We start from the raw sequence: 57055 nt of genomic DNA, 5'->3' as shown, positions 1-57055 counted from the left end.
ATCCACCGGGACTTTACCGCTGGAATAGCCGGACCCGGTATACATTGGCCCCTAGCTGCCGCGCTGTTGTTCGTCTGTGCATGGATTGCAACCTTGGCAGCGCGACAGCTGAACAAGCAGGGTCGCGAAGCTGGTGTGCGGGTAGTTCTCGTCGGCGCTTGCGCTCTCACTGTTGCGGCCTCGGCCGCTGGCTTTGCCGGACCGTGGCTCTACGGTATGGACCCGACCCGACACGTCTACCCGGCCACCGTGTGGATCTTGGTGCTCTGGGTGTTGGCGCACGCGGCCGTCGGCGCGGTGATGCACATTTACTGCTTGGCGCGCAGTTTTGCCGGACGGCTGACCCGCGAGCACGACATCGATATCCATAATGTCGTGCTCTATTGGCATTTCATGGCAGTTACGGCGGCAATCACCTTTGCCGTCGTCGGCCTGTTCCCGGGGGTGAGGTAATGCGCGTCCTCCCAAAACAAGTGGACACGCTTTGGACCTTGTTCACCGCGCCTGTCGTATGGGCCTTGCATTTCCTCACCTGCTATATCGGTGCTGCAATCTATTGCGCCAAACCGGACCTCTTCGGCGTCGGTTTTGATGCGGTGCGGGTGGGCATTGCGGTAGCAACTTTTCTGGCGCTGGGTGCGATATCTGTATCGGCTTGGCTTGCCTGGCGCCAATGGGGCTTCGGCACCGACGATCCTCCGCATGATGATCCGACACGGCGCGACCGCATCCTTTTCCAAGGATTTGCGACGCTCTTGCTGTCGGGCCTGAGTTTTGTGGCCGTCATTTATGTCGCGCTGCCTGCGCTGTTTGTGATGGAATGCGTGCGATGAGGCGGTTCTGTCTGACGCTTGGCCTTGTCTTGCTGGCATTGATTTGGTTCGGCCCCCTACTGTCGACATGGCGAGGCTCGTTTGCGGCCCATATGTTGGCCCATATGGGCGTCGTGGCCATCGCTTCTCCTTTGATTGCGATCGGGTGGCGTGACTCAGGTGTCTCCTTAAGGTTCATCTCACTCCCTATTCTGGCCTCGCTGATTGAGCTTGTCGTCGTCTGGGGCTGGCATGCTCCAGCTTTGCGGTTGTGGGTTGAACGCTCGACATTTGCGACCGTATTGGAACAGGCGTCCTTCCTCGGCGCTGGACTGTTCCTGTGGCACGCCAGTCTTATGCCATCCAGCAGGGACGACCGTGCCCACCAGGCGGCTGGCGCGTTCGCCCTGCTTTTGACCAGCGTACACATGACGTTACTTGGTGCGCTTCTGGCGCTGAGCCCACGCCCACTTTATGGCGTTGCTGCTGTCACCTGTTTTGGAATGAAACTCGATGCAGCTCAGGATCAGCAGCTTGGCGCCGTCATCATGTTGTTCGTCGGCGCAGTGGTTTATCTGGCAGGCGGCGTGGCGCTGCTTGGCCGCATACTGCAGAACGTCACCGGCGCCCGAAAGGCGGTGGGCTGATGCGCGTTAACTGGAGACATCTGGCCATTGTGCTGGCGGTGCTTCCTTTCATCGTGCTGTTTGTCGCCTGGATTGGATTTTTCAACGTTGGCGCATCGAGCGGACACTGGAAAATCACGGAATGGTTCCTGCATTTCGCGATGCGATCGGCGGTTCGTACTTATGCGCTTCAGGTCGAAGTTCCCCACGAGTTGCCGCGGCATGCGATCCAGACGGCCGCCGGCCATTTTGCACGCGGCTGCGCCATCTGCCATGGCGCTCCAGGCGAACCGCGGTCGCCGGCAGCCTTGCGCATGTTGCCGCAGCCGCCCGAGCTTGCCCAAAAGATTGGCGAATGGAACGACGCCGAACTCTTTCGCATCGTCAAACATGGCATCCGCTTCACCGGCATGCCGGCTTGGCCGACACAGGCGCGCGACGACGAAGTATGGGCGATGGTTGCCTTTCTGCGCGCCCTGCCGCCAATGGAGGGAGAGGTGTACCGGCAGCTCGCTTACGGGGCAGGCGGCACGCCAAGCCTTCGTGCCGTCACCATCGACCAAGCAGTGGTCGAATGCGCACGCTGCCACGGTAACGACGGGGCCGGTCGCAGCTCGACGATCCCAGTGCTGGCTGGACAGAGCGAGGCGTACATATTGGAGAGCTTGCTCGCCTTTGCCGACGAACGGCGCCCGAGCGGCATCATGGCCTTGGCCTCCATCGCAGTAGACAATCAGCATTTTCCGGAATTGGCCCGACGCTATGCGGCCATGAAATCCGTCGGCCCGCCGCGCCCCGCGCCCGACCCGTCGCTGTTGGAATACGGTAGAGCGATCGCCACCAAGGGGATTGTGGCAGCCAATGTGCCGGCGTGCGTCGGCTGTCACGAGAAGCCGGATCGCAATCCGCATTATCCCAACATTGCTGGCCAGCCCTCCGCGTACATCAAAGCCCAATTGGAGCTTTTTCGAACCGGAACGCGGGGTGGAACCCGCTACAGCCACCTGATGGCGAAAGTCGCGAAGGGACTGACCGACCATGACATCGAGGCTCTGGCGAACTATTTCGCCACGCTCCCCGCCTCGACTGCAACCGCAAGGCGGTAGCAGCGTTTGAGTTTTTTCAGGATCGCGAGGTTCCCGTGAAAAAGCTGCTTGGCGCTCTCCTTTTGCTGGTCTTGGTGGCAGTGATTGCCGGTGCGACGGTTTTTGTATTCTCTCGCGAAGAGGCGACGGTTCCCATAGAACAAGGTTACGGACCCAATCCTACCCTGCCCGAACCCAATCCGACGCTGCTGCCAACGATCAACGTCGCTGAGGCGACGCCGTGGCCAGAGGGGCTTAAGCCCACCGCTGCGCAGGGATTTGCCGTCAACGAGTTTGCCGCCGGCTTGGACCATCCGCGCTGGCTGCACATCCTGCCCAATGGCGACGTGCTTGTTGCTGAAAGCAACGCGCCGCCAAAACCTGATGAGGGCTTCAGCATCCGAGGCTTTGTCATGGACGTCTTCCAGGGACAGGCGGGTGCCGAAGTGCCGAGCGCCAACCGCATCTCGCTGTTGCGCGATCAAGATGGCGACGGGGTGGCTGAGACCAAGACAGCGTTTTTGACGGGCCTTTTTTCGCCGTTCGGCATGACGCTGCTCGAGGGAAAACTCTACGTCGCCAACGCCGACCGCATCGTGGCGTTTCCATACCAGGACGGCGCGACCGAAATCACCGCGCCGCCGGAAAAAATCGCTGATCTTCCAGCTGGCCGCAATCATCATTGGACCAAGGATGTCATCGCCAGCAAGGACGGCACCAAGCTTTACGCAACCGTTGGATCCAATTCCAATGTCGGTGAAAACGGCATGGATGAAGAGGAAAATCGTGCCGCGGTGCTGGAGATCGATCTTGCAAGCAAGCAAACGCGACTTTTCGCATCCGGCTTGCGCAATCCGAACGGCCTGTCGTGGAACCCTGAAAGTGGAGAGCTCTGGGTCGTCGTCAATGAGCGCGACGAGATCGGCAGTGACCTTGTTCCCGATTACATGACCTCGGTTAAGGACGGCGGCTTTTATGGCTGGCCCTACAGCTATTATGGCCAGCATGTCGATCAGCGTGTCAGCCCGCAGCAGCCCGACCTGGTGGCTAAGGCGATCAAGCCTGATTATGCGCTGGGCCCGCACACAGCTTCACTCGGGCTAACGTTCAATGAGGGCGATCTGTTCGGCCCCACTTTCAAGAATGGCGCTTTCATCGGACAACATGGGTCCTGGAACCGCAAGCCGCGCAGCGGCTACAAGGTTATTTTTGTGCCGTTTGCGAGCGGGAAGCCGTCGGGTCCCCCTCAGGATATTCTGACGGGGTTTCTCAGCGCCGACGACAAAGCGCATGGGCGGCCAGTTGGCGTAGCCATCGACCGCAGCGGCGCGTTGCTGGTTGCCGACGACGTCGGCAACAGGATCTGGCGCGTCGTTCCTGCCTCGGCCAGTTCCAGCTAGATCCAGTGGCCAGCTATCAGGTCAGATTCCAAGCCGGTTTTGGTTGATCGTATTGGGTGAGCTCGGTCTGAGAACAAGTATTTCTCGCAGACATCCAGGTACTGCTGCGGCAGCGTTGCGGCAAACACCCCCGGCCGGCCGCGAAACCTGGCTTGCCGCCAGGAAGGCTCCTGACGGAATAACATCATTGTGCTGCTTCGGGTGTTGAGATCGGATGTGCTGCACGCATGATGCAGTCGATCAGGTCTTGTTCGCGAAACGGCTTGGTCAAAAGCGCCACATCACTCGGGCGTTCGGCAAGTGAGCTCGCATGAGCATAGCCGGTGATGATCACCGCCGGCCATCGGGATCGAAGGGTCCGCGCAAAACGGATCACGTCGGTACCCGTCACAAGCGGCATGGCAAAGTCGGTAACGATGACGTCGAACTTCTCGGGTTCACGTTCGATCATAGCCAATGCTTCTGCTCCGCCAGCCGCGACAGTGACCGCAAAACCATGTTGTTGAAGTGATTGCGCCGTCAAATCCCGCAAAACGCTGCTGTCGTCGATCAACAGAATGGAAGGCAGACCGTCTGCGGCGTAGAGTTCTGGTACGGACGCATTTTGCGCGGGTTCCTGTCGTGTGTCTGCCTCGTCGATCCCGCGCGGCAGCCAAATCTCCATCAGGGTTCCTCTGCCGACTTCGCTGCTGATTTTCAGCGTCCCGCCGGACTGTCGGGTAAAGCCGTAGACAGTGCTCAAGCCCAGTCCCGTCCCCTTGCCGACCGGCTTGGTCGTAAAGAACGGTTCGATGACTTTGGCGACGATTTCGGCTGGGATTCCGCTTCCGGTGTCCTCGACCCCGATCACGACATAGTCACCCCGCGCCAGATCTTGAGAGGATGATCCCGCCGTGCGGTTGTCGGCTCGAATCGTTATCGTCCCACCAGACGGCATGGCATCGCGGGCGTTAAAAACCAGGTTCATCAAGGCAAGCTCAAGGTGTCCAGGGTCGACCCGAGCCGGCCATATGGAGTCGTCGACCAACCACTCAAACCGAATCAGGCCACCCAGTACAGGAGCGATCAGACCCATCATGGTGTCGCGCAGGGTGGCGAAACGCAGCGCGACCGGCTTCAGATTCTGCCGCCGCGAAAATGCAAGCATACGCATCACAAGCTCGGCGCCCTGGGTGGCAGAACGGCGCGTCATGTCTAGAATGTCCCGTGTCGCTGCATCAAGGTTGGCGCGGCGTTCAATCAGCCCCAATCCGCTCAGAATTGCCGCCAGCAGATTGTTAAAATCGTGGGCGAGCCCCCCGGTTAGTTTGCCGATTGCGTCGAGGCGCTGCGATTGCAAAAGCTTTTCTTCCAGAGCCCGTTGTTCTGTGACGTCCAGCATGGTTCCCAAGATCGCGGGCTTGTCGCCCTCGAAGTTTTCAAAAATCACGCCTTGATCGAAAAACACCCGGTATTCTCCATCGGCGCAAAGCCAGCGGAACTCGCAGGCATAGGAGCCGAGGTGACGCGTTTTCTGAAGCGCAAGGACCAGATGTGCGCGATCGTCGGGATGTACCCGCTCCAGCCCGAAATCGGGCTCGGAGGTCAGGCGCTGTCGAGGAAATCCGGTGAGGCGTTCGGCACCTTTCGACACGTAATAGGGGGTGAAAGGCGGCTCCACCGAGCGGGCGTGAAAGCACACGGCAAGCGAGTTCAGTATCGCTTCCTGGCGCTCCATTGATTTTCGAAGGGCGCGCTCTGCCTCCAGTTTTTCTGATTGTGCGTTCAACGATTGCTGCAGGAGAATCTGTTCTTGAGCAGCCTTGTGCTGAATTTCCAGCGTCTTTTCATGAAGCTCAACGAACACCGAGACTTTCGATCGCAACATCACTGGATCGAACGGTTTGAAAACAAAGTCTACCGCCCCGACGTCATAGCCCCGAAGCATATGACCGTCCTCCTTGTTGATAGCGGTCAGAAAGATAATCGGGGTCCGCTTCGATTGTTCTCGCTGGCGGATCATGGCGGCTGTCTCGTAGCCGTCAATACCCGGCATCAAGATGTCCAGCAGGATGACGGCAAACTCTTCCTTAAGCAGGAAACGCAGCGCCTCCTCACCTGACTTGGCGCACACAACTTCGCCCGTGCCGTCAAGGACTTCCCTAATCGCCATCAAGTTGCGCTCGTCATCGTCGACGGCAAGAATGCGGGCTTTCCCTGCCGCCCCGCCCGGATTGGGCCTCACTTCCATATCTGCTGTCTGGCCTGACGATCGCTTTCGCATTGCGATATCCGGCGCTAGACAGCGGTCATGGCGGCAGGTCTGGACCCTTCGGCCCGGGATCTGGACCGGCTGATCCATACACGCAACAAAGCAAGCAGGAGATCAAGGTCGACGGGTTTGGCGATGTAGTCAGATGCCCCTGCATCGAGGCACTTTTGACGATCCCCCTTCATGGCCTTGGCGGTGACCGAAATCAGCGGGATATGGGCGATGGATGGCGTGTCGCGGATTTGGCGCATGGTTTCATAACCGTCCATTTCGGGCATCATGATATCGATCAAGGCGGCGTCGACGTCCGGGGTCTGTTCCAGCAGAACAATGCCATCGCGTCCGCGTTCGGCATGCAGCACTTGGACTTGATAGGTCTCCAAGACGCTCGTCAACGAGTAGATGTTGCGAATGTCGTCGTCGACGATGAGGACTTTCGCTCCAGCGATATCTGCGCCGGCGTCACGCGAAACGACTGGCAAACCGTCGCTGTCGGGGCCATCGCCGGGGAGTCTGGCCGAAATCATGAGGCTGAGTTGCGAAACATTCTCGGCCACCGGAACATCGGCCAGGTCCGGTTTGAGCGCGAGCAATGGAAGTATTCCATCAGGATACTGTGCAAAAAGCACCAGGCGCGCCTGGTCAATTCGTTCTGCCATCTTATCCAGCATCTGAGCGTTTTCTTTTGCCGAACGCGCCATGGCAACAACGACGGCGTCATAGCTGTCAATGCCAAGTTCATCGAGGGTCGACGCCAGCCACCCGATCGCCGTCACAGAGGTAACACCGTCGCGGATGGCGTCGACCAAGGACAGACGCCGCTCCGGATCCGGATCGACCACCAGGACGTTGCGTTGCGCGCGCAGTTTGCTCGAACAAATTTGATTGAACACTTGCGACAGCCCATCGGCGGAGGCCGGTTTGGTGGAAACGCTAGCGGCCCCTTTGCGGATCAGAACATCCAGATCTTCCTTGCCCGAAATGACATGGATGGGAATGTCCCTGGTCTTGGGGTCATGTCGCAGCAGATCAAACAGCACCCAGCCGTCTATATCGGACAGCCCGAGATCGAGCGTGATCGCATCCGGCATCAACTTCCGGGCCAGTGCCAGCGTGCCCGAACCGGCGGTGGACAGAACGCCTTTCAATCCTGCAGCACGCGCCAGGCCAAGCAGCAGGCCGCCAAATGTGGGGTCGTCCTCAACAATCAGCACCACACGGTCGACCGGTGTAATCGTGTCGCGATCGTCCGCCAGCTCTGGCGGGATGGCATTTGCCTGGGTAGCGACAGCTGTCGTTGACTCAACGGGCGCGAAGGCCGGAGGCGCAAAGAGAGGGCGCGGGCCGTCGAACGGAACCAGCAAGGTGAATGTCGAGCCTTTGCCGGGTGTGCTTTCAACCCTCAGCTCCCCGCCAAGCAGGCGGGCGATTTCGCGACTGATCGACAGACCAAGTCCGGTACCGCCATACTTGCGGCTCGTAGTGCCATCCGCCTGCTGGAAAGCTTCGAAGATGAGCTTTTGTTTGTCTTCCGGAATGCCGATGCCGGTATCGGAAACCGAAATCGCAAATGCATTCGGAAGCTTCGAGCCGCCATTGGCACGCTTGGTCTTTTCGACGCCAAAATGCAGGATCACCTCGCCCTGCGAGGTGAATTTGAATGCGTTGGACAACAGATTGAGCACGATCTGTTGCAGTCTCTTTTCATCGGTCCGGACAGTCTTGGGTAGGCCCGGATCCATGGTGATCGTAAAGCCCAGTCCTTTGTCGGTGGCCAGTTGCCGGAAGGTGCGTTCCATATGCTGGCGCAGATGTGCCAAGGGCATGTCGTTGATCTCGATCGACACCGTGCCGGATTCGATCTTCGACAAATCGAGAATGTCGTTAATCAGTCCAAGCAGGTCCGTTCCGGCCGAATTGATGGTCCGTGCGAATTCGATCTGTTTGTCGTTGAGGTTGCCCTGCTGATTGGTGGCAAGCAAGTTGGACAGGATGAGCAGCGAGTTCAATGGTGTGCGCAGTTCATGGCTCATATTGGCCAGAAACTCGGACTTGTACTTGGAAGTGAGGGCGAGCTGCTCGGCTTTTTCCTCAAGTGCCCGCCGTGCCATTTCGATTTCAAGGTTCTTGTTTTCGACCTGCTTTTTCTCGTTCTCGAGCAACTGCGCCTTCTCCTGCAATTCCTCGTTGGTCGCATGCAGTTCCTCCTGCTTCTTGGTCAGCTCGGTCTGGCGTACCTGCAGTTCGGAGGTGAGCAACTGAGACTGCTTGAGAAGGCCTTCGGTCCGCATGGTTGCGGCGATGGTGTTCAGGACAATGCCGACCGATTCCATCAGTTGGTTCAGGAACGACTGGTGGGTGTCGCTGAAGTCGCGGAATGAAGCGAGTTCAATCACCGCCTTGACGTCGTCCTCGAACAGGGCCGGCAAGATAATCACATTTGCCGGTGGCGCGTCCCCCAGCCCTGAGGCGATGCGTAGGAAGTTGGCGGGCACCTCATTCAGCATGATCGCACGCTTGTCGGCCGCACTTTGCCCGATCAGCCCTTCATGGAGATCGAGTCGCTGCCGGATCGCTTCCTTGCTTTCGGCCCCATAGGAAGCGGCAAGCTCAAGATAAGAGTCCTGCTCGTCCCGGTTCGCCACGTAGAACACGCCGTATTGCGCATTCACCAGCGGGGCGAGCTCCGACATGATCAGGCGTGAGACGGTCGCCAGGTCTCGCTCGCCCTGCAGCATGCGCGAAAACCGGGCGAGATTGGTTTTCAGCCAATCCTGCTCGGCGTTTTTCAGCGTCTGATCCTTAAGATTGCGTATCATCTCGTTGATGTTGTCCTTCAACGCCGCGACCTCTCCGGACGCTTCGACGCTGATCGAGCGGGTGAGATCCCCTTTGGTCACCGCCGTCGACACTTCTGCAATGGCGCGCACCTGGGTGGTCAAATTGGCGGCGAGCTGGTTGACGTTGTCGGTCAGGTCGCGCCACAGGCCGGCGGCGCCGGGAACCCGCGCCTGGCCACCGAGCTGGCCCTCGATGCCCACTTCGCGGGCCACGTTGGTGACCTGGTCGGCAAAAATGGCGAGTGTCTCGATCATGCCGTTGATGGTGTCGGCAAGAGAGGCGATTTCCCCCTTGGCGTCGACCGCCAGCTTGCGTTTCAGATTGCCCTGCGCCACCGCGGTGACGACGTCGGCAATACCACGCACCTGATTGGTGAGATTTGTCGCCATCAGGTTGACGTTGTCAGTGAGATCCTTCCAAGTGCCCGCCACGCCTTCGACGCGGGCCTGGCCACCGAGTTTGCCTTCGGTGCCGACCTCACGGGCAACGCGGGTGACCTCGCCGGCGAAGGAGTTCAGCTGGTCGACCATGGTGTTGATGGTCGATTTCAACTCGAGGATTTCGCCCTTCACGTCGACAGTGATCTTTTTCGACAGGTCACCACGCGCCACCGCCGTTGTGACTTCGGCGATGTTGCGGACCTGGCCAGTCAAATTCTCGGCCATCGAGTTCACATTGTCGGTCAAATCCTTCCAGGTGCCGGCGACACCGCGCACCTGCGCCTGACCGCCGAGTTTGCCTTCGGTGCCGACCTCGCGGGCCACGCGCGTCACTTCGGAGGCGAACGAATTGAGCTGGTCGACCATGGTGTTGATGGTGTCCTTGAGTTCAAGGATCTCGCCACGCACATCCACGGTGATCTTTTTCGACAGATCGCCGGAGGCAACGGCTGTGGTCACCTCAGCAATGTTGCGCACCTGGCCGGTTAGATTGGCGGCCATGGCGTTGACGTTGTCGGTCAAATCCTTCCAGGTGCCGGCGACACCGCGCACTTGCGCCTGTCCACCGAGCTTACCGTCCGAGCCCACCTCACGCGCCACGCGCGTCACCTCCGAAGCGAAGGAGTTAAGCTGGTCGACCATGGTGTTGATGACGTCCTTGATCTGCAGGATCTCACCCAGGGCATCCACCGTGATTTTCTGCGTCAGGTCGCCGGTGGCGATGGCCGTTGCCACCTTGGAGACGTCGCGGAGTTGGACCGTCAGGTTGCCGGCCATGGCATTGACGTTGTCGGTCAGATCCTTCCAGGTGCCGGCGACACCCTCGACATGCGCCTGGCCGCCGAGTTTTCCTTCCGAGCCGACCTCACGCGCCACGCGCGTCACCTCCGAGGCGAAGGAATTGAGCTGATCGACCATCGTGTTGACGGTGTCCTTAAGCTCGAGGATCTCGCCCTTGACGTCGACTGTAATCTTCTTCGACAGATCGCCCCTGGCCACCGCCGTGGTGACTTCGGCGATGTTGCGCACCTGGCCGGTCAGGTTTGCCGCCATCAGGTTGACATTGTCGGTCAGGTCCTTCCAGGTGCCACCAACGCCCTTCACTTCGGCCTGGCCGCCAAGCTTGCCTTCGGTGCCGACCTCACGCGCAACGCGAGTGACTTCCGAGGCGAAAGAGTTGAGCTGGTCCACCATCGTGTTGATGGTGTCCTTAAGCTCGAGGATTTCGCCCTTGACCGCGACGGTGATCTTCTTGGACAGATCACCGGACGCCACCGCGGTCGTCACCTCGGCGATGTTGCGCACCTGGCCGGTCAGGTTTTCGGCCATCGAGTTCACATTGTCGGTGAGGTCCTTCCAGGTACCGGCGACGCCGCGTACCTGCGCCTGACCGCCAAGCTTGCCTTCGGTGCCGACCTCGCGCGCGACGCGCGTCACTTCGGAGGCGAAGGAGTTCAACTGATCGACCATCGTGTTGATGGTGTTCTTGAGCTCCAGAATTTCCCCCTTCACGTCGACGGTGATCTTCTTGGACAGGTCGCCCAGGGCGACGGCGGTCGTCACCTCGGCGATATTGCGCACTTGGCCGGTCAGGTTTTCGGCCATCAGGTTCACGTTGTCCGTAAGATCCTTCCAGGTGCCGCCAACACCTTCGACACGCGCCTGGCCGCCAAGCTTGCCTTCAGTGCCCACCTCGCGGGCGACGCGTGTCACTTCCGAGGCAAAGGAGTTGAGCTGGTCCACCATGGTGTTGATGGTGTTCTTGAGCTCAAGAATTTCCCCCTTCACATCGACCGTGATCTTTTTCGAAAGATCACCCGAGGCCACTGCGGTCGTCACTTCTGCGATGTTGCGCACCTGGCCGGTAAGGTTCGTGGCCATTGCGTTGACGTTGTCCGTCAAGTCCTTCCAGGTGCCGGCGACGCCCCTCACTCTTGCCTGGCCACCGAGCTTGCCTTCGGTGCCGACCTCGCGGGCGACGCGCGTCACTTCCGACGCGAATGAGGCCAGCTGCCCAACCATGGTGTTGACGATCTTGCCGATGCGCAGGAACTCGCCGCGCAGTGGCCGGCCATCAATTTGCACCATCATCGTCTGGGAAAGATCGCCTTTGGCCACCGCGCCGATGACGCGCGCCACTTCGGCAGTCGGCTGCACCATGTCCTCAATCAGGTCGTTCACCGAGTGGACGCTCGATTTCCAACTACCTATCGCATTGGGGACACGCCCGCGTTCACCGATGCGACCGTCCTTGCCAACGACACGGCTCAGCCGTTCGAATTCGCGCGTCAATTGATCGTTGAGTTCGACAATTTCGTTGAAGGTTTGGGCGATTTCCGCGTCTAGTCCGTCGTAGCGGTTGTCGATGCGAACCGAAAAATCGCCGCTTCTAAATGCATTCAAGGCGTTCAGAAGTTGATGGCGATCAAGGTGCTCATTGGATGCCAGGACGTTCACGGCCGTTGCCCCCCTCAGGCTTACCGATTGATGATCCAGCCTTGCCTATAACGCTCCGGCCTTTGTGGTCGCGACGCATCGCGCGCGAAGCTGTGAACGCACACAATAGCAATAGGTTCCCAGTAACTGTAAGGAATTTTGCGCCTTCTGCGCGTCGAAGCGCAGGACTTTCGGAACGATATTTTGAAAGAATGTTCCTGGGCGATGTTATTAAAATGGATTTAATCTGGAAACAATAAAGTCAGCGAAGCCAGACTGCGCGTTCGCCATGGCGGTTTAGGGCCACTGTGCTCCTCCACGGTGTCTTGAACGCCCGTTCTCGCTCTTTGGGGATCCCTCTAGCCAAAGAGGCGTGCCCGAACTACTCGAAGCCGGGATCAGCGAACAGGAGGTCCTTGATATCTTCGCGACGATTGGATCCGATCGGTCGCCCGTAAGCAGAGAAGCGAGGCATCTGGCTGCAGAACACGATGCACTCAATAGAAGCCTTAAACTGTCCACAACATCGAAGACATGACCGCGTCAACAGCCGATCCGGCATGCAGACGGTCTAATGAACTATCAAGGCGCTCGCCGTCTCCAAACGTCCCGCGGTCTTGGGCGCATTTCGTCACGAAACGTCAGCTTCCGCCAATTGGGCTAAGCTGTCGCTGCTGCCTCGTTTCAGGGCTTGCACCGAGCGTTGCGCTTCATACGTATGGGATGTTGGTCTGCGACGTATGCCTGGGCTAGAAGCATGAACATCAATCCGATTTTCCGCTCAATCGTGGCCCTCCGTTCTTCGGTTCCCGAAGACGCCTTTACGGCTACAACACTGGGTACCAAGCGGGAAGGAAGTGGTGTCGTCATCCGGGAAAGCGGGTTGGTGCTGACGATCGGCTATCTAATCATTGAGGCCGAAGAAGTGTGGGTGACGACAAATGACGGACGCCTTGTTGCCGCCCATGCGCTTGCCTACGACCAGGAAACCGGATTCGGTTTGGTGCAGGCAATTGGCACCTTGGCCCTTCCCGCGCTGGACTTCGGCAACGCGGCCGAAACCCAGATCGGCGATCCCGTCATACTTGCCGATGGCGTCGGCCGATCCGTGGAGGCCACCATCGTCGCCAAGCAGGAATTCGCCGGTTATTGGGAATATTTGCTGGACGAGGCAATTTTCATCGCGCCAGCTCATCCCTCCTGGGGTGGTGCCGCACTCGTCGGAATGGACAGCAAACTGCTGGGTATCGGCTCTCTGCGCCTGCAGATGAGCCGAAACAGCGAGAGTGCGGATTTCAACATGGTCGTGCCGATCAGCCTGTTGCCGCCCATTCTCGACGAGCTGATCAATCGTGGCCAGGTCAGCAAGCCGCCACGGCCTTGGCTCGGTACGTTCTCCGTCGAGAGCGACGGCGCGGTTGTGGTCATAAGCGTCGTCGAAGAAGGTCCGGCTGATCAGGCAGGTCTGCGTCGCGGCGATATGATTTCGGATATCCGGAACGAAGAAGTTCTCGGTCTGGCCGATTTCTACCGCAAGCTATGGAAGAGCGGCCCTGCAGGAACAGAGATCCCGATGCGCGTGGTGCGCGACGGCCGCGAAACATGGCTGCGCATCACGTCGGCCGATCGCACCAGCTTTCTGCGCAAGCCGCAACTGCAGTAGCTGCGCACGTTGGAGTTGGAGCTATTTATCTGACCGCGCTTTAGGCGGATTATCCCGCGCTGGGAGGAGGCTGTCCGATTTAGCCGGTCATAAGAGCGCCCCTTCCAAGTCCCCCTTGGCCCAGGCTACTCCACAGGGTTGCATCCATCGCCGATCCTCACCGCCAAGAGGCCAGATAGATTACGCAGTCCTAGTGAAGCTTCCCCACGCATCGAACGGCCGCCTGCAGGTGAAACTGGCCCGACGGAAGTCGGGCCGTGTCAGTTATTCGTTCAGATGTTCAGGCATTTCCTTTAGCTGATCCTTCGACCAGGTAGTGATGGCGTGAACGTCGCCGTCCTCATCTCGCATGAAGTCGAGTTGGTCAGCTGACATGGCGACGGACTTGGCGCCAATGCCAAGGAAGCCGCCTACTTCCAATATGACTTGGCTGCCGTGCATGTGGGAAACCGTCCCGACCTCTTCGTCGTCAGGGCCATAGATTGTGGCGCCTTGCAGTATTTCGGGCACCAGTTCATCGCTAGTAAGCCGTACGTGATTAGTATGGTCCATTTGAGCCTCCAGTGGGTTGAACTTGCCTAACCGCTGAATCGGCAAACCGTTCCACCCTGCAATGCGTTAGGACGTCATTGCGTGGTGGAGACCCTGCAACCCGTGAGGTAATGGCAGAGAGCGGGAGGGTGGCTAACTCGACATATCATAACGACCAGAGTACGCGGTCAGGCCAAGGTGCTGGGAGCAGTCTATCGATATGCATGCGGATAATGCGTAGCCAGCCATTCCGCAGCGCCCGGAAGAACCCGGTAGTGTCCCCAGTTCAAGTTTGTGATTTCGGTGACGAGCAAGCCGTCGTTCTGGTCGACGACCGTCCGCAATGTCTCCAAGACCGATCCAGGTGATCGATGATCTTCAAAGAGCCACAGAGATTGTAACGCCTTCACTGCACCACCATCAGTGAGCATTTGGAACAGCGGCTGATAGTCTCTCCCGGGCGCCCGAAGGTCGTAGCGATCGCGTATGATGGCATCGCGACTTCCTACTTTGAGCCCGCATTAGGAAATCGGACGTGGAGCTCACCGACAAGCAGCAGCGCTTCTTCGCCAGAGCAACTGCGGCCGAAAGAGCTGGCACAGTTACATCCAGCGGACCCAAGACGAAGGAACGACGCGCCGCTCCAGCAAGAGGCAAGCGGCGGAAGGAAGCTGTCTAGTAAAAGGCGCCCTGATGCAGTGTTTCTACATCAGGGCGCCCGCCGGTCAGTCTATGATGTGTACGACCTTGCGGGTCTGGGGCTCAATAAGCACGGTACGGCCGTCCATTACGACGTACTGATACTTGTTTGGCACGGTGTTGTCGGCAAGCGCGCCCGGCTTGAGAATATCAGGAATGATCGCCCCTATTACCAGTTCAAAGTTGGATGGACGTTCGACGACCACCGGATTGTTTTTCACGTATTCCCGGACCACGACTTCCTGTTCGGGGGTGACGACTACAGTCTGGGCAGCCGCGAATGCGGTTCCTGCGAGCAGGATGGTGGCGGCAAGTGCGCTTCGGAAAATCATTTCAATACCTCCTGAGTTGATGCGCAACAACCGCCGTGGACCGAAACGGTTCCGTGCATGGTGCCTCCACCATTTGAGATGAGCGAAATCGCCAATCTCTTGCCGGTCGCCCTCCCTCTCTTGGATTGGGCCCTCGATAGCCTGAGTGTGCCGGCGGAAAACGCCGCCGGCATGAGCCGCTTCCTGGTGGGGGTGACAGGGATCATCGTCATCGAAATCATCTGAAAGCCTTTCGCATGAAGCTCGAAGAGGCGAAGATGGGGGGCATCGGATGGTCAACAACCGGAACGTCACTAAAGCGGCCAAAACGCAATTTCCAACAGCGCTGGTCGCTGCGGCCGTGTTGGTCGCATGTCATCTGGTTTGCCCTGACGGCAGGCCGATCGATACTACGGCATGCAGTTCTCCGGAGCGGGTTTTCAAGCCTCGTAAGGCGATGTTGCGCTGCGCTCCGCAGCTAAGCTTCCTGAAAATTTGAAACATGCGCTCCGTCAGGAACCGATGGCCCCTCTTTGGATTATGAGAGACGTGCAAACCGCGCGCACCTTTTCTCTTTAGGGAACGCAAAAATGGCCAAAACCAGCAGACAGCCGACGGGCAAGCCCGCGACAATCCATGATCAAAAGCTGGTGAGGGGAAATGGAGGGGAGCTTCATCAGCTTGCAGAAGGCGAGACTGAGGTCCTGACGACCGCTCAAGGCGGACCGGTCGCTGACGATCAAAACTCGCTCAAGATAGGGTCGCGTGGGCCAACGGTCCTCGAGGATTTTCATTTCCGCGAGAAGATCTTCCATTTCGACCACGAGCGCATTCCAGAGCGCGTCGTCCATGCACGCGGTTACGGTGCGCATGGATATTTCGAAACCTACGAGTCGCTGGCTCCCTATACGCGAGCTGACCTTTTCCAGCGAGCCGGCGAGAAAACGCCCGTGTTCGTACGCTTTTCGACCGTCGCCGGTTCCAAGGGATCAGTCGATCTCGCGCGAGACGTGCGCGGCTTTGCAGTTAAATTCTACACCAAGGAGGGCAACTGGGATCTCGTTGGCAACAACATTCCAGTCTTCTTCATCCAGGATGCAATCAAATTTCCCGACATCATCCATTCGGTGAAACCCGAGCCCGACCGCGGTTTCCCCCAGGCGCAATCTGCACACGACAATTTCTGGGATTTCATCAGCCTGACGCCGGAATCCATGCACATGATCATGTGGGTCATGTCGGACCGGGCCATCCCCCGATCCTTCCGCTTCATGCAAGGATTTGGCGTTCATACATTCCGACTGGTTAATGCCAAAGACGAATCCACCTTCGTCAAATTCATCTGGAAGCCAAAGCTTGGCATGCAGTCGGTCGTCTGGAACGAGGCCGTCAAGATCAACGGGGCTGACCCGGACTTTCACCGTCGCGACCTTTGGAATGCCATCCAGTCAGGCGACTTCCCCGAATGGGAGCTGAACCTTCAGCTTTTCGACCAGGAGTTTGCCGACAGCTTTGACTTTGATGTTTTGGATCCAACCAAAATCATCCCCGAAGAGGTTCTGGAACCTGTGCCAGTCGGACGTTTGGTACTCGACCGCATGCCTGACAACTTCTTTGCAGAGACAGAGCAAGTCGCGTTCATGACGCAGAATGTGCCGCCCGGCATCGACTTCTCAAACGATCCGTTACTTCAAGGCCGCAATTTTTCCTACCTCGACACTCAGTTGAAGCGGCTGGGAAGCCCGAACTTCACTCACATCCCAATCAACGCGCCCAAATGCCCGTTGCATAACTTTCAGCAGGACGGCCATATGGCGATGCGCAACCCTGTCGGGCGCGTCAATTATCAACCAAATTCCTGGGGCGAGGGGCCGAGGGAAAGCCCGCAAAAAGGCTTCCCGACTTTTGCCAATCCGGAAGAGGGCCAAAAAGTGCGTCTGCGGGCCGAGAGCTTTGCCGACCACTATAGCCAAGCACGTCAATTTTTCATCAGTCAGACACCGCCCGAGCAACGCCATATTGTAGTGGCGCTGACATTCGAGCTTAGCAAATGCGAGAATCCTGTCATCCGAGAACGGATGGTCTCGCACCTACTCAACATCGACGAGACGCTGGGCACGGCGATTGCAGATAAGCTTGGCATCAAAAAACTGCCAAAACCCGCCGATGCAGCGGTAGAGCCCCGCGACGACTTGCCCACCTCGCCAGCCTTAAGCATCATTGAAAACGGCCCAGAAAGTTTTGCCGGCCGCAAGGTCGGGGTATTGGTCAGCGTAGGAGCTGATGCAGCTTTGTTAAATTCGCTTCAATCGGCAGTCGAAAAGGAAGGGGCCGTGATGGAGGTCGTCGCTCCCAAAGTAGGCGGGGTCGAGGCAGAGGACGGCAGCTGGATTGATGCCAAGCACATGATCGATGGTGGACCCTCCGTCTTGTTCGATGCAGTGGCGCTAATCGTTTCGGAGGAAGGTGCCGAACAGCTGACGCGCGAGGCCACAGCACGTGATTTCGTGGCCGATGCTTTCGCCCACTGCAAATTCATTGCGTTTTCGCCCACCGCAGCACCATTGCTGGTGAAGGCGGGCGTCGATCCGAAAGCCGACGAAGGCATGATTAGCCTCGATGATCCGAAGGCGATTGCCGCTTTTATCGAGTCCTGCCGCAAGCTCCGTCACTGGGGTCGGGAGATGGCGGTCAAGCTATAACCGGGTTCGAGCGCACCGCCGCAGGGGAAGTTTGTCCAATTTGGCCTGGGCAGTCACAGACGGTAAACACGAAATGCATGCTGGGCGCCTCGGGACTGAGAATTCATCTCAGCTTTTGGATCGCTGCGTGCGTGCTTGAGGGAGGAGTGATGTCCGCCTATTGGATTGCTGGGTATGACAGATGCTGCTGCAATCCTTGCCGAGACGCTGGCTGAAGAAGAAGCCACTGATGAAGCACTGTCAGCTTTGGGCGAAGGCGGTGTCAACACACGTGCAATGCAGGAAGCGGCCTGAATACTAGTTCAGGATCGATCTCAGCCCGCCGTCCTCACGCGGCGGGCTTATTTGTTTGATCAATGCGGTAATATGGCCATCTTCGGTGCAACCTCGGAATTCGACTTCCACAACGATTTCTTGTTTCTCAGCCCTGGGGTTCGCGGTGAGGTCGTTTGGATTACATCGCTTGGTTTTCAGGGGAGGGCGGATTTTGATGCCATTTCCGTGGCTCATCCGACTGACGCGGACATCGAACGTGCATTCAATCGATCATTCACCCTTGTCGATTGCGGCGCCTTCATCTGTCAGGTGTAAGGCACTGCCGACCTCGGATACCGCAGCCCTCCCAGCTTGGGCCGCCCCCGCGCCTAGCATGGAAAAGGCGGCGCCGGGGTGATGGCGCAACAGGACGCCAAAAGCCCGAAGGATCGCGCTCGACGTTATCCGCTGCAGGGCGGTGTCTTTATGGCTGCGCAGAAGCCAGCGTTCCATCGGGCGGGGCAATCCGCTGCGGGCCGGATAGCCCTTCTTACGTGAACCCCTTACTAGTTCACCGCCGCCCTTTTTGGGCGTTTCGAGTGCCCAGCGGCAGCCTTCTGTGTCGCGGGGAGGAAGGTGTGGGCGGCGCCGCGTACCACGTCGATCATCGCATTAGCCGCACTCTGCGCGGCCTCGACTGCCAGACTGGCCGCCTGTGCACCCTTCTTGGCGCCCTTCTTCGCACCCTTCTTGCCCGCTGCCGCAAGATCCTCGCGGTGCTCGACAAGCACGGCGGCGGCGGCGCCGGCGCCCGCGGTCAAGGCGTTGGCGAGCACGTCACGCCCCATAGGATTGTTCAGCAGGGCGCGCAGCATCTTCGATTTACGGGCGGATTTGGGCACTCTGTACCCGGCGACCTTCTTGGGCAGCTTGAATTTTTTTGCCATGTTGTTCTCCCTTTTAATCTGAACGCAACGGCTTTCGAGCGGTTCCGTGCGTTGCGCATTAAGAATGGAACGTGTCATGCCCGTGGAGATCGAACGGAAATTTCTTGTCAATGATGATTCCTGGCAGGCGCTGGTAACAGAGCGGCTGCGGGTTCGTCAGGGCTATTTTGCGCGCACGCCGATGATGCGCGCCCGTATCCGGCTGATCGACAAGGACCAGGCGTTCATCACCCTTAAGAGTCAGCCGGGGCCGGTCACGCGCTATGAGTACGAGTATCCCATTCCATACTCCGAAGCCGCCGAAATGATCGATCGCTTCAGCATCGAACCTCTCATCGAGAAAACCCGGCACTGCGGTCAAATGCGCGGGCAAGGACCGCATTACCAAGCAGAATAATGATCGCCGTCCTGCGAGATGCTCTGCAGGTGAACAACGCCGGCGAATGAGGGGCTGAAAGGCCCTCGGAATGAAGGGAGCAACCACGGATCTGGACTTGATTGCTCCCCTTTCGCGGGCCAGAAACGCCATTAATGGTCGCAACGTCACCGCGAAAGAGAGACGCTAACGGGAGCGCCTCCAACGTCGGTCCCAGCTCTGGTAAAACAAGGTGCCGACCCTGTTTCAACGCGCGTGGGGTTGCGCTGTTCCGATGCTTAGCGGGGGATTTGTCGTAGGAGGCTCGATAAGTTTCGCGGAAAAGTCCTTCACGACGTAACGTGCGCGCGAATGATCGTAGGAAAGGAGCAACCAAAAGTGTGGGTATTTCCGCCTCTCCCTCCGCCGCAAGCCGCCAAGGATCAGCTGCGGCGAAGAAAGGAGGCGCCTCTGCTTGCGGATCTTTCAGAAGGCGCCTCAGGTAGTCGGCCGGATGGTAAGGGCCAACAACATGTAATGCGGCTCGTGACGCGCTGTTCCGAGGAGGCGCGCTTCTCGCAGCAACGATGTCCAAGTGCTGGGTTCCAAGCAACATCACCAACCTTGTAGGTTGGCGGCCACAGGCAATCACCGAAAATCATAAGGCGCAGAGAGGTGTTCCGCCTGTCTGTGAGACTGCCCGCAGTGTCTTAGGTCGAAATTTGCCCTAGCGAACGTGGGTGGCGCCCGATTGCATGCCTTTGAGCGCTTTGATTAATACCAACGCCCACGACCGAACCAGCCGCCGCCGAGCAGAACAAGAACAAGAATAATAATGAGTAGGGTGGTGGTATCCATCGAGGTCTCCTAGATGGTGCTGTCAGACGGTTGTCTGTTGGTCGCACGCCGACCTGAAACAACGTTCCGGTACCTCCGTTTGTTCCATTCCAACTGTCCAACTGGGCGTCCGTTCGCGTTCTGAACTGCCCCATTTCGAGCGGACAGTTGGCACGACGCGGGAGGCTTGGTTGTAGAGGCAGGTCGGAACCGCTCACTCCAGGAATCAAAACTTCACAGCAGCTCTTCCCCCGACCGATCGTCCCGTACCTGTTTGAATGAAGGATGCCGAAGCTGGCCGTCTTCAGACCAACCCAAGAACTCGACTTCGACAACGGCAAGAAAAGCGTTCTTGGCTGCGGCGGGGAGGCCGGGAAATTCCTCACTCGCTTAACTTGAAGAGCAGCGCTCAAGTTGATGCCGACGATCGCCGCAAGCCCGATCGCGCCGACAGAAGGCCATGCAGGCTGGCGCCGAAATATCCCGCTCCGACCTTCCCCAGGCAGCATCACCCTAAACCCGGCGAGGAATGGAAGATCGACGGCTCGAAGGAACTGGTCGACTATTCGATGACCAAGGGCGGCATCCACGCCTTCACCCGTGCGCTTTCGGGCAACCTTGTCGGCAAGGGCATTCGGGTCAATGCGGTCGCTCCGGGGCCGGTGTGGACCCCGCTCAACCCTTCGGAAAAGGAAGCCGAGGACGTCTCCAAATTCGGCGCCAGGACACCGATGAAACGCCCGGCCCAGCCGGAGGAGATCGCGCCTGCCTATGTGTTCCTGGCCTCGCCGCAATGTTCCAGCTACATCACCGGCGAAATCCTGCCGATCATCGGCGGGTATTGACGGGCGTCACTCCCTCGGCCCGGCCAGTATTCTGACCGTCCCGGGGTCCGGTTCCCCGTCGTAATATTGTCGACGTAGTGCTGTTTGCATCGCACTTTCCAACGTGATTGGACGGGCCGCTCGCCTCAGGTGCATTATGTCTACCCCTGCCGCGATCCCCCCACACCGCCAAACCTGCGGCAGGAGCATGGGCCGGGAGGTGACCCCTCGCCTTCCGGCTTGCTGCCGGTCGCATCTGCCCGCCGGCTCGTTCCGAAACAAGGGCACTGCGCCCTATCCATTGCTCGCGTACCGGGAGGTTTTATGTCAAAACTACAAGGCGACGAGAGCAAAACGGCACCATTCGATCAGGGCGTAGTGGCCGCTCGCACTGGCGTTGGACGAGACGCAAACCCTTTCGAGGCAAAGTCTCGAGATTACAGCGATTGGAACGCTGGCTACGACGCTTTCAAAGATGCTGACGAAGCCGTCGAACCCAAGAACACCTGAGTTTGGGTGGTCTTGCGGACCGGGGGCGAGGCGAGACAAATAAGACGCTCGACAGAGACAACCGCGGCGAACAAAAACGGTAGCGCATCATGCGGAAGATGCAGCTGCAATTCTTGCAGAGACGCTGGCTGAAGAGGAAGCCACAGATAAGGCGCTGTCAGCTTTGGGCGAAGGCGGCGTTTGCTACCTATTGCCGACGAAATGTACGTGCCTGAGCGCTGTTGAGCGCGGGGGTTGTAAATCCCCCATCCGCCAGGCATGTCACAAATCCTCAATGAACCCACATTACAAAAAGAACCACCATTCGACAGCTAGCAGTAGCCGGCGATGTCGTGGCTTCTATTAATCGTTGCAACATTAGTTGTCGGCGTCGGGATCGGCGGAGTATATGCAATAATCCTTCGCCGGCGACAGCGGATGCGTTGACTTTACAGCCATGTGACGCAAAGCCCCCACAGGACATCTCCCCTTCCTCGGCCACGAAAAGCGCCGCATCGTTTTCGTCACGGGGCCCAAAAAAGACTGTCGTCCAACCCGTAAGGCAACTGCTCAATGCGAAACGGCACGGCATCGAATGGTGCTATGATCTGACTGTCGATCTCGAATGAGAAGTCAGCTTGTTTAGCCTCGAAGGGCAGCGCGGCGGCGGCAACAATCTGCATGGTTATCGGATAGAGCACCCTGACGGCGACCGTTATCTGGAAAATTACCGATCAAGGTTCGCTCCGCATTGAGGTCGCTTGCCGAACGTCAGCTTCTCACGATCACATACCAAAAGCCGACAGTCTGGTTTGGCCCCTAACCGGCACAGCGTTAAACGGCCGCGCCTGGTGGATTTCGATCAGGCAGCTTTCGAGAGACATCGTGCAAAAGAAAACGTTCAGGCGACATGCGTAATGGCATTGCGACCCGACCGGACGAAGGTTGGCTTTGGGGTGGAAAGCAGTCGGTCTTGCTGAGGGAGAGTATGAGCTTCGAACCGCAAACAAATTATCCCTATGCAACCTGCGTGTTGCATAGCCGTTGCATGCAAACATGCAATGCTCGCAGCGGAGGAGAATATGGCTCGACAAGAAGGTCCCGGAGTTCCTGCTCCGTCCATGCGCGAACCCATTGGCGACTTCGATGTGGTTTCGGAAGATCAATGGAAGGCTGCCCGCGAGAAGCTGCTAGCGGAGGAAAAGGCCTTGATGAAAGCCAAGGATCGTCTGGTCGCCAAGCGCAGACTCCTTCCGGTGACCGAAGTTGACCGCAATTACAGATTCATTGGCACAGACGGTGATAGGGATCTGCTGGGGCTGTTCGAAGGACGACGACAGCTCGTCGTTTATCGCTTCTTCTATGCGCCCGATGTCGAGAATTGGCCGGATGGGGCATGCAGCGGTTGCTCGATGTTTGCTGACACCGTCGTTCATCCTGCCCATCTTGCGGCCCGCGACACGACCCTCGCCTTCGTCACTGCTGCTCCTATCGACAAGATCGAGAGCCTGCGCGAACGGATGGGATGGAGCCACATACCTTTCTATTCGCTGTCGGACGAGCGGTTCTCTCGGGACTTCGGTGTTGAAGAACAATTCGGCATCAACGTCTTCATCCGTCGTGGTGAACGTATTTTCCGTACCTACTTTCTGAACGGACGCGGCATTGAGGAAATAGGTCCCGTCTGGTCGTTTCTCGACATGACGCTGTTAGGTCGGCAGGAGACTTGGCAGGAGGCGCCGCACGGGCGTCCTCAGGGCGATCCCTATACGTGGTGGCGTCTTCACGACAACTACGGCCAAGTCGCTGCTCCCAACCCTCCGCAACCGAACGGAGACGCATAAGTTGGGCGAGCCTCTGAACGGAGTGCAAATCGTCAGCGGCGTTTCTCGGGACTGATTTCGGCGAATTTCCAAGGGCCTATGCCATAAATAGTGCAGTACGCGCGGACTGCAGCGTCAACGTCGCGCACAACAAGGTCTGCTTCGGGCTGCGGTCAAGGCACTCGTTTTGGCCGCGGGCTGAAGCAGACTTTAGAGTGTGGTCACGGCGATGCGCCGGTGCCCCTTCCCAGCGCGATCGCGATCCTGTCGGCGATGGTCAACCGCACCAGTCGCTCCGGCGACGTCATCGGGTCGGACCAGCGTATCGGGGCCTACGACACACTGCGCTCGGTCACCACCTGGGCCGCCTACCAGAACTTCCAGGAGGATACCAAAGGCACTCTGAAGGTCGGCAAGCTCGCCGATTTCGTCATCCTTGATCGCAATCCGCTGAAGGTGGAGCCGCAGGCGCTGCGCGAGCTGAAGGTGATGGAGACGATTAAGAACGGCAAGACGACCTACACAGCGGGAGATGGGCCCTAAATAAGCGCCAACGGCGATGCGGCACTCGACAATGCTCTCGATGCCATCGAGGCGGTCTACGGGCTCAAACCGACGACGGGTGTCAATCGTATCGAGCATTGCACCATCACCCGGCCTGAGCAGATCGAGCGTATGGCGAAGCTTGGCGTGCAGCCGCAAGTGTGGGGCATGAAGGGAGCCCCGAAGGTGCAGCTGCTCGAAGTGGACGTTGACCGGCTGCCCAAGGTGGGCATCTGGAGGCCTATCAAGGCGGGCCGGAGCTAGCCCACGGTGTGGTCGCTTCAGAGACTCAAGTAAGCACTGTTCGCTGAACGGTGTCACGAAACGTCTAACGGCATTCGAAACGTGAACCGGGTTCTCTTCTCGTCCGACTTTGCTTCCAACGTTCCCTTATGAACGCGGGCGATTTCTTGCGCGATGAAGAGGCCCAGACCCAAGCCCTGGTGGCTGGCCCTTACTTTGCCGCGAAAGAAGGGCTGAAACAAACGTCGCATCGCCTCGTCGGGAATGGGCTCACCAGTGTTCTCGACCCACAAAACAAACTCACCGTTCTCCGTTGTTGCCCGCACGTGAACAGGCGTATTTTCAGCCCCATAGGTCAGAGCGTTTCCAAGCAGGTTGGAAACCATCTGCGAAATGCGTTGGTGATCGACGGCGACCCTTGCCGTCAGCCTGAAGTCCGTTTGGATTTCCCTGCCTATATCTGCCGATCGCAGTTCCGAGACTACCTGTTCAAGCACAGGCTCCAACGGGGATTCCGCATCGAACTCCACATTCAGTCCGTCGCCCAGGCGGGCGCGGGCGAAGTCGAGAACGTTGTCAATCAACCCTCGCATCCGCAACACGCTTCCTTGCATCAAAGCGACAACGCTTCGGCTCTTTTCATCCAGCGGCACGCGCTGAAGCATTTTCGTTCCCGCGTCGATAGACGCAAGCGGGTTGCGAAGATCATGTCCTAGCACTGCGATGAACTGCTCGCGCAGTTCCGAGATCTCGCGTTCATCCCTCAAATCCGACCGAGCTTTTGATACATCGGAGTTGGCGTCCAGATGGGCAGCGATCAGTTCGGCGAACAGCTTGAACATACCAATGATCTTGGAATTCTTCAGTTGAGCCGGGGCTGGATCTATGGCGCAAAGCGTGCCGAAGAACTCACCACTTCTCAGGATGATCGGCATCGAGATGTAACTCTGGAAGCCATACATCGCCGGTGTCGGATGGCCGCAGAACACACCATCTTTCGCCACGTGATTGATGACAACGGGTTCCCGGCTTTGCCGGATTTCATGGCAGATCGTTGTTTCGACCTTGAGTTCGTCTCCCGGCTTCAAGCCGAAATCGATGTTGTCGAGGACGGTGCACGTCACCCATCTGCCTTCGGTGACACGCGCCACCGCCGCAAAGCGCATGCCCGTCGTCTGACAAACCACATCGAGAATGGTGGGGACGGCTGAGATGCTCTGAATGGCATCTATATCGTCCTGAAAGTCGTGCGGCATTTCCTACTGCCCCCGGTTTCGGGGCACACTATTTGAGCATCTCAAACTTGTCATCACGTCAGGAGGGCTTGGCATTGGCCGAGACGGCTTGGGACGCCGTTAACGACTATCGCAACGCATTGCGATAGTTCACCGATCAAAATAGCGGCAACTGACCAGCTTGTGACTTCGCTTCGAAGACAGCTCCAGGGTGTTGCGCAACTTCTCAGTCGTGGCGACGACCTTCAGCACATCATCGGGCAGCGGGCTTCAACGCCTACTCCGGCGCTGAGAACCATATGTCGACCTCGTCCTGGTTCTTGCCCGATGTGGGCGAGGGCTAGCGGCGGCGCGCGCCTCTGGCGTTTGCGTCCTCCACACCAATTCAATTACAAAGCGAGTTTTTCGGTACTCGCTCGAAGTAACGGCAGCGTGCTTCCACGGAGCGGCGGCAACCTCCTACCTGTTCATTGCGCTCCCTGTCTAAGGAGAAAGCCATGCGGGACAAAAACTCACCGCTTTCGCCCTCATTGTTTCCTTAAAACGTTGCACGCTAATGAGAAAAGCTCGACCGACCGCCTTTGTCCGATCTGACTGCAGCGCTGGGGAAGCACAAGGTGACGGCGGGAAAACCACTGCGCATAGTCGACAAAAACATCAAGCCTGGCGGTCCGCCGGAGAAGGCGAGGGCGGCGATTGGCCGAACATCCGTAAAAAATAGTTCCCGCCGATATGCTCGGCCTGCCGATCTGGATGGGACAGCCGTCGAGCGTCGCCAATCGGGTGCTGGAACGCTTGGACGCTTTTCTGTACGAGACCGATAGAAAAGGTCGCATGCCGGCGGCTGGAAAGGTGGCGTTGGTGGCGATTGTCGGCAACGAAGATGCAGCGCACGCTTGCCACGCTGCCTTTTTCAGGCGCTCAACTTTGTCGGTTTCACTATCCCCGCTAATGGCGGCGTCTATTGGGCAGGGGAGGCGATGGGCGATATCAACTTGCCAGGCAGCTGAAAAGGTAGTGGAGATGTTGAAGATGGCGGTTTCCAACGCGGCGCACCTGGCGCGGCTGCTGAAGGCGCAGAACTACGAGGGTGTGAGAAGCGTCTCGCCGTCGCCAGGGAACCAGTTCGCTCTAGCAGAATTCTGATTTATCGCGCCCTCTACCTTTGCACAACAAGTTGAGGCTGAGGATGGTCATGCACCTCAAGATCTGGTCGTTGTTGAAGCAAGCTGCCCTGGGGTTCATCAATGACGAAGCACTCAGTCGCGGAGCGGCTATGGCATTCTTTGCAGTCACTTCGCTGGCCCCGATCCTGCTCATAGTGGTGGCCATTGCAGGGCTGGTTTTTGGGCGGGAAGCCGCCCAGTCGGCGTTGGATGATCAACTGCGCAGCGTGATGGGCGATCAAAGTGCGCAGCTCATTCAATCGGTCACGGCAAGTGCCGCAAACCAAACCTCTGGGAGCTGGGCGGCGGTGATTGGCATTGTGACCCTCTTAGTGACCGCCTCCGGCGTCTTCGGTGAAATGCAGTCGGCGCTGAATGTGATCTGGAAAGCTGAACCGAGTGAGGTATCGGTTTCGCGTCTCATTTGGGCACGTGCCTTAAGCCTGGGGCTGGTAGCGTCGCTCGGCTTTCTCCTGATTGTGTCTCTGGTGATAAGCGCCGCGATCTCGGCTTTTGGTCAGTTTCTCGACGCTCACCTTCCATTTGCCGAGATAGTCTTGGCCGCGATCAACGAGCTGATTTCCCTCATACTGGTCGCGGCTCTCTTCGCCGCGATCTATAAGGTTCTGCCAGACCGGCGCCTCGGCTGGCAAGACGTTGCTGTCGGCGCGCTGGTGACAGCGCTCCTTTTCACGGCCGGCAAGTCGATGATTGGATGGTACTTGGGTTCGAGTGCTGTGGCGTCATCTTACGGGGCTGCGAGCGCACTTATCCTAACGCTGCTTTGGGTCTACTATTCTTCTCTTATCTTCTTGTTTGGCGCTGAACTTACTCGAGCTTACTCGATCAGCTACGGCAGCCATCAGCATCACGCCCACAAGCTCTCCGCGAGCGGGCAATCTACAAAAACGTGATTCTCGGGGCGTCTTCTGGCCTGTCGTTCTGTAGGATCGCCTTCGAGAAATTCCAGATCAGCGAATCGGAGCCTGTGCAAAAAGGCGCGGGGGAGCGCGTCGAATTTCGTAATGATTTCAAAAGCCGTTTTGCCAGCACCTTCCGGAACCGAAGCGTCGATGATCCGTTGTGCTCCGCAAAGTTAGCGCAACAGGAGATGCGGTTCATGGTGAACAAGGATCAAGTCAGGGGCGTCGCCAAGCAGGTGAAGGGCTCAGTCAAGAAGGCCGCCGGTAAGGCCACCGGCAACAAGCAGACTCAAGCCGAAGGCACTGCCGAGAAAATCGCCGGCAAGGTTCAGAAGGGTTATGGCGACGCCAAACAGAGATTGAAGGATTCGCTGTAACAGGAGCCGCGGCGAGCGGCTGCGGCGCGCCACTCGCCATCACTCAGTCTGCGACCGCCGGGCCACACCCTTTTTCGGTTTGCCCGAGCGCGCCGTCTTGCCTGGTTCCTGCTCTTGCGTGGCACCGGGTGGCGGTGCCGCCCGGTGCCAGGTTTCGCCACCACAGCGTGGGCAGGCAGACAGTGCTTTGCCTTCTACTGGATCGACGACGGTCGCGCAGCGGATGCAAGCGAATTGCCGATCGCCGTCCGGTGTGCTTCCAGCCTCGAATTGTCGTGGCTTGCTGACGTCCCAAGGCGGCATGATCGACAGACTTTCAGGTTTGATCTCCGCTTCTGCCCTAAATACCGAAAGCAGGCCATTGGTCTCGAAATAGGCGCCTCGCACCTCGCCCAGTCGCTCTATCTTGTTCAGTCTCAGCTGCTCAAACAGCTCGTCGTGGCCGATGTTCATCCGCTCCAGTTCCTTCCAGCAGATCAGCCCGTCGCGCACCACCTCGATGCTCTTGCCTTCGATAGCGTCCTCAAGAATGGCACTGCGCGACACCAAAAGGCTGAGAAACTTGTCGAGCAACACGACCATCGTGATCACCACCATGCAGTGGACCAGCGGCACGTCGGGATAGAACATCGCGTCGCCGACCGCCGAGCCAAGCGCGATCACAAGCAGGAATTCAACCATCGACAGCTGCCCGATCGACCGGCTGCCGATCCAGCGGATCAGCAGCAGCGTGTAGACGTAGATGATGATGGTCCGGATAGCGATCTCGGCGAGGAATAGCGGCGGCTCATCCCCGAAGAACATGCGGCCGAGATCGAAGGCGGTGATGGGTTCGTTCATCGGAGGCCTCGCAAGGGGTGCTGATTGACCCGAGGGAAGCACACCCTGCGGACAGCTGCAAACCGCTCATCCTCGCCGGCATGTGCGATACCAGGATATCAAGGACGTCGCATTTGCCTTCGTTGAAACCGCACGCCTAATAACACGTGGTCTGTTTTAGTAAGTACGCCACGGATGCCAATCGGACGCCGGTTGAGATAGATTTCGTATAAAATGCTGCAGCTGCCGCCGCGAGCGAACACTTGTTGGTCGAACTTCTGGGGTCCTACATGGAGAGGTTTCGGTCCGCTGGCCTGCATCCGCGAAAGACGGGACGGAGGCCCAACCGACCGACGTGCAGCAAGGCTTGAACAGGCGACCTCGTGCTCGTCAAACTTCTGTCGATGCTGGCTCGAGATTCGACGCGGCGAGAGACCTGGGCTCAGGATCCCGCGAGACTCCCGCACCCGTTTTCGGAAGTTTATGGTTGCCGGAACAAAGCACGCCACGGCGCATTGAGTCGCAATGGCAGATTCCGGCGGCCCTTTTCCCTCGACCAACGCGACGTTGCTTGCGATCCGGAAGGAAATCTATCTGGCATTCGATCATCTCGACGCCAGCCCCGAACTCCTGGCCATAATCGGCGAGTGGGGAAGAGTGAAAAGCGACGAAGAAACCCTGAACGCACTCAGCGAATTCAATAGGCGTTGGAGCCATCGAAACACTCGACACACTTAGCGAATTGCGTTTGGCCGTCCCGGCGTACCCGGCCGGAAGAAGGGCTACACATGCGATGTTGTTTGGCCACGGATATCGCATGGCGCTTATCTTGACGGCATTTTTCGCGACTTCAGTTCCCCAACCAACGAATAACTTGCGGAGCTTCACCCGTCCTGCCAGGCGAAACCTTTACATGCTTGAAGCGCGATCCCCGTAGGGACGCGTAGTGCATTCTCGGTTCGTGAGGGCGCGCATTGTTTCCTGGAAACGCCGGATCCGGAGCCGGTGTGCGACAATACCTCGCTCGCACGCTACTGCCTTGGCATAAACAACCACACGGGGTCCGCGAACCCCCGTGTGGTTGTGCTGCGATCACATCGTGCCGATTTTGGTGCAGAAGTCCTTGTACTTGGGGTCAGTTGCGTTTTGGCATTCACTCTTCATCTGCTTTTGCTGCTCGGCGGGGAGGGCGTTGAAGGCAGCCTTGACTTCCTCGTCCGATTTCATGGTGGCCATGGCCTCGTCCGAGAAGAATGGCTTCATTGTCGCAGCATCGGTGAGAATGCTGGCTGCAGCATCAGTACCTCCCGAAGAGCTTGTTTGAGCCATTGCGACGCCTGCAGACAGACCAAGCGCAAGTACCCCGGCGGAGATGATCATAAGTTTCATAACGTTTCCTTCCCTTGTTCACCCTGATCACGTGTCAGGTGATAGCGGCTCAACGCCAGAATTGGGGGAACGTTCCCTGGCTCTCTCTCGTCGCGGAATGTCGGACAAGGGGCACGCGCACGGGAGGTGATTTGCCGTCTATGGGGCGTTGCATGAAGTTGTTGCCCCTTTCCATCAGGACTTGAAACACGCGGACATCCTCCTCGGACGCGGACCAAATTCCGGACTGCCTGCAGGCGTTCGGATCCCAAGTCTCATAGGAGACCATCCCGTTGCCAGCATCGGCGCGATTTCTCGTGCAGTGGCGCAGCCAAACGTTTCGCGGCGTTTTCCCTGTGGGAGCTGCGGGTCACGATCGAAAACTTGGGCGGGAGAGCACGCGGAACGACTGCATGAAACAGACGTTGATTGACATCAGCACTTAGGGAGGTTTCGTGATGAATGACGACACAGTTTCTTGGGAAAATGTTCGTGCTTCGAACGTCACAGGCACCAATGTATACAACGGGCAGGGCGATCACCTGGGCCAGGTTGACGACATAGTCATCGGCAAAAAGGACGGCACCGTGAAATACGCGATCCTGTCGATAGGAGGTTTTCTTGGCTTGGGGAAAGACTACCACCCGGTTCCCTGGGCAGAACTGACATACAGTGAAGACCAGGACGGTTTTGTCATAAGCCGGACGCAAGAGCAACTCGCCGACGCGCCACGCTATTCCGCCGATGACGAACCCAACTGGAATGATCGCGACTATGGCAAGCGCGTTCACGACTATTATGGATTGCCGTATGGCTTGCCGTAGGTGGTGAGATGGCGGGCGCGGCCAATCATTTCGGCGCGCCCCTTCTCATGCGGAATCCAAGCCGGATGAACGGAAAATGAACCGCACCTTCGGCCTGCGTTCAGGCGACGGACGCTAAAATCCATCCCAACATCGAAAAAGGCGACCGCAGATCATTGATCGCCGGAGGGTTCGAGCCGGGTGTAACGTCCCTTCCTCCTGGATCGACAGAGGCCGGAAGCACGCGCAATGCGTGTTTCCGGCCTTTCTTTCACGACATCCAGACCGCCAGATCACGGAATTCCTTTGCTTTTTGGCAACCGGCCTTTTATCTGGATCGAACCCTCCAGTGAAAAATCCAACCACTCGCGTTGCCGCCGGAAACCGCCCCAACGATGACCGAGCTTTGATCGACGCTCAAACGGATCGACTGAGGTTTGTTACAAGTGGGTGACCATGTTTTGCTGCACCTGCGCCGGCCGAAATCGTCGCTCGCCAGATGCCCGCATCGGCTGATCAGTTGGGCAATAGAGGTGCGTAGGGTTCGTGGAAGGCGGAACCAACAGCCGAATTAGCCGACGAAGAAGCCGCGATTCAGTCGCGGCTGATCAATCTGGCGAAGGCGCATGATGTATTGACGCGCGAAAGTTGGCAGGGCGCGGACCTGGCCGATATCGTCTCCGACACGGTCAGGCCGCACGCGGGCGGAGAAAACCGCTTCCGGATCGAGGGGCCTGGCATCCGGCTCTCCCCTAACGCAGCGCTTGCGATTTCCATGGCTCTGCATGAACTCGGCACCAACGCCGTCAAATATGGAGCGCTGTCAACCGATCATGGCCATGTCGTGCTCGTTTGGCACATCGAAGGAGCAGATGCCGACCGCCGGCTCGTCCTGCATTGGGAAGAGAGCGGCGGGCCTCCGGTCGCCGAGCCGAAGCGCAAGGGCTTCGGTTCACGTCTGATCGAGCGGGCTCTGGCGGCGGAACTCGGCGGCGACGTGCGCGTTGAATACGCACCCTCCGGCCTGGTATGCACGATCGTGGCACCTTTGCCCGCTGGGCAAGAGGTAGTTGGAGGACGGGGTGACGGGACAGGAAGCGAAGCGGGTTCTGATCCTGGAGGATGAATTCCTCGTCGCCATGCATCTCGAAGATCTGCTCGTTAGAACAACTACGCCAGCGACCCGGCAGAGCACCTTTCGCATACATGGCCTTCAGCGATATCGTGCTTGGTTCCATCTGTGACCGAGCAGCGACAGAATGATGATCAAGCCGTAAAAGAACTGGACGTAAAAGCCCGACAGTCCAACGCCCAGCACGCCGGTCTGGATGAAGGACACGGTCAACGCGCCGACGGCGGCACCAACCACCGTTCCGATACCGCCCCAAGGCGGGGTACCGCCGACGAAGACTGAAGCGATCACCGGCAGCAGGTATCCGTCGCCGGAGGTCGGCCACCAGGTGAAATTAATCATGGTCGAGAAGACGCCCGCGAGCGCCGCGCCGACGCCCATGAATGCGAACACCTTTACACGAACGAGATTCACGTTAATGCCCATCTCGTTGGCGCTGTCCGGGTTATCGCCGACCACATGAACCTGCGCACCGAAGCGGTGCCGGTTGTAGAGCAGCGCGCAGAAGACCACGAAGGCTATGGCCCACACGATCTGCAGCGGGATTCCCCAGATTTGGGTGGAAGTGATCTTGAACGCGAGGCTATCCCGCAACTGCGGAACGGCAATCGACTTCGAATTGGTGACGATGAGAATGAGGCCGCGCAGCATGAAGTTCATGCCAAGTGTCGCCACCAGAGACGAGAGCCCGCCATAGACCACCAGCGCGCCGACGCCAAAACCAAGGAGGCTTCCTACTACCAGTGCGGCGGCGATTCCAAGGAACGGATCAAAGCCGGCCTGGACGACATAGGCGAAGGCGAGCGACGCAAAGCCCATCATCGCCGGGAAGGAAAGGTCGATCTCTCCGGAGGTAACGACGAAGACGAGCGGGGCCACCATGAACAGGGCCACCGGCAAAGTCGTGAGCACTGCCGCGTAAAGTCCCCAGTTGGAAAAGACGCGAGGGTTTGCCACAAAGAAGACGAGCAGCATCACCGCGAAAACGGCGAGCGAGCCGAGGGCGGCGCGATTGGAGAACAGGAACTTCCGCAGCGGCCGCTCGGCCGGATGAAGCGCCATCGTGGCGGTCGTTCTCGAAACCTCGGTCATCACTCCATCTCCCCGGCGGTCACGCCCTGTGACCTCGCTACGCATTCCATGTATTCGATCAGCTCCTGAGCGGATGCGATGTCGGATTTCTTCTTTTCCATCGCGACGCGGCCACGATCAATCACGACGAAGCGCTCGGCGATGTCATAGACGTGGTGGATGTTGTGGCCAATGAAGACGATGGAGCGACCTGACGCACGCACCTGGCGCACGAAGTGGAACACCTTGGCTGTCTCGGTCAGCGACAGGGCCGTCGTCGGTTCGTCGAGCACGATGAGGTTTGCCTGCTTCAGGATGGCGCGGGCAATCGCAACGCCCTGTCGTTCGCCGCCCGATAGCTGCCCGACAATGGAATTGGGCGAGAAAACCTTCGACGTGAAGCCGATTTCACGCATCAGCCGCTCGGCCTCGCTCACTTGCTTCCGGAGGTTCAGCCAACCGAACCGGCCGGCCAACTCGCGGCCCATGAAGATATTCCGCACGATCGACTGCTGGACTGCAAGAGCGCGATCCTGGAACACGGTTTCGATGCCCGCGGCGCGCGAACGGGCCGGGCTCCAGTTGCTGACGCGCTCGCCGTTGACGACAATTTCGCCCGAGGTAGGCTTGATGACACCCGCCAGGATTTTGATGAGCGTTGACTTGCCGGCGCCATTGTCGCCGAGGAGCCCAACGACTTCGCCGGGATCTACGTGTAAGTTGACACCGCCCAGCGCGTAGACCGTACCGAACGATTTGGTGATGTTCTTCAGTTCGATGATGTGCTGAGCCATATCCGGTTCCGGCATGTTGCGTCGCCCGTCTCGCGACGGGCGCGCAGGTTACGCTAGCGCAGCCCTTCGGTTGCGAGATCTGCGACGGCGGCGTAGTTGTCGGGGGTTACGAAGCCGGCGCCGGTGTCGACGTCGATCGGTGCGAGGCCGTAGACGACCTGCTGGCAAAGGCTCAGGATCGGCATGTAGCCTTGGAGGAACGGCTGCTGGTCAGCGGTAAGCTGCACCCAGCCTTCCTTGAAGCCAGCGACGATCTGCGGGCTCGTGTCGAACCCAATATTGATGACTTCACCGGGTTTCTTGCCGGCCGCCTGCATGTACGCTGTAGCGTTACCGAGCAGCTGGCCGCCCGGATAGATGATCGCCTTGACCGCCGGATCGTTGGTCAGCGCGGCGGTTACGGCCGAAATGGCGAGGTTCGGATCGGCCGCCCACTCGGTCGGTGAGGGAATGCGCGTGACTTTGAGGCCGGCCGCTTCGAGTGCGTCAGCGGTAGCGCCTTCGCGCACATAACGCTCGGGTTGCTGATCGAAGGGGCCGAACACGATAACCGAGTCGCCCAACTTGAGCTCGAAGCGGCGGACCGCTTCCTCTCCGAGAGCCTTGCCCTGCGGACCCTGTTGTGCGCCGACGTAGCCGCCACCAAACTTGGCGACGACACCCGGAAGTGGGACGTTCTGGTACATCATCTTGATGCCGGCTTTGGAGGCTTCCTCGGCGAGCGGCATGATCGACGCTTCGCCCGGGTGACCCATCATGGCGATCCCGTCGGGCTTCGCGGCGATTGCTTCACGCAGTTGCTGGACCATTGTCTCTGCCTTCCAGCCCGAGAAAACGTAGTCGACCTGCGCGCCAGTATCCTTGGCCGCCTGCAGAGCGCCGTTGTAGACGATCGACGCAAACGCGTCGCCTTCCGCGCCACCTGCGAAGAAGCGCAGGTGCACGTCCTTGCACCAATTGTCACGCAGCGACTCGGCGCTGGCAGTTGTCACCGACGCCGTGATTGCGAGCGCGCTGACCGCTGCGAAAAGCACGCCCAGCTTCCTCATTGCATGTGTCATTGCCTTCCTCCCTTTTCGCCCATTGGGCTCCAGCATTCTCCGGCAGACGTTCAGGTCGCGGCGGGCACGTATTCAGGCCCGCCGCGGCACTCCTTCAGATATTCAAGGGCTCTAACTTGACCGGTGATTTCGAGATCGCCGCGATAGACCGGGTCGTGCCAGCCTTCGATGTCGATCGCGCCGCTGTAGCTGGCGAGCCGCAATTCGCTGATTACGCGGGTCCAGTCGCTGTCGCCGAAGCCCGGCGTACGCATCTGCACGAAGGGGTGCTTGCCGAAGACGCCATGCTCGCGGATCACGTCCCAGCGCACTGTCGCGTCCTTGCCGTGAACGTGGAAGATTTTCGGCGCCCATTTGCGGATCTGCGGGATCGGGTCGATCAAATAGACAAGCTGATGGCAGGGCTCCCATTCGAGGCCGAGATTGTCGTCGGGCAGTTCGTTGAACATCAGTTCCCAGGCGTCGGGGTTGTGGGCGATGTTCCAGTCGCCGGTTGCCCAGTTGCCGTCCATCGCACAGTTCTCGAAGGCGATGCGTACCCCCTTGTCCGCCGCACGCTTGGCAAGCTTGCTCCAGACCTCGCGGAAACGCGGCAGGCTGTCGGTAAGTGGCTTGCCGCGGACGCGGCCGGTAAAGCCGCTGACAATGTTGGTGCCAAACAGATGCGCGTTGGCGATGATCGTTTCCCAGGCGGCGAGTACCTCGCGGTCCTTGTCGCCGTCCTCCAGCGGATTGCCGAACACACCGACAGAGCTGATGGTGACATCTGCGCTGCCGATCGCCTCACGCAGCTCGCCCGCAAGGCGAGGGATGTCCTTGCCGCCGAGCGTCTGCCAGAAGAACGGCTGTATGCTCTCGAAGCCGAGCGGCAGGATCTGTCGCATATAAGCAGCTGGATCGTTGAGATTGGCCTGCACCATGGTGCCGATCCGGATATCGAGAAGTGGGTTCGGCATTGTCATGCGTCCTCAGCGGCGATTTCGACTCGGCGACCGGTCTCGGCGCTTTCGATCGCAGAGAAAACCATGCCGAGGCTCTTGATGTTGTCGGCGCCGCTGGTCTCCGGTTCGGTATCGTTCTCGACCGCGCGGACAAAATCCTGGATGACGCCGAGATGCCCGCCGATGCGGTCGCTCTCGTCGAGCGGCGGCACTTTGATTGCTTCCACGCGGTCGAAGAGGCCTTCGCGCTCGGGTCGCGCGGCTTCCGCCGTGAGCGCGTCGAAGCCGTCCCAGATCAGGCTGCCGCGCGTCCCCACGATGCGCCAGCCGGCCTCCCAGCTCGTGCGGAACCCGTCGGCGCACCAACTGCCGCGGTAAGTAAAGACCTTGCCGCCATGGAACTCGAAGACGGCTGTCGCCGACGAGCCTTGGGTGTACCAGGAATTCGCCGGCTCCCATTCAAGGCAAAAAGCGCGCTTCGGGTCGGCGTTCACCATGTAGCGCGCGGCGTCGAAGGTGTGGATCGCCATGTCGAGCAGGAGCACATGGCGCATCTCCTCGCGAAATCCGCCGAAATGCGGCGCGACGAAGAAATCGGCGTGGATGCTTGTCGGCGCGCCGATGGCGCCCGAGTCGAGGAAGCGGCGGATGCGCCTGACGTTGGCGACATAGCGGCGGTTCTGCACGACCGCATGGACACGGCCCGCCTGCAGCGCGCGCTCGACGATGGCGAGCGCATTGTCCGGACTGTCGGCAAGCGGCTTTTCGGTCAGGAGATGACAGTGATGCGAAAGCGCGGAGAAAGCGACTTCGCGACGCGCCGCCGGCACGACCACGTCGAACACCGCTTGCGGCTGGGTCTGGTCGAGGACAGCATCGAGGTTCGTGCCGATCGCTACGCCGTTGAGCTCGTATTCGCGTGCCCGCGCTTTCGCCCGGTCGGCGTCGAGATCGACGAGGCCGACGATCGCAATCTCGGGAACCTCTCTGGCGGCATCGAGCCAAGCTTTGCTCATGGCTCCGCAGCCGACCAGGACGACATTCATCATCCGGCGCTCCTCCCGCTCGGCTCCTCCAGGCCGGCATTCACGGATTTCCGTAAACGTTTTTCCGTAAACGTTTACGAGAACACACCCGGCGACGTAGAATGTCAATCGGCTTTTTGCAAGCTGCCGTTTTCGCGCGGCGGTCTGCACAGGATCGAAAGACGCGTTCCGCTGCTGGCGGCTAAAAGCGTCTTGGCCGGAGCGCCCGCGAATGCTAGCGGAAACCCGAGGAGAATAGCTTGGCGTCCAACATTCACGATCTCGCACGGCATCTGAACATATCGATCGGCACCGTATCGCGCGCGCTGAACGGTCGCGCCGACGTCAAGGCCGAGACGCGAGAGCGCGTGCTCGATGCCGCCCGCAAGCTGAACTATTCACCCAACCAGTCGGGCCGGAACCTGCGGCGCGGCGCCACTCAGTCGGTCGCCTTCATGCTGCATCCGCATCCCGGCGACCAGCAATATGGCGAGCCGTTCTTCATCCCGTTTATCACCGGCCTTCAGGCGAAGCTCGCCGAATACGGGCTCGACCTTATGGTTGTGATGGGGGCGCCTGGCGACTATCAGCAAGAGCGTCTCCGGCGCGTGGTGGAAACGCGCCGCGCCGACGCCGTTGTCCTCGCCGCGACGCGCCGCCAGGACGACCGCATCGACTACTTGATCCAGGCAGGCTTTCCGTTTGCCACGTTGGGGCGCAGCCTTTCGGGTGGCCGTTCCTACCCCTCGCTCGACCTCGACTTCGAGAAGGCGGGGGCCGATGCCGTGGATCGCCTCGTCTCACGGGGCCACACGCGAATTGCAGCCGTCCGGCCCCTGCACAATCTGAATTTCGGCTACCTCTTCATGGCGGGCTACCGCAAGGCTCTGAAGCGGCATGGCCTCGATTTCGATCCCGAGTTGACGGCAGCCGGTCTCATCAACGAGTCCGGCGGCTACACGGTGACGCCGGACCTCATGCGCGCCAAAAAACCGCCGACGGCAATTATCTTCAACAACGACGCGATGGCGCTCGGCGGCTGTCGCGCCCTGGTCGAGATGGGGCTGGAGCCCGGCAAGGACGTGGCGGTGGTCGTCATCGTGGACACTGCACTCTGCCGCTATTACTCACCGACGCTCACTGCCTTCCGTCCGGCGCTGGAGCCGCTCGGCCGGCGGATGGGGGAGATGCTGCTTGCTTCCATGCCCGCGCTCGCTGGCCCGGAGGGCACGAAGATCATCCGCGAGGTTTGGCCACTGGAACTCGTAGTCCGCGACAGCGACTAGGAGGCTCGCTTGAACAATTTTGCGGTCTTGAGAGGTCAACAGACCACTCGAATGGTGGATGAGCCTCGCGACGCCGGGATAAGACGACCGATCACCTCGCCAGCGACCGCACAAGCGTATCGCGAGCCGACCGCAGGTGTGCTCGCCAGGCGGTTTCGATCCTGCGGCGGTTCCGGCTCTGTAGCGCATCGATACATGTGAGGTGCTCGAGGATCGCCGCCTTGTTGCGCTCTTTCTCATCGGCCTTGTTCCACTGATAGTGGTAGTGGAAGATGAGGGTGATGATGTCGGAAAAGCCATCAATAAATCGGTTAGGCCCGCTCTCGTTGATCAAACGATGGAAACGATTGTCGAGGTCCGAAAAATCATGGAAACGGGCCTCGACACTGTCGAGCAGGTCGACGTGCTGACGCCGTATCGTTTCGAGGCGCCCCCAGAGCGACGAGCCTTCGGGCAGTTCGGCGAAGTGTCGCGCGGATCGCAGTTCGAACATCACGCGAACCTCGAACAGTTCTAGCGCGAAGTCCTCCGTGAATCCCTTGAAGAGCCAGCCGGAGTTGGACTTCTTCTCGACAAGCCCAAAGCGGCTAAAGCGGATCAGAAACTCACGAATGCCGTTGGTGGCAACGTGAAACTGACGGGCGAGTTCAAGTTCGTTGATAAGCGTGCCGGGCGCTGCGCCGCCGCGGAGCATCCATTCCATGAACTGGCGCTCCACATGCTCGAGGCGTGATGTCGTCTCAAGTCCACTGAAAAGATCATGCTTGCTCACCGGACGACCAGGAACCTTGTTGCCGTCCTGCTCGACAACGATGCCACGGTTTGCCAGTTCGCGGATTACCTTTCGCACTGTCGTGCGGCTGACACCAATGCGAGCGCGCAACTGGTTCTCGGATGGGAGCCCTAGAGCGAACTCACCTCCTTTTACCAGCTCAAGCGTGGCGTTAAGCGCGCGCTTGTAGACGTTATCGGGTTTCATGGCCGGCCTTGTAAGGATGTCTTTTCCGGTCGATTTTTATGCATAAAAAACAACTTGACGCAAACCAATCGCGCGTAGTTTTTTATCGATAGAAAGCAAGCAAAGGGACGTATGTCGTCAAAACCCGTGGGTTTTGACGGGGGAGGGGAATTGTCCGACGCCAATGCTGGGAATGGAGTTGGAATGGGACGGACGGCGTCGGGCCAGGCCCAGGCCGTGCGCGCAACGTCTCGGCTGGATCTGGGTCTGATGCTGCTCGGCATCGGCCCGGCTCTGATCCTGATCGTTCTGGTCGTCGTTCTCAGCTTCCTATCGCCGGTATTTTTCACGCCGCGCAACGTAAGCAACATTCTGGCCCAGACCGCGGTCATCACCGTGGTTGCCATGGGCCAGCACCTCGTCATCCTGACGCGAGGTATCGATCTCTCTGTCGGATCGAACCTTGCGCTGGCGTCGGTCGTGGGGGCGCTATTGTTTCAGGCCGGCGGCTCCGCACCGGTCGTCATCCTAGCGATGATTGCGTCCGGTGCGCTCGTAGGCTCAGTGAACGGGCTCTTTTACGTCTTCGGCCGGCTGCCGCATCCGTTCATCATCACTTTGGCGACGCTCAGCATCTGCAAGGGTATCGCGCTGCAGCTTGCTGATGGCCGCGCCATCCCGGGCATGCCGGAAGCTATCCGTGTCCTCGGCCGAAACGCCTTCTGGGGTCTACCCGGGTCGGTATTCGTGGTTCTTGGAGTGGGCCTTCTACTACTCGTCCTCACCAGGACAATGGTGTGGGGCCGCTGGATATATGCCGTGGGCGGGCGGCCGGAAGCGGCCGTCGCCATGGGCATTCCCGTCAACTGGGTGCTTGTATCAACATACGTCACTTCCGGCACCTGCGCCGGGATCGGCGCTGTCATTCTCGCGGGGCGCACCGACGCGGGGTCGCCGCTGTTCGGCAATCTGCTGGAGCTCGACACGATCGCTGCGGTTATCATCGGCGGCGCGAGCTTTCTCGGCGGGCGCGGCCATCTCGGACACGCAGTGATCGGCGCCATCATGATCGGCGTCATCCGCAACGCGCTCAATCTGCTCAATGTCGACATATTTTTCCAGCTCATCATCATCGGCGTCATCATCGTGATCGCTGTCGAGTGCGACGTACTGCGCAACCATCTTGAGGCGCGCGTGCGCGTCGTGCAGGCGGGGAGGGCGCGATGAACGGCGCCGCCCTGCAGACTGAAGCGTTGAGCCCGCTGCTCTCGGTGCGTGGCGCCACTAAACGCTTCGGCTCGGTGCTTGCCCTCGATGGCGTCGATCTCGACCTCAGGCGTGGCGAGATACTGGCGTTGCTTGGCGACAATGGCGCCGGCAAGTCGACGCTGATCAAATGCATCAGCGGGCTTCATCGTCTCGATTCCGGCGCAATCCATCTGGATGGCCTCGAGACGGAAATCCGCTCGCCGGCGGACGCCCGGTTCGCCGGCATCGAGACGGTCTATCAGGAACTCGCTCTCTTCGACAACCTGACGCCGGCGCAGAACTTCTTCGCAGGCCGCGAGATCGCAGGTCCGGCATGGCTGCCGCGCGGGCTGCGCTTCCTGAACAAGCGCGGCATGGACGCCGAGGCAAGGCAGGTCATCAGCCGCCTCAAGATCACGCTTCCCAAGCTCGACGTCGTGGTAGCCAAGATGTCCGGTGGCCAGCGACAGGCCATCGCGGTGGCGCGCGCCACGGTTTTCGCGCGCAAGGTCGTCATCCTCGACGAGCCGACAGCAGCGCTCGGTCTCAGGGAATCCCGCCAGGTGCTCAACCTCGTCGCGACCGTTCGCGACCAGGGCAATGCGGTGATCCTAATCACGCACAACATGGAACATGTCGTTGAGCTCGCCGACCGCGCCATGGTGCTGCGGCAGGGCCGGAAGGTCGGCGAGATCGTACCGACCAACAGCAACAAGCAGGATCTGGTCGCGATGATCGTCGGGGCCTGAACCTGAACTCATTGCGGGCGTCGCCCACGTCCGCATCTGGCCGGAACTTCCACCGGAAAGCGCGCCAGCAACACAGGAGGAGGAAATGAAGCTGAACCATAGATTGATTGGGGGTGTCGCGGTCGCCATCGCGCTTGCCTCGCCCTCGTTCGCGGCCGACAAGGTCAAGGTCGCGCTGATCACCAAGTTCCCTGTCCCGTTCTTCTCGACCATGGAGGATGCCGCCAAGAAATACGCGGCAGAGAACGATGTCGATCTGGTCGTCGGCCAGGGACAGTCCGCCACCGACATCGAGGGCCAGATCGCGCTCATCGAATCGATGGTCACCCAGGACGTGCAGGGCATCGCCATCACGCCGGTAGACCCGACTGTCGCGCCCGCGCTCGACAAAGCGGTCGCAGCCGGCATCAAGGTCGTGCTCATCGACAACAGCATCCCGGACTGGAAGGGAGCGACGGCGCTCGTCTCGACCAACAACCTCAATGGCGGAAGGATCGCCGGCGAATATCTCAAGACGGTGCTGAAGAACGGCGACAAGATCGGCATTCTCGAAGGCGTTCCCGGCGTGCCGGCACTCGACGACCGCGTCAACGGGATGATGGAGGGGCTAGGCGGCCTGAAGGTCGAAGTCGTGGGCAAAGGCGCGACCAACTGCACGCAGGAACTCGGCACATCGGTCGCCGAGGACTTGCTGACCGCCAATCCCGACCTGAAAGCCATCTACTCGGCATGCGGTCCGCCGGCCGCAGGCGCCGCACAGGCCATCACCAACGCCGGCATTGCCAACGACGCGTTCATTCTCGTCGGCTTCGACGCCTGCTGCGGCGAGATCGAAGCGATCAAGTCAGGGGTCGAGGACGCGACTGTCGCGCAGTTCCCCGCCAAGATGGGCGAACTCGGCATCGACACGGTCGTCAAGGCGATCAAGGGCGGAGCGGTGGAGGCCAATGTCGACACCGGCGCCGGCCTGGTGACCGCCGAGAACGTCAAGGACTTCGAATAACCGCTTGAGCCGACCCGGCAGAGCCACCTGCCGGGCCGGCTCGGTACGCCACCAACACATCGCAGGAGCAACACCGCCCACATGAACGCCGTCATGAAATCTGTCCGATGCGTCGCTCCGGGAGAACTCGAATTCGCCGATCGGCCGGCGCTTGGCAGTCCCCCTGAAGGCTGGGCACTGATCGACGTCGCCCATGTCGGCATTTGCGGCACCGACTATCACATCTTCGAAGGCAAACATCCGTTCCTCGCCTATCCGCGCATCATGGGCCATGAGGTTTCGGGCACCGTTGTCGAGATCAATGGACCCACAGACATTTCGGTAGGTCAGGATGTCATCATCAACCCCTACCTCTCCTGCGGAAAATGCGTTGCGTGCCGGCAGGGAAAGCCCAATTGCTGCGTCTCGATCCAGGTGCTGGGAGTGCATCGCGACGGTGCCATGAGCGAACAGCTCCTTGTGCCCGTGGAGAACCTTTTTCCGGCCGATGGCCTGTCGCTAGCTGAGGCGGCGACGGTCGAATTCCTGGCTGTTGGCGCTCACGCCGTTCGGAGGTCGATGGCCGTTGGCGGGCAGCGCGCATTGGTGATCGGCGCAGGCCCGATCGGCCTTGGCACCACGCTCTTCGCGCGCATCGCGAAACAAAACGTGACAATCATGGACGTCAGCGCGGAACGGCTGGCCTTTGCCTCGCGTCAGCTCGGCTTCCTGGTGATCGACGCATCGAAAGGGCAGGTTTCCGAAAAAGTATCGGAGCGAACCGTCGGTGCGGGTTTCGACGTCGTCTACGACGCGACGGGAAACAGCCGTTCGATGCAGGCCGCCTTCGCTTACGTCGCGCATGGCGGCGTCATGGTTCTGGTCAGTGTCGTCCAGGACGATATCACCTTCTCGGACCCGGAGTTTCACAAGCGCGAGATGATGCTGATCGGCAGCCGCAACGCGACGCGCGCCGATTTCCAGCACGTGGCTGCGTCGATCCGGACAGGCGCGATCCCCATCGACCAGCTTATCACGCACCGCACGACGCTGCGTGACAGCCCACGTGACATAGCGCGCTGGGCACATCAGAAATCAGGCTTGATCAAGGCCATGATCGACGTCCGGGGCGGAAGCTGATGGACGTCAAGACACTCAGGGACCGCAACGCTGCACAAAAACTCATCAAGCGTTCCCCTTAAACGTGCCCATCCCACACAATAGGAAATCGTATAGGATATATGATTGACTTGGCCAGAGCATCGCGTTAGGCATGCTTCATGTCAAGGGGCGAACATGAACGGCCTGCTTCAAGCTGATCCTTTGGAAGGCGCCGTCTCTCAGGCCGGCGTGCGCGCGATCAATCGCCATCACGGTCTCGCCGAGGAGGCCTATGAGGCGATTTTCGCCCAGCTCATGGCGCTGCGGATTGCGCCTGGTTCCCGCATTACGGTTGACAATCTAGCGCGCGAATTCAACGTTTCTCAGACGCCCATTCGCGAGGCGCTCGGCCGGCTTGAGGGTGAGGGGCTCGTCATCAAGACGCATCTGATCGGCTACAGCGCGGCGCCGCAGATAACCCGCCGACGCTTCGACGAATTGTATGACTTGCGTTTGCTGCTCGAACCGACCGCTGCGCAGCGCGCAGCACGAACGATGGATGCGAGCAGGCTTTCAATCCTGAAAGAGATGGCAGGCGTCATGTCTCGCCGGCAGGTGGGCGATGAGCGGGTTCGGTACTCCGCCTTCGCGCGCCAGGACGCTGTCTTCCACGACCGCATCCTGGAGTTTGCCGGCAATGAGCTGATCCGCATGACGCTTGCGAACCAGCACACGCACTTTCACATTTTCCGACTGATGTTTCATTCGCGCGTTACCGAGGAAGCGCTCGACGAGCATGAAGCATTGCTCGCGGCTTTTGCGGCCGGGGATGGCAAGGCGGCGAAGCGCGCGATGAGCGATCATATCGAACGTTCTCGAGACCGGTTGCTGCCGGCTTTCGAATAGTTGAAGCAAGAACTGCGGAGCGTCAGGCTCCGCACCAACGGAGGAATAAAATGGCTGGCAAGAAAATTCTGATGCTCACCGGCGAGTTCACCGAGGAATACGAGATCTTCGTGTTCCAGCAGGGAATGGAAGCAGTCGGACACACCGTCCACGTGATTTGCCCGGACAAGAAGGCTGGCGACAAGATCCAGACTTCGCTGCACGACTTCGAGGGGCACCAGACCTACATCGAGCGCTACGGCCACCTTGCCGACATCAACAAGACCTTTTCCGAGGTGAAGCCGGAAGAATACGATGCCGTCTATTGCGCCGGCGGCCGCGGCCCGGAATACATCCGCACCGACAAACGAATTCAGGCGATGGTCAAGCATTTCCACGACGCAAAGAAGCCGATCTTCACCATCTGCCACGGCGTCCAGATCCTGGTGGCGGTGGACGGAGTCGTGCGCGGCAAGAACGTCGCTGCCCTAGGCGCGTGCGAGCCGGAGGTGAAGCTGGCCGGGGGCACCTATATCGACGTCAAGCCGACCGAAGCCTATGTGGACGGCACGATGGTCTCGGCCAAGGGTTGGACCGGCCTAGCCGCTTTCATGCGCGAATGCCTGAAGGTGCTTGGTACCGAAATCAGGCACGGCGCGACGGCTGGTAGCGAGAAAGCGGCAGCCTAAGCCCTCCAGGCTACCGACTATCTTTGGGACTCGCCCGCGTCAGCGGGAGGGCCCCTTACTATGTGAGGGGCGTCGAACACATCTGACCAAGCGGATGAGTTGTGGCCGACCAACGCGACTTGGTTTGCACGCTTACGCCAGGAGGAAGCTTCAGACGCGGTGGAAAAATCCCTCGTCTTCTTCGGCAAGATATTTTCGCGCTCCCTCGGGATCGATGTCGAGGCCGAGCCCTGGACCGGGCAGCAGTTCGATCATCGAATTGCGCACGATCTGCTTCGGCAGCCCGATGACGATTTCCTCCCACCATGGGTCGGACGCGGTGGGGTACTCGAAGGCGATGAAGTTCGCGGGCAGGGCGGCGCACACATTGATCAGCGCTCCAAGGCCGAGGAGCCCGTTGGCCGTGCCGTGCGGCGCCATCATGATAGAATGCATGTAAGCATGCTCGGCTACCCATTTGAGTTCGGCGATGCCGCCGATGTCGGCGGGATCTGGACCGACGATCCGCACCGCCTGCGTCTCGATCAATTCCTTGAAATTGTGTCGCAGGTAAATCTGTTCACCAGTATGGATCGGCACCGTCGTTGACTGCGTCAACTCGCGATAGGCCTGCGGGTTGACCCACGGTACGTAGTCGCCGGTGAGCATGTCCTCGAGCCACATCAAATTGTACTTCTCAACCGCATTGGCGAAGCGGATGGCGTCGGGCAGAAACCAGCCCGGCCCGCAATCCAGCGCAAGGCTGACTTTGTCGCCGAGCACCTCCTTCATGGCCGCGACGCAGTCTATCGCATGGGCCATGCCGCGCTCACTGATCTGGCCCTGATCCATGGCGCCGTGATAGCCGGCTTTCTTCTGCACGATGCCATAGTGAAAGTCGGGAACCGTGTCCTTCATGTTCGAATGGAACGTGATCCCCTGCTTCACCATGAAGAAGCCTTCGGGCTGCTCCATCATCCACCTGACGTCGTCCGCGTAGTCCTCGGGCCGGTCGCCCGAGCGCTTGCGGCGCTTGTTGCCGTTGTAGCAGCGGATCTGGTCGCGCACTTTGCCGCCGAGCAGCTTGTAGACGGGGACGTTGGCGGCCTTGCCGGCGATATCCCACAGCGCATGCTCAATCGCGCTGACCGCAGCGCCGTAGGGCTTAAAACTGCCGCGCTGGCGAATCTTGAGCATCACGTGTTCCACGTCAGTGGGATCCTCGCCGATGAGCGCGTCGCGGAAATGGAGCACAAAGGGTTTCAGGTAGGGTTTGGTGAACTCCACCTCGCCGAGGCCGTGGATATTCTCGTCCGTTACGATGCGGACGATGGGATGGCGGCCGATGACGGCGCAACGAAGGTCGACGATCTTCATGGGGTTCTGGACTTTCGGCCGTTGAGGGGACCAGCGCTGTGCGAACTTACTCGCGGTATGGGACCTGTTTGGGCAGGCGTACTACTCGACCTGGTTTTCCTCGAGGTAGCCGCGATTCATCTCGACGCCGAGGCCCGGGCGCTTCGTAAGCTTCAGGCTGCCGTTGGAATTGTCGAGTGGCTCGTCGATGAGCACGTCATATTTGTGCAGGTTCCACTCGGATGTCTCGAGCTTGTAGAAGTTCGGCACCGTCATCATCACCTGCGCGCCGGCGACGACATTGATCGGCCCGGCGGCGTCGTGAGGCGACACGGGAATGTAGTACGCTTCACACATGGCGGAGATCTTTTTCAGCTCTGTGATGCCACCGGTCCAGGTTACGTCAGGCATGATGTAGTCGGCGAGCTTGTTCTCAAGAATTGGCACGAAGTCCCATTTGGTGTGGCCGCGCTCTCCCCAGGAAATCGGCGCATTCACCTTGTCGCGTACTTGCTTCAGCGCGTTGAAGCTCTCGGGCGGAACAGGCTCCTCGAACCAGTCGATTTGGCCAGCGTCCTCGAGCGTGCGGCAGAGCCGGATCGCGGTCGGGACGTCGAAGCGGCCGTGCGCATCGATGAGGATTTCGATATCCGGCCCTGCTGTCTCGCGGATCAGCGCGGTGAGCTCGGCGGCCTCGCGCTCGTCCTTGCGCGTCATGGACCCTTCGAGATAGCCGTCGCGCTGCTCCCGGGCCAAGCCATCCACGTGTGTACCCTGTTGGGGGAAGGGGTCGAATTTGAGGGCGGTGTGCCCAGACTTCACAATGTCGTGGATCTCCGCGACCACGGCCTCCTTGCTGGTGAACTTGCGCTGGTCGGGGTGGGTGTAGAGGGCGATTTCATCTCGCACAGGTCCCCCCAGAAGCTCGTTGATGGGCATGCCGAGGGCCTTGCCCCGGATGTCCCACAAGGCGATGTCGATTGCACTTACGCATTCCACCGCGGCCCCGCGGCTTCCCATGTAGGTGAAGCTGCGAAAAAGCTTGTGCCAAAGCTGCTCTATGAGTGTCGGATCTTCGCCAACCAGCATAGAGCCTACCTGCCTGAGCATCGCAACCAGGGCGCGATTTGCGATCTTTGTTGTGGTGGTGATCTCGCCCCAACCGGTGATCCCCTCGTCAGTGTCCACCTCGACAAACAGGAACTCGCCCCAGTACGAGGCGCTCGACTGTATCAGCCAGGGCCGCACACTCGTTATCTTCATTTGCTTCTGCTTCTCCATTGAAGTGGGGCATGAGTCGAACCGGCCGGAACCTATCCTGCCCGCGCTGCGCTTGCTGCGCGCATCTGCTCAAGGATGTGTCGGCCCGAGCCTTCAACATGGCGGGCGACCAGTTCAGCGGCCTTGTCAGCCTCACCGGCCTTGATCAGCTCGATCAGTTCGCGATGATCACGCAGCACCTGGGCGCGCCGCGAGAGCGTAAAATTGAATCGGCGGCTCACAGCGCGCAGTACCTCGCGATGCTTCCACCAGAGCTCGGCCGCGTGACGGTTGTAATGGCGCTCGTACATGACGGTGTGGAAGGCCGTGTCGAGCTCACTATGCCTGAGCTGATCAGCAAAGTTGTTTTCCTCGATGAGGCGTTGGATGCGCTCGAGTTCGACAATGTCCTCCTGGGTCGCCATGCCGACGAACCATCGGGTAAGGGCGGGCTCGATCAGAACGCCAATTTCGTAGATGTCCCGAACGAAGTCCTGATCAATCGGCCGCACGCGCGCACCACGGTTCGGGGCGAAGATGACAAAGCCCTCGCCTCTGAGCAGCTGCAGCGCCTCGCGGACCGGGTTGGTGGACGTTCCATGACGCTGGGCGAGGTCAGCGACGACCAAACGTTCGTTCGCCCTGAGGCGGCCTTCGATGATGTCGTCGCGGATCAGCTCGTAGACGGACGCTCCCTCTGTCGAGGCGCCAGTCGCGTCGATCCCCACCGGTGGCTTTGCCTTGAATTCCGTCATCGTCCGCTCCCCTTGGTAGCCGTTCATGCCTTCTGACATTATCCACGGTTTCCGTCAAATAATGTACGATCTATTTTGGTTGACACGCAATCTTTCTTCTGTGACGCTGTCTTGCCAGCCAAGGGATACACAAAACAAGCAGCCATCTCCCGGGCTAGGACCAAAAAAAGAAGCCGCCTGCGTCATGGGGCGGAAGGGAAAATGTGGAGGATTCCTAATGACACAGTTGAAATCCGGCTGTGCCGTCGCGTGCGGCACGATTGCACCTGTCCTCATGGCGTCACTGCTGTCGACTTCGGCGCTCGCCGAGCCACCCGTCGATCTGAGCAAATGGTCGCCGGAATATGTGCGCTCCATTGCCGGCACAGAGGAATTTGATACGGCCGAGGCGTGCGGCAAGGTCACTCCGCTCGACTACAAGGGGCGGCTCACATTCTGGTATCAGGGGGTGTTCGAAGGCGATCCCGACCTGCTGCGCCAGTACTACAAGGATTTCTTCGAGTCGTTCCGTAAGACCTATCCAAACATCCAGCTCGAAGAGCAGGCTCTCACGTATAACGACCTTCTCGACAAGTTCCGCACCGCGCTCATCGGCAATGCGGCGCCAATGGCGGTCCGCCTGCAAATCCTGGGCGGAACCGAGTTTGCCTCCAAAGGCTATCTCGAGCCGCTCAAGCCCGAGGACGTCGGCTGGTCGACCGAGGACTTCTGGCCCGGCGCGATGAAGGCCGTGACCTGGGATGGTGTGGGCTACGGTATCCCGACCAACAACGAGACGATGGCGCTCATCTGGAACGCCGACATCTTCAAGCGTGCAGGTCTCGATCCGGACAAGGCGCCCGCGACGTGGGACGATGTGGTCACGTACTCCAAGCAGATCCATGATAAGCTCGGGGTTGCCGGCTATGGGCTCGTTGCTCGCAAGAACGCCGGCAACACTCCCTACCGCTTCATGCCTCAGCTTTGGGGCTACGGTGGCGGAGTGTTCGACGAAGCTGATCCGAGCCCCAACTATGGCGAGATCAGGCTGAACAGCGAAGCCAGCAAGCGTGCCCTGCAGGCCTCCTACGACATGTATGTCCGCGACAAGTCGGTGCCCGTTTCGGCCCTCACAAATCAGCAGGCCGACAACCAGCCCCTGTTCCTGGCTGGCCAACTCGGGATGATGATCTCGCATCCGTCCGACTACAATGTCATGCTCGACCTGCAAAAGAAGGCTGCGGGTGCCGACAAGGAGAAGGCGCAGACCGTCATCGACAACATGCGCTACGGCCTTGTTCCGACCGGCCCGGACGGTAAACGCGCGGTCGTCTTTGGCGGCTCCAACATCCACATCCTCAAGCCAGAATATGTGGATGGCGGGAAGGTTGACGAGCCAGCGGCGAAGGCCATCATTTGCTTCTGGACGAGCCCCGAGTGGTCGCTGAAGATGGCCTATGCGGGCTCGAACCCCGGCAACCTTAATGGCTTCAAGACCAAGTGGATGAAAGAACGTCTGGACAACATCAAGTTCCTCGACGTTACGACTTCCATGCTGCCGTACGGCATTCCGTTCCCGGCCCTGCCGCAGGCTCCTGAGATCATGAACATCATCATCCCGGACATGATGCAGAACGCCTTGACCGGCGCCATGACCGTCGACCAGGCAGCCGATGACGCGGCCAAGAAGGTCAAGGAACTGATGGGCGGCGGACTCTAGCTCCTCTGGTCTCGAGCTGGGCCGGCGCCCCTCATGCTGCCGAGCTACATCGCCCACCAAGACAGGGGCTTGCCCACGATGACCATAGTGACAGGCGAGGCCAGCCAGGTCCGCCAGCCGCGCACAACCCGTTTGGACCTACTTCGGCAGACTTGGAGCAGTCGGGCCGACTATCTCTACGTGCTGCCCGCCATCGTGGTGATGCTCGTCGTCATCGCCTACCCGATCTATTACACGGTTGAACTGTCCCTCTTCAAAACGCCACCCGGGCTGCAGCTGAAGGACAAGAGCTTCATCGGGCTCAACAACTACACGACCATCCTCATGAGCAATGTGTTCTGGCGTGTCACGCTGAACACGGTGATCTGGACGCTGGCCTCGACTATAATCGCATTCGTGCTGGGCTTTGCCTTGGCACTCGCGCTGCATCGTGAGTTCTTCGGGCGCGGCATGTTGCGCGCCATCTTCATCATTCCATGGGTGATCAGCGCGGTTGCCGCCTCCTATATCTGGAAATGGATATACCACTCGGACTTTGGTATCATCGGCGTGGTTCTCGTCCAGCTGGGGCTCGTCGATCGGCCACCGAATTTCATCGACAGCGTCAGCACGGTTCTGGCCTCGCTGATCGTCGTCAACATCTGGCGTGAGTTTCCGTTCGCCATGATCATGATGATGGCGGGATTGCAGACCGTTCCCGAGCAGCTCCTGCGCGCCGCGCAAGTCGATGGCGCGTCAGCATGGCAGCGCTTCTGGCACGTCACTTTTCCCCATCTGCGCGGGGTTTCCACGGTCACGGTGCTTCTGCTCGCGGTGGCGAACTTCAATTCCTTCATCATCCCGTGGATCATGACGGGCGGCGGCCCGTCGAACGCCTCTCACATCTGGATTACTCACATTTACGAGCTTGCCTTCGGACGTCAGCGCTGGGGTGTGGCGTCGGCCTACTCCGTCCTCCTGTTCGTCATCCTGATGACGCTGGGCTATTTCTACGTGCGCGCGCTTAGCCAAGGCGATCAGCGGGAGCCCGGAGCATGAACGCAAAGTCTGGAGTCTCGACCCTTCGCCGCAGGCGCATGGATGGCTGGCGCTGGGGTGGCCGCATCTTCCTGCTGTTCATGCTGATCTATACGGCCGTACCGATGGTTTGGATGCTGCTGACGTCGATCAAGTCGGGCTTCGCAGCGATGGCGTTTCCGCCCGAGTGGTGGCCGAGCGAGCCAACGCTGGCGAGTTACCGGAACCTGCTCGATCCCGAGAACAGCGTCGGCCGGGACTTCCTGCGTTTTTTTTGGAACAGCCTGGTTGTTTCGACCCTGACCACGATACTCGCGGTATTGGTTGCGGTGCCGGCTGCTTACGCCTTCTCGCGCTTCAGATTTCCGGGGCGGCGTTTCCTGTTCTTCTCGGTGCTGCTGCGCAACATGTTCCCGGCAGTTATCTTCCTTGTCCCGTTGTTCATCCTGATGCGCTTTCTGGGTCTCGTGAACACCCACGGGTCGCTGGTTCTCACCTACCTGACCTTCGGCCTGCCGCTGGCCATCTGGCTGCTCAAGGGATTCTACGACAATATTCCGGTGCAGCTTGAGCAGGCAGCGCGCATCGATGGCGCGACCCGGCTGCAGGCATTCGTACTGATCGTGATGCCGCTTTCGGTGCCAGGTATCATCGCCACCGCGATATATTCGTTCATCGGTGCGTGGAACGAATACATCTACGCCTACACATTCCTCTCCAAGAACGAACAGCTGACCTTGCCGGTCGGCGTCCAGCGGTTCTTCTCCGAAAACACAACCGATTTCCCGGGACTGATGGCTGCAAGCTTCATGATGAGCGTTCCGGTCGTGGTTCTGTTCCTCGTCCTGCAAAAATACTTCGTGCGCGCGCTCACGGAGGGCGCAGTCAAACACTAAGGAACCACAGCTCATGGCCCACGTGATCCTCAAAGATCTCGTCAAGACCTATGGCCCGGTCTATGCGGTAAGGGATGTCTCGCTGACCGTGAATGACGGCGAGTTCGTCGCGCTCGTCGGGCCTTCGGGGTGCGGCAAGACGACGACCCTCAATCTGGTCGCGGGCCTCATTCCGATCACCAGCGGTGACATCACCATCGGCGAGCGCGTCGTCAACGATCTCGATCCCAAGGACCGGGACATCGCAATGGTGTTCCAGAACTACGCGCTCTATCCGAACAAGACCGTGTACAACAACGTCGCCTTTCCGTTGCAGATGCGCCGGATGTCCTCGTCCATGATAGACCAGAAGGTGCGCGACGCGGCACGCATGCTGGACATCTCCCATCTCCTCGAGCGCCGACCTCGGGAGCTGTCGGGAGGCCAGCAGCAGCGCGTCGCGCTTGGTCGCGCCTTGGTGCGCGATCCCGCCGTCTTCCTGATGGATGAGCCGCTATCCAATCTCGATGCAAAGCTGAGGGTGCAGATGCGATCCGAGATCAAGAGGTTCCACCAGGATTTCGACGCGACGATCATCTACGTGACCCACGATCAGCTCGAGGCCGTCACGATGGCCGACAAGATGGCCGTGATGAACGGCGGCTACTTGCAACAGTACGACACACCGGCACAGGTATTTGCGAACCCCGTGAACCTGTTCGTCGCCAGCTTCGTAGGCAGTCCGGCGATGAGCCTCATACCGCTCGAGGTGACGACAGCCGGCGGCAGAACGATCCTCACCAGCGCCGAGAAATGGACCATCGAGCTTTCGGACCAAAACGCGCGAAAGGTGCAGGGCGCCACCTCCAGGAAAGTCGTGCTGGGCGCACGCCACTCGGCGATACGCCTGCATAAATCGCAGGTCGCGGGGAGCGTGCCGGCGAAGGTATACACGGTGGAGCCAACCGGCGACGTAACCTTCGTGCAGGTGTTCCTGTCTGGAACGGTCGTCAACATCAGCTTGCCACCGACGTTCGATGTAGAGCCGGACGAGCAGATATGGCTCGCGTTCGACCAGAATCGCATGCACCTTTTCGACGGCGAGACCGAGCTGGCGCTGCAAGCCTGAGCATGTCACCGAAAGTTAAGATCACCGCCATCAAGCCCTACCCGGTCTGGGTGGGGACCCGCAACCAACTGATCGTCAAGATCGAAACCGACCAGGGGGTATATGGCTGGGGCGAGAGTGGCCTGTCGTCGCGCGAGAAGGCGGTGGTCGGCGCTATCGAGCACTATCGCGAGTTCCTCATCGGCCAGGACGCGATGCAGATCGGCCGCACCTGGCAGGAGATGTACCGCAGCCAGTATTTCGAGGGCGGCCGCGTTCTGCAAGCCGCTATTTCGGCGATAGACATTGCCCTGCACGACATCAAGGGCAAGGCGCTCGGAGTACCGGTCTATGAGCTGCTCGGCGGTAAGCAGCGCGACCTCGTTCCTACATTCGCGACCACGCGTTCGGAGGCCTCAAGCGCGGAAGTGGTTGAGCAGGTGCTTGAGCTCAAGGCTCTGGGATGGCAGGCAATCCGCCTCATCCCGGCAGGCCAGAAATCCGAGAAGATATATGAACCACGCGAAAGCATCGCCGAGACCGCCAAATGGACGGTGAAGTGCCGAGAGGCGTTGGCGGACGATGTAGTTCTCGGTATCGACTTCCACCATCGGCTGAGCGTGGCAGAGGCCGCCAGCTACTGCCAGAAGATGCCCCGCGGGACACTGGACTTTCTGGAAGAGCCCATTCGAGACGAGACGCCAGCCGCGTACGAGGCATTGCGGAAGTTGACCGACGTTCCCTTCGCGATCGGCGAAGAGTTCTCTTCGAAATGGCAGTTCATGCCGTACATCGAGAGGGACATCGCGCAGTTCAGCCGCATCGACATCTGCAATGTCGGCGGGCTGACAGAGGCGATGAAGGTCGCTGGCTGGACCGAGGCCCACTATGTCGACATGATGCCGCACAATCCGCTAGGCCCCATCTGCACCGCCGCCACGGTTCATTTCGCGGCGGCGGTCGCGAACTTCGCCTGGCTCGAAACACGCGCTTCGCCCGGTGAGCTCTATCACGGCTTCGACAACCCCGAACTCTTCCCCGGACTGCTCACGCTCGAAGGGGCCTACTATCGCGTCAGCGACAGGCCGGGGCTCGGGGTCGACGTCAACGAGGCACTGGTCGCTAAACAAAGCTACAAGCAGTGGGAAGCGCCGCATCTCGTCCGCAAGGACGGGTCGATCACGAACTGGTAAGGAGTCGAACATGGACATAGCCAAAATCAAGCGCCCTCCCAAAGACCTGGTCGCCAGGGTTCGCGAGGTCGGCGCCGCCACAGCGAGTGCAACGCTTGCGCACATGGGCATCCGAAACTGCTTTATGGAAGGCCCCGTCGCGCGCTCGCCCGGCGTGGTGGCCGCCGGGCCTTGCGTAACGCTGCAGATGATGCCCAAACGCGAGGACCTGTTCGACGAAGGCGAATACGCCGATGTCGAAAAGCAACTGCATCGGCATGTGCTCTACCAGGTCGAGGAAGGCGACATCGTCGTAGTGGACGCTCGCGGCGACATGACCTCCGGCATCTTCGGCGACATGATGATGACCTATTTCAAGGGGCTGAAAGGCGCCGGAGTAGTCATCGACGGTTGCGTGCGCGACTGGGCCAAGGTGCAGAAGCTGGGCATCCCGACGTGGCTGAAGGGAGTCACGCCGAACTATCACGCGCAGACGGTGCTGATGCCGCTGGCGGTCAATGTGCCGGTAGCGTGCGGCGGAGTGACTGTGATTCCCGGCGACATCATCGTTGCCGACGACGATGGCGCGGTCTGCGTCCCTGTCGCCCTGGCCGAGGCGATGATCGCGAAGGCTCACAAGGATCACGGCTGGGAGGAATTCTCGCGCGAGAAGCTTCTCGCCGGTGAATCGCTCAAGCGCTACTACCCGCTGCACAAGGATGCCTGGCCGGAATACGAGGCGTGGCTGGGCGAGCGCGGGTTGAAGGAGTAACGCCAAGCGACTCCCGTCGGCACGCCGACGTGACCCACCTTTGCCGCACAATGGCGAGCCCACTCCGACTATTGCGGGTGCGGGCGAGGGCGCCTTCACTCGCACCAGACAAGGGGATAAAAAATGTCCGTCATTGGCACCATTGAGAACGCAGTGCACCGCGCGTCCGAGCCGTCGCAGCTGAGGATTACCGACATCCGCCTCGCGACGATCCAGGCGCAGGGTATTCATCCGATTCTGAGGATCGATACGAACCAAGGCGTCTATGGCTTGGGCGAGGTGCGCGACGGCGCGCATCCCGATACCGCTATGCGGCTCAAGCCGCTGCTGATCGGACAGAACCCCTGCAATGTCGAGTACCTGTTTCGCCGGATCAAGCGCTATGGCGGCGAGAGTCGGGAAGCCGGTGGAGTCTGCGCCGTCGAGATCGCGCTTATGGATCTCGTCGGAAAGGTATACGGAGTGCCGTGCTACCAGCTGCTCGGCGGAAAGTTCCGCGACAAGGTGCGGATCTACGGCGATACACCGTCGCCAGCCGATCCAACCCCCGAGGCATTCGCTGAGGTGGTCCGTTCTCGACACGAGTTGGGGCTGAGCTTCATCAAGTTCGACTTGTCGGCGCGGATGTTCGAAGCGGTTCCAGGCGCAATGGTCGGTTCGGATACCCAACACGAGTACCCGCAATACCGCCAGTTCCACACACCAGGCCGCGGTGCTGGAGCGCGGATCAGCGAGCGAGGGCTGGATCTGGTCCGCGACATATGCCGCGCAGTGCGTGAGGAGGTCGGCCCCAAGGTGTCTCTCTGCACCGACCATTTCGGCGAGGGGTTCGTCACGGTCGACGAGGCGATCCGGGTCGGCCATGCGGTCGAGCCGTTCAATCTCGCTTGGGTGGAAGACGTGTTGCCCTGGACCGACATCGCCGGCCACAAGCGGGTGGCCGATGCTCTGCTGACCCCGGTCGCAGCGGGCGAGGACCTCTATTTGTTCGAAGGCTTCCGCGAGGCGATCGAGACCCGCGCATTCGACATCATCCATCCCGACATGCTTTCCTCGGGTGGGCTGACGGAGACCAAGAAGATTGCCGATCATGCCGAGCGCCACGGCATCCCCACCGCGCTGCACGCATGCTGCTCGCCGGTGGCGTTCATGGCCAACCTCCACCTCGGCGCGGCGCTAGCGAGCCTGATGGCGGTCGAGCATCACGCGCTGGATGTGCCATGGTGGACCGACATCGTCACCGGGATCGCGCCAGACTACCTGACGGATGGCTACGTCGCCGTACCTGAAGCTCCCGGTCTGGGCATCGACCTGAATGAGGATGTCATCCGAGAGCACCTGGTCCCTTGGTCTGGCTATTTCGAGCCGTCCGACGAGTGGAACGCGGAGCGTGTGGGCTTCCTGGGGCACCTTGTTTGGTAGTGAAGGATCGTACACTGGCCGGCTTGCCGATGTGTGCGGCTGCCCCGAAGCAGTTTCAGATACACGAGCCAGGAGCATTCGGCTTTTTGTTGCCTAGTCGCGCCCTCAGTGCCTGAGAGCAAATTTTTTTGTCAGCCCCACGAGACTCATAAGTTCTCTCGTTCAATTGCCCGGCCGCAGAGCCTTTTGCTGGTGGCACCAGCCTACCCTAGGGATGAATAGGAGCGGATCGCCAAATTCAGAGAGCTTTTGCAGGCCCCAACCTTTCCCTGCACTCCCGAAAAAATTCCCTGCTCGCGCGAGTAGGGAATTTGTCTGCAAGTCGCTGAATTTCAATGACGAATGGAGCCGACTTTTCACGCAAACAGTGAAAGTCCCGTGAAATTCCCTGAATCTAGGGCCCTACCACGGAATTTTTCCGTGAGACTGGTTCGCATGAGACTGCGCACACCACCAGATCCCGCAATTTGTAGGCGCGATCGAGAGCCTGCTTGCTGGCCGCATGCCAAGTAACGGGGAGCGGTCTGGTTCCAACGAATACGTGTGCTCCGCCATGTGAAGGAAAAATTCCGCCGGTTCGTTCAGAAACCTGACGGCGGCCCGCATCATCCGCTCCATCTTGTCGAATTGCGCGACGGCCATGGCTTCGGCGGTATAGCTGTGTCCGATGTGACAGTCGAACTTGGTAATCGTGCCGAGTTCGAAAGCTCTTCAGGGCACCGCCGCATTCCGGACATGTCATCGACAGGCCGTTCGAATCGTTTGCCATCGATTATCTGCGGATCGTCCTTGAAATCCGATTGGGAAGGGGTGATCGGCACGTACCCTACCCGAACGCGGACGCTGGCCTACCTCTTCGACAGATGCGCAATATTTGCTTCGCGACGGGGTCATCGGATGTTCGAGGGATTCAG

The 57055-nt window shown here is 59.6% G+C and carries 51 protein-coding genes and 4 pseudogenes (1 of these 55 cut by a window edge); 35 read left to right on the top strand and 20 right to left on the bottom strand.

Features of this window, described 5'->3' with window-relative positions:
• The 5 genes from ctaD to F3H98_RS20130 all read left to right on the top strand — a co-directional run.
• Nucleotides 1-453, top strand: partial view of a cytochrome c oxidase subunit I gene (ctaD, locus tag F3H98_RS20150; RefSeq protein WP_149762136.1) — the end only. The gene continues 2064 nt to the left of window position 1, outside the view; the window shows 453 of its 2517 coding nt (coding positions 2065-2517); its start codon lies beyond the left edge, outside the window; it ends in the stop codon at nucleotides 451-453.
• On the top strand, nucleotides 453-833 hold the full coding sequence (locus F3H98_RS20145) for a hypothetical protein (protein WP_149762135.1): 381 nt from the start codon (nucleotides 453-455) through the stop codon (nucleotides 831-833). The genes ctaD and F3H98_RS20145 overlap by 1 nt, the downstream gene beginning before the upstream one ends.
• Complete coding sequence (locus tag F3H98_RS20140) at nucleotides 830-1459, top strand: cytochrome c oxidase assembly protein (RefSeq protein WP_149762134.1); 630 nt, start codon at nucleotides 830-832, stop codon at nucleotides 1457-1459. The genes F3H98_RS20145 and F3H98_RS20140 overlap by 4 nt, the downstream gene beginning before the upstream one ends.
• Nucleotides 1459-2544, top strand: a complete 1086-nt coding sequence (locus tag F3H98_RS20135) for a c-type cytochrome (protein ID WP_342211624.1) — start codon at nucleotides 1459-1461, stop codon at nucleotides 2542-2544. The genes F3H98_RS20140 and F3H98_RS20135 overlap by 1 nt, the downstream gene beginning before the upstream one ends.
• Nucleotides 2545-2624: 80 nt before the next feature.
• Nucleotides 2625-3923, top strand: a complete 1299-nt coding sequence (locus F3H98_RS20130; protein WP_425294860.1) for a PQQ-dependent sugar dehydrogenase — start codon at nucleotides 2625-2627, stop codon at nucleotides 3921-3923.
• 184 nt (nucleotides 3924-4107) lie between these two features.
• On the opposite strand, the gene F3H98_RS20125 is transcribed toward F3H98_RS20130, so the two are convergent.
• Entirely contained in the window at nucleotides 4108-6186 is a 2079-nt protein-coding gene (locus F3H98_RS20125; RefSeq protein WP_149762132.1) for a response regulator, read from the bottom strand.
• Nucleotides 6187-6200: 14 nt separating this feature from the next.
• A complete protein-coding gene (locus tag F3H98_RS20120; protein ID WP_149762131.1) occupies nucleotides 6201-11912 on the bottom strand; it encodes a HAMP domain-containing protein in 5712 nt (1903 codons plus the stop codon).
• 736 nt (nucleotides 11913-12648) lie between these two features.
• Between F3H98_RS20120 and F3H98_RS20115 the strand changes: the two genes are divergently transcribed.
• Nucleotides 12649-13554, top strand: coding sequence for a S1C family serine protease (locus F3H98_RS20115; RefSeq protein ID WP_149762130.1), 906 nt, complete (start codon nucleotides 12649-12651; stop codon nucleotides 13552-13554).
• A 264-nt stretch (nucleotides 13555-13818) separates the two neighbouring features.
• Here F3H98_RS20115 and F3H98_RS20110 read toward each other — a convergent pair whose 3' ends face one another.
• Nucleotides 13819-14106, bottom strand: coding sequence for a PRC-barrel domain containing protein (locus F3H98_RS20110; RefSeq protein WP_149762129.1), 288 nt, complete (start codon nucleotides 14104-14106; stop codon nucleotides 13819-13821).
• A gap of 704 nt (nucleotides 14107-14810) precedes the next feature.
• Complete coding sequence (locus F3H98_RS20105) at nucleotides 14811-15116, bottom strand: DUF1236 domain-containing protein (RefSeq protein ID WP_149762128.1); 306 nt, start codon at nucleotides 15114-15116, stop codon at nucleotides 14811-14813.
• Nucleotides 15117-15194: 78 nt separating this feature from the next.
• On the opposite strand from F3H98_RS20105, the gene F3H98_RS31165 reads away from it, so the two are divergent.
• From F3H98_RS31165 to F3H98_RS20095, 3 genes are all read left to right on the top strand, one after another.
• A complete protein-coding gene (locus F3H98_RS31165; RefSeq protein WP_188130487.1) occupies nucleotides 15195-15341 on the top strand; it encodes a hypothetical protein in 147 nt (48 codons plus the stop codon).
• A 344-nt stretch (nucleotides 15342-15685) separates the two neighbouring features.
• Complete coding sequence (katE, locus tag F3H98_RS20100; RefSeq protein ID WP_149762127.1) at nucleotides 15686-17797, top strand: catalase; 2112 nt, start codon at nucleotides 15686-15688, stop codon at nucleotides 17795-17797.
• A 174-nt stretch (nucleotides 17798-17971) separates the two neighbouring features.
• A complete protein-coding gene (locus tag F3H98_RS20095) occupies nucleotides 17972-18091 on the top strand; it encodes a hypothetical protein (protein WP_149762126.1) in 120 nt (39 codons plus the stop codon).
• A gap of 252 nt (nucleotides 18092-18343) precedes the next feature.
• Here F3H98_RS20095 and F3H98_RS20090 read toward each other — a convergent pair whose 3' ends face one another.
• Together F3H98_RS20090 and F3H98_RS20085 are read right to left on the bottom strand one after the other, a co-directional pair.
• On the bottom strand, nucleotides 18344-18565 hold the full coding sequence (locus F3H98_RS20090) for a hypothetical protein (RefSeq protein WP_149762125.1): 222 nt from the start codon (nucleotides 18563-18565) through the stop codon (nucleotides 18344-18346).
• A gap of 53 nt (nucleotides 18566-18618) precedes the next feature.
• Nucleotides 18619-18999, bottom strand: a complete 381-nt coding sequence (locus F3H98_RS20085; RefSeq protein WP_149762124.1) for a hypothetical protein — start codon at nucleotides 18997-18999, stop codon at nucleotides 18619-18621.
• A 76-nt stretch (nucleotides 19000-19075) separates the two neighbouring features.
• Between F3H98_RS20085 and F3H98_RS20080 the strand changes: the two genes are divergently transcribed.
• A complete protein-coding gene (locus tag F3H98_RS20080; RefSeq protein ID WP_188130486.1) occupies nucleotides 19076-19396 on the top strand; it encodes a CYTH domain-containing protein in 321 nt (106 codons plus the stop codon).
• A 1029-nt stretch (nucleotides 19397-20425) separates the two neighbouring features.
• Here F3H98_RS20080 and F3H98_RS32545 read toward each other — a convergent pair.
• Nucleotides 20426-20515, bottom strand: a pseudogene (locus tag F3H98_RS32545) (hypothetical protein); the annotation flags it as partial.
• A 209-nt stretch (nucleotides 20516-20724) separates the two neighbouring features.
• On the opposite strand from F3H98_RS32545, the pseudogene F3H98_RS20075 reads away from it, so the two are divergent.
• Nucleotides 20725-21036: pseudogene (locus F3H98_RS20075) on the top strand (SDR family oxidoreductase); the annotation flags it as partial.
• A gap of 992 nt (nucleotides 21037-22028) precedes the next feature.
• On the opposite strand, the gene F3H98_RS31160 reads toward F3H98_RS20075, so the two are convergent.
• Nucleotides 22029-22187, bottom strand: a complete 159-nt coding sequence (locus tag F3H98_RS31160; protein WP_188130485.1) for a hypothetical protein — start codon at nucleotides 22185-22187, stop codon at nucleotides 22029-22031.
• A gap of 438 nt (nucleotides 22188-22625) precedes the next feature.
• Between F3H98_RS31160 and F3H98_RS20070 the strand changes: the two genes are divergently transcribed.
• The 3 genes from F3H98_RS20070 (at nucleotide 22626) to F3H98_RS32540 (ending at nucleotide 24134) form a co-directional block, all read left to right on the top strand.
• On the top strand, nucleotides 22626-23348 hold the full coding sequence (locus tag F3H98_RS20070) for a DUF899 domain-containing protein (protein WP_149762122.1): 723 nt from the start codon (nucleotides 22626-22628) through the stop codon (nucleotides 23346-23348).
• A 90-nt stretch (nucleotides 23349-23438) separates the two neighbouring features.
• Complete coding sequence (locus F3H98_RS20065) at nucleotides 23439-23870, top strand: amidohydrolase family protein (protein WP_280178012.1); 432 nt, start codon at nucleotides 23439-23441, stop codon at nucleotides 23868-23870.
• Nucleotides 23871-24134, top strand: coding sequence for an amidohydrolase family protein (locus F3H98_RS32540; RefSeq protein ID WP_149762203.1), 264 nt, complete (start codon nucleotides 23871-23873; stop codon nucleotides 24132-24134).
• Between the two features lie 53 nt (nucleotides 24135-24187).
• Here the strand turns inward: F3H98_RS32540 and F3H98_RS20055 are convergent, their stop codons facing one another.
• Nucleotides 24188-25369 (bottom strand): GAF domain-containing sensor histidine kinase, encoded by a 1182-nt coding sequence (locus tag F3H98_RS20055; protein WP_149762120.1) that lies wholly within the window; start codon nucleotides 25367-25369, stop codon nucleotides 24188-24190.
• 525 nt (nucleotides 25370-25894) lie between these two features.
• Here F3H98_RS20055 and F3H98_RS20050 point away from each other — a divergent pair.
• The 3 genes and pseudogenes from F3H98_RS20050 to F3H98_RS20040 all read left to right on the top strand — a co-directional run bounded on the left by F3H98_RS20050 (nucleotide 25895) and on the right by F3H98_RS20040 (nucleotide 27814).
• A pseudogene (locus F3H98_RS20050) lies at nucleotides 25895-26494 on the top strand (flavodoxin family protein).
• Between the two features lie 49 nt (nucleotides 26495-26543).
• Entirely contained in the window at nucleotides 26544-27428 is an 885-nt protein-coding gene (locus F3H98_RS20045; protein WP_149762119.1) for a YihY/virulence factor BrkB family protein, read from the top strand.
• 197 nt (nucleotides 27429-27625) lie between these two features.
• Nucleotides 27626-27814, top strand: coding sequence for a CsbD family protein (locus F3H98_RS20040; protein WP_188130495.1), 189 nt, complete (start codon nucleotides 27626-27628; stop codon nucleotides 27812-27814).
• Nucleotides 27815-27853: 39 nt separating this feature from the next.
• Here F3H98_RS20040 and F3H98_RS20035 read toward each other — a convergent pair whose 3' ends face one another.
• Complete coding sequence (locus tag F3H98_RS20035) at nucleotides 27854-28618, bottom strand: YetF domain-containing protein (protein WP_188130483.1); 765 nt, start codon at nucleotides 28616-28618, stop codon at nucleotides 27854-27856.
• A gap of 540 nt (nucleotides 28619-29158) precedes the next feature.
• Between F3H98_RS20035 and F3H98_RS20030 the strand changes: the two genes are divergently transcribed.
• Entirely contained in the window at nucleotides 29159-29371 is a 213-nt protein-coding gene (locus F3H98_RS20030; protein WP_149762117.1) for a hypothetical protein, read from the top strand.
• 354 nt (nucleotides 29372-29725) lie between these two features.
• Here F3H98_RS20030 and F3H98_RS20025 read toward each other — a convergent pair whose 3' ends face one another.
• A complete protein-coding gene (locus tag F3H98_RS20025) occupies nucleotides 29726-30022 on the bottom strand; it encodes a hypothetical protein (RefSeq protein WP_149762116.1) in 297 nt (98 codons plus the stop codon).
• 437 nt (nucleotides 30023-30459) lie between these two features.
• Here F3H98_RS20025 and F3H98_RS20020 point away from each other — a divergent pair, with 437 nt between their 5' ends.
• Both F3H98_RS20020 and F3H98_RS20015 read left to right on the top strand, forming a co-directional pair.
• Complete coding sequence (locus F3H98_RS20020; protein WP_149762115.1) at nucleotides 30460-30825, top strand: PRC-barrel domain-containing protein; 366 nt, start codon at nucleotides 30460-30462, stop codon at nucleotides 30823-30825.
• A 553-nt stretch (nucleotides 30826-31378) separates the two neighbouring features.
• Nucleotides 31379-31930: pseudogene (locus tag F3H98_RS20015) on the top strand (sensor histidine kinase); the annotation flags it as partial.
• An 87-nt stretch (nucleotides 31931-32017) separates the two neighbouring features.
• Here F3H98_RS20015 and F3H98_RS20010 read toward each other — a convergent pair.
• From F3H98_RS20010 to F3H98_RS19990, 5 genes are read right to left on the bottom strand one after another with little or no spacing between them, the layout of a single operon-like run.
• Nucleotides 32018-33028, bottom strand: a complete 1011-nt coding sequence (locus F3H98_RS20010) for an ABC transporter permease (RefSeq protein ID WP_149762113.1) — start codon at nucleotides 33026-33028, stop codon at nucleotides 32018-32020.
• Nucleotides 33028-33801, bottom strand: a complete 774-nt coding sequence (locus F3H98_RS20005; RefSeq protein ID WP_149762112.1) for an ATP-binding cassette domain-containing protein — start codon at nucleotides 33799-33801, stop codon at nucleotides 33028-33030. Before F3H98_RS20005 ends, F3H98_RS20010 begins: the two co-directional genes overlap by 1 nt.
• A gap of 53 nt (nucleotides 33802-33854) precedes the next feature.
• Nucleotides 33855-34862 (bottom strand): substrate-binding domain-containing protein, encoded by a 1008-nt coding sequence (locus F3H98_RS20000; protein ID WP_149762111.1) that lies wholly within the window; start codon nucleotides 34860-34862, stop codon nucleotides 33855-33857.
• 50 nt (nucleotides 34863-34912) lie between these two features.
• Nucleotides 34913-35818: a sugar phosphate isomerase/epimerase family protein gene (locus tag F3H98_RS19995; protein WP_210249699.1), complete on the bottom strand. Its 906-nt coding sequence runs from the start codon at nucleotides 35816-35818 to the stop codon at nucleotides 34913-34915.
• A gap of 2 nt (nucleotides 35819-35820) precedes the next feature.
• Nucleotides 35821-36852: a Gfo/Idh/MocA family protein gene (locus F3H98_RS19990; RefSeq protein ID WP_149762109.1), complete on the bottom strand. Its 1032-nt coding sequence runs from the start codon at nucleotides 36850-36852 to the stop codon at nucleotides 35821-35823.
• Between the two features lie 236 nt (nucleotides 36853-37088).
• Here F3H98_RS19990 and F3H98_RS19985 point away from each other — a divergent pair, with 236 nt between their 5' ends.
• Nucleotides 37089-38114, top strand: coding sequence for a LacI family DNA-binding transcriptional regulator (locus F3H98_RS19985; RefSeq protein WP_149762108.1), 1026 nt, complete (start codon nucleotides 37089-37091; stop codon nucleotides 38112-38114).
• 91 nt (nucleotides 38115-38205) lie between these two features.
• Here F3H98_RS19985 and F3H98_RS19980 read toward each other — a convergent pair whose 3' ends face one another.
• Nucleotides 38206-39093: a GntR family transcriptional regulator gene (locus F3H98_RS19980; RefSeq protein ID WP_149762107.1), complete on the bottom strand. Its 888-nt coding sequence runs from the start codon at nucleotides 39091-39093 to the stop codon at nucleotides 38206-38208.
• 249 nt (nucleotides 39094-39342) lie between these two features.
• On the opposite strand from F3H98_RS19980, the gene F3H98_RS19975 reads away from it, so the two are divergent.
• From F3H98_RS19975 to F3H98_RS19950, 6 genes are all read left to right on the top strand, one after another.
• Nucleotides 39343-40299, top strand: coding sequence for an ABC transporter permease (locus tag F3H98_RS19975; RefSeq protein WP_149762201.1), 957 nt, complete (start codon nucleotides 39343-39345; stop codon nucleotides 40297-40299).
• A gap of 11 nt (nucleotides 40300-40310) precedes the next feature.
• Entirely contained in the window at nucleotides 40311-41069 is a 759-nt protein-coding gene (locus F3H98_RS19970; protein ID WP_149762200.1) for an ATP-binding cassette domain-containing protein, read from the top strand.
• Between the two features lie 85 nt (nucleotides 41070-41154).
• Nucleotides 41155-42072, top strand: coding sequence for a sugar ABC transporter substrate-binding protein (locus F3H98_RS19965; protein WP_149762106.1), 918 nt, complete (start codon nucleotides 41155-41157; stop codon nucleotides 42070-42072).
• Between the two features lie 93 nt (nucleotides 42073-42165).
• Nucleotides 42166-43191 carry a zinc-binding alcohol dehydrogenase family protein gene (locus tag F3H98_RS19960; protein WP_149762105.1) on the top strand — a complete coding sequence of 342 codons (1026 nt, stop codon included), beginning with the start codon at nucleotides 42166-42168 and terminating at the stop codon, nucleotides 43189-43191.
• Between the two features lie 156 nt (nucleotides 43192-43347).
• Entirely contained in the window at nucleotides 43348-44058 is a 711-nt protein-coding gene (locus F3H98_RS19955) for a GntR family transcriptional regulator (RefSeq protein WP_149762104.1), read from the top strand.
• Nucleotides 44059-44108: 50 nt separating this feature from the next.
• On the top strand, nucleotides 44109-44726 hold the full coding sequence (locus tag F3H98_RS19950; protein WP_149762103.1) for a DJ-1/PfpI family protein: 618 nt from the start codon (nucleotides 44109-44111) through the stop codon (nucleotides 44724-44726).
• 150 nt (nucleotides 44727-44876) lie between these two features.
• On the opposite strand, the gene F3H98_RS19945 is transcribed toward F3H98_RS19950, so the two are convergent.
• The 3 genes from F3H98_RS19945 to F3H98_RS19935 form a co-directional block, all read right to left on the bottom strand.
• Nucleotides 44877-46082, bottom strand: coding sequence for a mandelate racemase/muconate lactonizing enzyme family protein (locus tag F3H98_RS19945; protein ID WP_149762102.1), 1206 nt, complete (start codon nucleotides 46080-46082; stop codon nucleotides 44877-44879).
• Nucleotides 46083-46163: 81 nt separating this feature from the next.
• Nucleotides 46164-47324, bottom strand: coding sequence for a mandelate racemase/muconate lactonizing enzyme family protein (locus F3H98_RS19940; RefSeq protein ID WP_149762199.1), 1161 nt, complete (start codon nucleotides 47322-47324; stop codon nucleotides 46164-46166).
• Nucleotides 47325-47374: 50 nt separating this feature from the next.
• Complete coding sequence (locus F3H98_RS19935; RefSeq protein ID WP_425294859.1) at nucleotides 47375-48115, bottom strand: GntR family transcriptional regulator; 741 nt, start codon at nucleotides 48113-48115, stop codon at nucleotides 47375-47377.
• 178 nt (nucleotides 48116-48293) lie between these two features.
• On the opposite strand from F3H98_RS19935, the gene F3H98_RS19930 reads away from it, so the two are divergent.
• The 8 genes from F3H98_RS19930 to F3H98_RS31560 all read left to right on the top strand — a co-directional run.
• On the top strand, nucleotides 48294-49775 hold the full coding sequence (locus tag F3H98_RS19930) for an ABC transporter substrate-binding protein (RefSeq protein ID WP_149762101.1): 1482 nt from the start codon (nucleotides 48294-48296) through the stop codon (nucleotides 49773-49775).
• A 78-nt stretch (nucleotides 49776-49853) separates the two neighbouring features.
• A complete protein-coding gene (locus tag F3H98_RS19925) occupies nucleotides 49854-50813 on the top strand; it encodes a carbohydrate ABC transporter permease (RefSeq protein WP_149762197.1) in 960 nt (319 codons plus the stop codon).
• The gene (locus F3H98_RS19920) at nucleotides 50810-51688 is read left to right on the top strand and encodes a carbohydrate ABC transporter permease (protein ID WP_149762100.1); all 879 of its coding nucleotides are present in this window, start codon (nucleotides 50810-50812) and stop codon (nucleotides 51686-51688) included. Before F3H98_RS19925 ends, F3H98_RS19920 begins: the two co-directional genes overlap by 4 nt.
• Before the next feature lie 13 nt (nucleotides 51689-51701).
• A complete protein-coding gene (locus F3H98_RS19915) occupies nucleotides 51702-52796 on the top strand; it encodes an ABC transporter ATP-binding protein (RefSeq protein ID WP_149762099.1) in 1095 nt (364 codons plus the stop codon).
• A 2-nt stretch (nucleotides 52797-52798) separates the two neighbouring features.
• Nucleotides 52799-53968, top strand: a complete 1170-nt coding sequence (locus F3H98_RS19910; protein ID WP_149762098.1) for a mandelate racemase/muconate lactonizing enzyme family protein — start codon at nucleotides 52799-52801, stop codon at nucleotides 53966-53968.
• A 10-nt stretch (nucleotides 53969-53978) separates the two neighbouring features.
• On the top strand, nucleotides 53979-54719 hold the full coding sequence (locus F3H98_RS19905; protein ID WP_149762097.1) for a ribonuclease activity regulator RraA: 741 nt from the start codon (nucleotides 53979-53981) through the stop codon (nucleotides 54717-54719).
• 123 nt (nucleotides 54720-54842) lie between these two features.
• Nucleotides 54843-56141: a mandelate racemase/muconate lactonizing enzyme family protein gene (locus tag F3H98_RS19900; RefSeq protein ID WP_149762096.1), complete on the top strand. Its 1299-nt coding sequence runs from the start codon at nucleotides 54843-54845 to the stop codon at nucleotides 56139-56141.
• A 555-nt stretch (nucleotides 56142-56696) separates the two neighbouring features.
• Nucleotides 56697-57055 (top strand): hypothetical protein (locus tag F3H98_RS31560; RefSeq protein ID WP_210249698.1); only part of this gene is annotated, 359 nt, incomplete at its 3' end.

Origin of the sequence: Neomesorhizobium albiziae, from assembly GCF_900114255.1 — a bacterium.
GTDB lineage: Bacteria > Pseudomonadota > Alphaproteobacteria > Rhizobiales > Rhizobiaceae > Neomesorhizobium > Neomesorhizobium albiziae.
Note: the sequence above shows the minus strand (reverse complement) of the source record. Positions and strands in the feature narration are given on the sequence as shown.

Coding starts and splice junctions, on each gene's coding strand:
- F3H98_RS20145 (WP_149762135.1), top strand. CDS start 453: ATGCGCGTCCTCCCAAAACAAGTGGACACGCTTTGGACCTTGTTCACC.
- F3H98_RS20140 (WP_149762134.1), top strand. CDS start 830: ATGAGGCGGTTCTGTCTGACGCTTGGCCTTGTCTTGCTGGCATTGATT.
- F3H98_RS20135 (WP_342211624.1), top strand. CDS start 1,459: ATGCGCGTTAACTGGAGACATCTGGCCATTGTGCTGGCGGTGCTTCCT.
- F3H98_RS20125 (WP_149762132.1), bottom strand. CDS start 6,186: ATGCGAAAGCGATCGTCAGGCCAGACAGCAGATATGGAAGTGAGGCCC.
- F3H98_RS20115 (WP_149762130.1), top strand. CDS start 12,649: ATGAACATCAATCCGATTTTCCGCTCAATCGTGGCCCTCCGTTCTTCG.
- F3H98_RS20110 (WP_149762129.1), bottom strand. CDS start 14,106: ATGGACCATACTAATCACGTACGGCTTACTAGCGATGAACTGGTGCCC.
- F3H98_RS20105 (WP_149762128.1), bottom strand. CDS start 15,116: ATGATTTTCCGAAGCGCACTTGCCGCCACCATCCTGCTCGCAGGAACC.
- F3H98_RS31165 (WP_188130487.1), top strand. CDS start 15,195: ATGAGCGAAATCGCCAATCTCTTGCCGGTCGCCCTCCCTCTCTTGGAT.
- katE (WP_149762127.1), top strand. CDS start 15,686: ATGGCCAAAACCAGCAGACAGCCGACGGGCAAGCCCGCGACAATCCAT.
- F3H98_RS20095 (WP_149762126.1), top strand. CDS start 17,972: ATGACAGATGCTGCTGCAATCCTTGCCGAGACGCTGGCTGAAGAAGAA.
- F3H98_RS20090 (WP_149762125.1), bottom strand. CDS start 18,565: ATGGAACGCTGGCTTCTGCGCAGCCATAAAGACACCGCCCTGCAGCGG.
- F3H98_RS20085 (WP_149762124.1), bottom strand. CDS start 18,999: ATGGCAAAAAAATTCAAGCTGCCCAAGAAGGTCGCCGGGTACAGAGTG.
- F3H98_RS20080 (WP_188130486.1), top strand. CDS start 19,076: ATGCCCGTGGAGATCGAACGGAAATTTCTTGTCAATGATGATTCCTGG.
- F3H98_RS31160 (WP_188130485.1), bottom strand. CDS start 22,187: ATGCAGATTGTTGCCGCCGCCGCGCTGCCCTTCGAGGCTAAACAAGCT.
- F3H98_RS20070 (WP_149762122.1), top strand. CDS start 22,626: ATGCGCGAACCCATTGGCGACTTCGATGTGGTTTCGGAAGATCAATGG.
- F3H98_RS20055 (WP_149762120.1), bottom strand. CDS start 25,369: ATGCCGCACGACTTTCAGGACGATATAGATGCCATTCAGAGCATCTCA.
- F3H98_RS20045 (WP_149762119.1), top strand. CDS start 26,544: ATGCACCTCAAGATCTGGTCGTTGTTGAAGCAAGCTGCCCTGGGGTTC.
- F3H98_RS20040 (WP_188130495.1), top strand. CDS start 27,626: ATGCGGTTCATGGTGAACAAGGATCAAGTCAGGGGCGTCGCCAAGCAG.
- F3H98_RS20035 (WP_188130483.1), bottom strand. CDS start 28,618: ATGTTCTTCGGGGATGAGCCGCCGCTATTCCTCGCCGAGATCGCTATC.
- F3H98_RS20030 (WP_149762117.1), top strand. CDS start 29,159: ATGGCAGATTCCGGCGGCCCTTTTCCCTCGACCAACGCGACGTTGCTT.
- F3H98_RS20025 (WP_149762116.1), bottom strand. CDS start 30,022: ATGAAACTTATGATCATCTCCGCCGGGGTACTTGCGCTTGGTCTGTCT.
- F3H98_RS20020 (WP_149762115.1), top strand. CDS start 30,460: ATGAATGACGACACAGTTTCTTGGGAAAATGTTCGTGCTTCGAACGTC.
- F3H98_RS20010 (WP_149762113.1), bottom strand. CDS start 33,028: ATGACCGAGGTTTCGAGAACGACCGCCACGATGGCGCTTCATCCGGCC.
- F3H98_RS20005 (WP_149762112.1), bottom strand. CDS start 33,801: ATGGCTCAGCACATCATCGAACTGAAGAACATCACCAAATCGTTCGGT.
- F3H98_RS20000 (WP_149762111.1), bottom strand. CDS start 34,862: ATGACACATGCAATGAGGAAGCTGGGCGTGCTTTTCGCAGCGGTCAGC.
- F3H98_RS19995 (WP_210249699.1), bottom strand. CDS start 35,818: ATGCCGAACCCACTTCTCGATATCCGGATCGGCACCATGGTGCAGGCC.
- F3H98_RS19990 (WP_149762109.1), bottom strand. CDS start 36,852: ATGATGAATGTCGTCCTGGTCGGCTGCGGAGCCATGAGCAAAGCTTGG.
- F3H98_RS19980 (WP_149762107.1), bottom strand. CDS start 39,093: ATGAAACCCGATAACGTCTACAAGCGCGCGCTTAACGCCACGCTTGAG.
- F3H98_RS19975 (WP_149762201.1), top strand. CDS start 39,343: ATGCTGCTCGGCATCGGCCCGGCTCTGATCCTGATCGTTCTGGTCGTC.
- F3H98_RS19965 (WP_149762106.1), top strand. CDS start 41,155: ATGAAGCTGAACCATAGATTGATTGGGGGTGTCGCGGTCGCCATCGCG.
- F3H98_RS19960 (WP_149762105.1), top strand. CDS start 42,166: ATGAAATCTGTCCGATGCGTCGCTCCGGGAGAACTCGAATTCGCCGAT.
- F3H98_RS19955 (WP_149762104.1), top strand. CDS start 43,348: ATGAACGGCCTGCTTCAAGCTGATCCTTTGGAAGGCGCCGTCTCTCAG.
- F3H98_RS19950 (WP_149762103.1), top strand. CDS start 44,109: ATGGCTGGCAAGAAAATTCTGATGCTCACCGGCGAGTTCACCGAGGAA.
- F3H98_RS19945 (WP_149762102.1), bottom strand. CDS start 46,082: ATGAAGATCGTCGACCTTCGTTGCGCCGTCATCGGCCGCCATCCCATC.
- F3H98_RS19940 (WP_149762199.1), bottom strand. CDS start 47,324: ATGAAGATAACGAGTGTGCGGCCCTGGCTGATACAGTCGAGCGCCTCG.
- F3H98_RS19935 (WP_425294859.1), bottom strand. CDS start 48,115: ATGTCAGAAGGCATGAACGGCTACCAAGGGGAGCGGACGATGACGGAA.
- F3H98_RS19930 (WP_149762101.1), top strand. CDS start 48,294: ATGACACAGTTGAAATCCGGCTGTGCCGTCGCGTGCGGCACGATTGCA.
- F3H98_RS19925 (WP_149762197.1), top strand. CDS start 49,854: ATGACCATAGTGACAGGCGAGGCCAGCCAGGTCCGCCAGCCGCGCACA.
- F3H98_RS19920 (WP_149762100.1), top strand. CDS start 50,810: ATGAACGCAAAGTCTGGAGTCTCGACCCTTCGCCGCAGGCGCATGGAT.
- F3H98_RS19915 (WP_149762099.1), top strand. CDS start 51,702: ATGGCCCACGTGATCCTCAAAGATCTCGTCAAGACCTATGGCCCGGTC.
- F3H98_RS19910 (WP_149762098.1), top strand. CDS start 52,799: ATGTCACCGAAAGTTAAGATCACCGCCATCAAGCCCTACCCGGTCTGG.
- F3H98_RS19905 (WP_149762097.1), top strand. CDS start 53,979: ATGGACATAGCCAAAATCAAGCGCCCTCCCAAAGACCTGGTCGCCAGG.
- F3H98_RS19900 (WP_149762096.1), top strand. CDS start 54,843: ATGTCCGTCATTGGCACCATTGAGAACGCAGTGCACCGCGCGTCCGAG.